Source organism: Burkholderia sp. RF2-non_BP3 (genome assembly GCF_001522185.1).
In the GTDB taxonomy this organism is placed as follows: domain Bacteria; phylum Pseudomonadota; class Gammaproteobacteria; order Burkholderiales; family Burkholderiaceae; genus Burkholderia; species Burkholderia diffusa.
The window spans coordinates 1-57,671 of record NZ_LOSU01000033.1; the positions used below are offsets into that span (position 1 = coordinate 1).

A 57,671-nucleotide genomic window follows, 5' to 3' on the forward strand; every position below is an offset into this window, starting at 1 on the left:
AACTGCGTGCACTGCAAGACCTGCGACATCAAGGACCCGACGCAGAACATCGTGTGGGTCACGCCGGAAGGCGGCGGGCCGAATTACCCGAACATGTAACGCAAACGCATCCCCGCGCCCGCGGGCGCGAACGAACCGGAGTGAAACGATGAGCAATGCAGCGAAGGAAGTCGTGGTGGTGAGCGGTGTCCGTACCGCGATCGGCGATTTCGGCGGGAGCCTGAAGGATTTCTCGCCGACCGATCTCGGTGCGAAGGTCGTGAGCGAAGTGCTGTCGCGTGCGAACGTTTCGGGCGACGCGGTCGGGCATGTCGTGTTCGGCCACGTCGTGAACACCGAGCCGAAGGACATGTATCTCGCGCGCGTCGCGGCGATCAACGGCGGTGTCGCGCAGCACACGCCGGCGCTGACCGTGAACCGTTTGTGCGGCTCGGGCCTGCAGGCGATCGTGTCGGCCGCGCAGACGATCATGCTCGGCGATGCCGACGTCGCGATCGGCGGCGGTTCGGAGAACATGAGCCGCGCGCCGTACACCGTGCCGTCCGCGCGCTTCGGCCAGCGCATGGGCGATGCAAAGCTCGTCGACATGATGCTCGGCGCGCTGCACGACCCGTTCCAGACGATCCACATGGGCGTGACGGCCGAGAACGTCGCACGCAAGTACGGCATTACGCGTGATGCGCAGGATGCGCTCGCGCTCGAATCGCATCGTCGCGCGGCGCGCGCGATCGCGGAAGGCCGCTTCAAGGACCAGATCCTGCCGATCTCGATCCGCACGAAGAAGGGCGAGGTCGCGTTCGACACCGACGAGCACGTGCGTCACGACGCCGGCCCGGACGATTTCACGAAGCTGAAGCCGGTGTTCGTGAAGGAGGACGGCACGGTGACGGCCGGCAACGCGTCGGGGATCAACGATGCGGCCGCCGCGGTGCTGATGATGAGCGCGGACGCCGCGCGCGCGCAGGGCGTGAAGCCGCTCGCGCGTTTGGTCGCATACGCGCATGCGGGCGTCGATCCGGCGTACATGGGCATCGGCCCGGTGCCGGCCACGCAGAAGGCGCTCGAGCGCGCAGGCCTGAAGATCACCGATCTCGACGTGATCGAAGCGAACGAAGCGTTCGCCGCGCAGGCATGCGCGGTCACGCAGGAGCTCGGCCTCGATCCGGCCAAGGTCAACCCGAACGGCTCGGGCATTTCGCTCGGTCACCCGATCGGCGCGACGGGCGCGTTGATCACGGTCAAGGCGCTGTACGAGCTGAAGCGCATCGGCGGGCGTTATGCGCTCGTGACGATGTGTATCGGCGGCGGCCAGGGGATTGCGGCGATCTTCGAGAACATCTGATAATCGAACGCTCAGCACCCGAACACACAGGAATCGTCATGGCCATCGAAACCGTCGGCGTCGTGGGCGCCGGAACCATGGGCAACGGCATTGCGCAGACCGCCGCCGTTGCAGGACTGAACGTCGTGATGATCGACGTCAGCGATGCGGCACTCGACAAGGGTGTCGCCGCACTGAAGGGCAGCCTCGAGCGGCTTGTGTCGAAGGAGAAGCTCGACGCCGCCGCACGCGATGCCGCGCTCGCACGCATCACGACATCGACCGATTACGCGAAGCTTGCCGCGGTCGACATCGTGATCGAAGCCGCGACCGAAAACGTCGAGCTGAAGAGCCGCATCCTGAAGCAGATCGAGTCGGTCGCGCGACCCGACGCGATCATCGCGACCAACACGTCGTCGATCTCGATTACCGCGCTCGCGGCGCTGCTCGCCGATCCGTCGCGCTTCGTCGGCATGCACTTCTTCAACCCGGTGCCGCTGATGCCGCTCGTCGAGATCATCCGCGGGCTGCAGACGAGCGACGCGACCGCGTCCGCCGTGCGCGCGCTGACCGAGCGTTTCGACAAGTCGCCGATCGGCGTGCGCAATGCGCCGGGCTTCGTCGTGAACCGGATCCTCGTGCCGATGATCAACGAAGCGTTCTTCGTGCTGGCCGAAGGCATCGCGTCGGCCGAGGAGATCGACGCGGGGATGAAGCTCGGTGCGAACCATCCGATCGGGCCGCTCGCGCTGGCGGACCTCGTCGGGCTCGACGTGTGTCTCGCGGTGATGGACGTGTTCCTGAAGGACTTCGGCGACACGAAGTACCGTGCGTGCCCGCTGCTGCGCGAAATGGTGTCGGCGGGGCGGCTGGGGCGCAAGACGGGGCGTGGGGTGTACGACTACAGTAAGTAAGCGGTGCCGCATGGTCGCGGCGAATCGGGTGCCCGATCGTCGCGGCCATGCATGTTTCCTGACCGACGGTCGTCGGTGCCGGGCAAGAAAATTCTAAATATCAATCCCGTTCCCGGATCCTTTCAGCAGCGTTTGTTTGAGTATCGAACCGTTGCTGTGCCGCTTCCTGCGGCATTTCGATCACATAGCGAACAGGTATGGCGATTAGCGTCGCCATCTTTACAAATAGACGTGAACGAACGCGCGGCGTGCGATTTCGTCTATCCGCACGATGTATCTGGAGCAGATCATGTCGCGCGGTTTGTGCTCGACCTATTGGTTCGTTGACATATTCGCTAACGTATCAAGCGAGCCACGCGAACAGGGTGTGTCGTGTTGGCACATGTCGAATGCTCTCGAGTCCGTGGCGGGCCCTTCGAAAAGATGGGTGCGTGGGCGAAACGTGCAGATCTAATCTCTCAACTCCATCGGGGATTTTTTGAGATGGCCTTTGCGGATAGTATCTGGCGATGGAGTGGGGCGTAACGCAGAGCCGGACAAATTTTCGCCACGATCCTCTTTCATCTCGTCTTTTGCGGGCGTTTACGTGTCTCGAAATATTCCACGTTGTAAGAAGAAACAGTTTGTTCCGTCAGATATCCCGGTCGTTGATTCCTCGCGCGTCATTCGATTGCCTAAGCATATGTTGGGAATTCCTGTTGTTGATGGAATTCCCGATCTCTTAAGCACTCGATGCATTAATTTTGCCATGGCGTTATTTTGTCTAATTGGATTTTTGGGTGTCGCTGCTGCACTTGTAATGGACAATCGAATCCAGTGGACGGTAGAGCTGGGAATTGTAGTGGGTATATTAATTTTATTAATGGCGGGTTCCGCTATTGCGCTGACGCGCGAGGGATTGAAGGCAGGAGCATGGTTCCGAATCGATGAAGTCGGATTATCGTATGGTACTGGAACGTTGTCTGAGGGTGACGTGTTGTCCACGGGAGAACGAATTAACTGGGATGAAATAGTCCACAAACCGAATGCTGGATGTGACGTGCGAACCGAATACCGGACATACAGATCATTCACAAAGAATTTCGTGTTATGGCGTCGCTTGGCGACAGGTGAAATCGTCGAGCATCGTATCCCGATGCGACTTACGTCCAATATTGAGCGATGCGTTCGGTTCAAGAATCACGATGCACTGACTGTCGCGATCCTACGTGGCCTTGCCAGTCAATCCAGTTTACGTTTTGACCTTGATGTGTTCGTTGATGCAGGTGTGAATCCGGAAACTTGGATGCCGATGAAGCGGCCGCGACGGATGGCGAAATGTTCGTACGCATTGAGTTCCTTATTGGGCGTTTTGTTTGTCATGCAATTCGTATTGACATTGTCAATTTGGATGACGATTGGTGGGATGATTGCAGTATCCGCCATCGCGTCTTTACTAGGAAATGCGCTGTGGAAAGGCTACTATCGTGACTTGACTGGTATTGTCCGATTTGATGGTCATGAGTGAACGATCATGTTATGCGATATTTATCGCATAATGAAGTTTGTTTGAAGCGGGTGCATTCGCAAATCGTGCTAACTCGCATGATCGCGGATAGACTGATTTCAAACGTCAAGTATTCTCAGATCCCGAGGCAACGTCCGCTTGAACATCGCGAGCAGCTGCATGCTGCCTTCGGCTGCAACGTGATCGCATGCCGCGCGGCCGGAGCGATCTGAATCATCATCAGCTCCGCGAACGCGTTGCGTGCGCGTGGCGCTGGGCGCCATATTGGCTAACGCGTCGGCGAGTAGACCGGCCAGAAGCTCCCCATCGGCTCGGTGAGCGCCTTCAGCGCACGGTCGGCCTTCGTCGCGCGCCAGCGGCTCGTCGACGAACAGCCGGTAATTGCTGTCAGCGTTGCGCGCGAGATTTCAGAACTGAAACTCCGATTCCATATCTGCGCCGCTACCGGCCCGCGCTTCGCATCCGATCCCCGCACATCAACGCCGTCCGTCCTGTAACGGATGTGGCCTGGTTTTTGCGTTAACCGGACGACATGCTCGATGTCCTCTCGTCTGACCACTCTTTCCTGACGTAACGACACGGACACATCGAGAGACGACTCGCTTTTCAATCGTAAGGTGAATGCAATGACTGGCAGCGGTAAACGAAACACGGTACCGGGCAACGACGCGCGCCGCGTAGCGCCGGAGCGCGAGGCGGACGCGGATCGATCCGCGACGACGCGCGAACCGTCCGGTGAACGACGACCCGATACGAACTGGGCATGGGCAAAGGGAACGGCGGGCTACGACTGGATGGATCACGCACCGCTGTTCGATCACCGCGATTGATCCTGTCGCGAGCGCAGGTTGTGCCACGGGTGCGCCGTGGTTCGACCGACGACGATCGATGACCGACCTGCGAGCCGGTCCCTTATTTCCCGCTGGTCGGCTGGATGCTATTCGTCGTCGCGATGTCGATAGCGGCCATCCGGCGATCTGGCGAACATGTCGACTGGCGAAAGCCAGGGACGATGCAACCTCGAATGACCGACGCGTGAATCCGCACGCCGCCCAGCGAAGCAGGCGGGTGGAGGACGGCGCGTCGGCGAGCTCAATTCAACCATTCACTTTCCATGGCCGCCGTGACGCCTAACCCCATCCAGTCCATCCTGATCGCGAACCGCTCGGAAATCTCGATTCGCGTGATGCGTGCCGCCGCCGAACTGAACATGCGTACGGTCGCGGTGTATTCGAAGGAAGACCGCCTTGCGCTGCACCGCTTCAAGGCGGACGAGAGCTACCTGATCGGCGAAGGCAAGAAGCCGCTCGCCGCGTATCTCGACATCGACGACATCCTGCGCGTCGCGCGGCAGGCGAAGGTCGACGCGATCCACCCCGGCTACGGCTTCCTGTCCGAGAACCCCGATTTCGCGCAGGCCGTGATCGACGCCGGCATCCGCTGGATCGGCCCGTCGCCCGACGTGATGCGCACGCTCGGCAACAAGGTGGCCGCGCGCAATGCGGCGATCGCGGCCGGCGTGCCCGTGATGCCCGCGACCGAGCCGCTGCCGCACGATCTCGACGCGTGCCGGGCGCTGGCGGCGGAAGTCGGCTATCCGCTGATGCTCAAGGCGAGCTGGGGCGGCGGCGGGCGCGGGATGCGCGTACTGGAAAACGCTCAGGACCTCGAAACCTTGCTGCCGGTCGCGCGCCGCGAGGCGCTGGCCGCATTCGGCAACGACGAGGTGTACGTCGAAAAACTCGTGCGCAACGCGCGGCACGTCGAGGTGCAGGTGCTCGGCGATCTGCACGGCACGGTCGTGCATTTGTACGAGCGCGACTGCACGGTGCAGCGACGCAACCAGAAGGTGGTCGAGCGCGCGCCGGCGCCGTATCTCGACGCCGCGGGCCGGCAGGCGCTGTGCGAATCGGCGCTGCGCCTGATGCGCGCGGTCAGGTACACGCATGCAGGCACCGTCGAATTCCTGATGGATGCCGACACCGGCCAGTTCTACTTCATCGAGGTGAACCCGCGCATCCAGGTCGAGCATACGGTGACCGAGATGATTACCGGCATCGACATCGTGAAGGCGCAGATTCGCATCACGGAAGGCGGCCGGGTCGGGCTGGCGGAGGACGTCGTGAACGGCGACGGCGCTATCGTCGAACGTGCGGCCGGCGTGCCCGCTCAGCAGGCGATTCCGCTGAACGGCAACGCATTGCAATGCCGGATCACGACCGAGGATCCGGAGAACGACTTCCTGCCCGACTACGGGCGGCTCACGGCCTATCGCAGCGCGTCGGGCTTCGGCGTGCGCCTCGACGCCGGCACCGCCTATGGCGGCGCGGTGATCACGCCGTATTACGACTCGCTGCTCGTCAAGGTGACGACCTGGGCGCCGACGGCCGCCGAATCGATCCACCGGATGGATCGCGCGCTGCGCGAGTTCCGGATTCGCGGCGTCACGTCGAACCTGCAGTTCCTCGAGAACGTGATCAATCACCCGGCCTTCATCGCGGGAGACGTGACGACGCGCTTCATCGACAGGACACCTGAATTGCTCGCATTCGCGAAGCGCGGCGATCGCGCGACGAAGCTGCTGCGTTATCTCGGCGAGCTGAACGTGAACGGCAATGCCGAGATGAACGGCCGCACGCTGCCGGCGCTGCCGTTGTCGAAACCCGTGCTGCCGAAGGTCGATACGGCGATGCCGATTCCGGCCGGTACACGCGATCGCCTGCGCGAGCTTGGCCCCGAGAAGTTCGCGCGCTGGATGCTCGACCAGAAGCAGGTGCTGCTGACCGACACGACGATGCGCGACGCGCACCAGTCGCTGTTCGCGACGCGCATGCGCACCGCCGACATGGTGCCGATCGCGCCGTTCTACGCGCGCGAGCTGTCGCAGCTGTTCTCGCTCGAATGCTGGGGCGGCGCGACCTTCGACGTTGCGCTGCGCTTCCTGAAGGAAGACCCGTGGGAACGCCTTGCGCTGCTGCGCGAACGCGTGCCGAACATCCTGTTCCAGATGCTGCTGCGCGGCTCGAACGCGGTCGGCTACACGAACTACGCGGACAACGTCGTGCGCTTCTTCGTGCAGCAGGCCGCGAGCGCGGGCGTCGACGTGTTCCGCGTGTTCGACTCGCTGAACTGGGTGCGCAACATGCGCGTGGCGATCGATGCGGTCGGCGAGAGCGGGATGCTGTGCGAAGGCGCGATCTGCTACACCGGCGACCTGTTCGACACGTCGCGCGCGAAGTACGACCTCAAGTATTACGTCGGCATCGCGCGCGAATTGCAGCAAGCCGGCGTGCACGTGCTCGGCATCAAGGACATGGCCGGCATCTGCCGTCCGCAGGCGATCGCCACACTTGTGAAGGCGCTCAAGGAAGAAACCGGGCTGCCCGTGCATTTCCATACGCACGACACGAGCGGCATCGCCGCGGCGTCGGTGCTCGCGGCGGTCGGTGCGGGCTGCGATGCGGTGGACGGTGCGCTCGACGCGATGAGCGGGCTCACGTCGCAACCGAACCTGTCGAGCATCGCGGCGGCGCTGGCCGGCGGCGAGCGCGATCCGGGGCTGGACCAGGACCGCCTGCACGAGGCGTCGATGTATTGGGAAGGCGTGCGCCGGTATTACGCGCCGTTCGAATCGGAGATTCGCGCGGGCACAGCCGACGTCTACCGTCACGAGATGCCCGGCGGCCAGTACACGAACCTGCGAGAGCAGGCGCGCTCGCTTGGCATCGATCATCGCTGGACCGAGGTGTCGCGCGCGTATGCGGACGTGAACCGCCTGTTCGGCGACATCGTCAAGGTCACGCCGACGTCGAAGGTGGTCGGCGACATGGCGCTGATGATGGTCGCGAACGACCTCGCCGTGGACGACGTGCGCAACCCGGACAAGGACATCGCGTTCCCCGAGTCGGTCGTGTCGCTATTCAAGGGCGAGCTGGGCTTCCCGCCCGACGGCTTCCCGGCGGACCTGTCGCGCAAGGTGCTCAAGAGCGAGCCGCCGGCGCCGTATCGTCCCGGCGACCAGATCCCGCCAGTCGACCTCGACGCGGTACGCAAGCAGGCCGAGGCCGCGTGCGAGCAGCCGCTCGACGACCGTCAACTCGCGTCGTACCTGATGTATCCGAAACAGACGGTCGACTATTACGCGCACGTGCGTGCATACAGCGACACGTCGGTCGTGCCGACGCCGGCATTCCTGTACGGACTGCAGCCGCAGGAGGAAGTGGCGATCGACATCGAGCCGGGCAAGACGCTGCTCGTGTCGCTGCAGGGCCAGCATGCCGATGCGCAGGACGGCATCGTGAAGGTGCTGTTCGAGCTGAACGGTCAGTCGCGTTCGGCGCTGGTCGAGCAGAAGAGCGTCGTGCAGGCGGGCAAGGAGCGTCATGGCCTGCAGCGTGCCGATCCGGCGAATCCGCTGCACGTGGCCGCGCCGATGCCGGGCTCGGTGGTGACGGTGGCCGTGCAACCGGGTCAGCGTGTGTCGGCCGGCACGACGCTGATCGCGCTCGAGGCGATGAAGATGGAAACGCACATCGCGGCCGAGCGCGACTGCGAGATCGCGGCCGTGCATGTGAAGCCAGGTGATCGGGTCGCGGCGAAGGATCTGCTGATCGAGTTGAAAGACCCGACGCAATGAGGGGTGCCGCGATCGGTCGTGCGTGGTGACCGAGCGGTGCATCGCAATCGGCACGCCGCCTGGTGGGGGCGGCGTGCCGAACGGTCCGGCGTCGGCTGCCTGCGCGTCGTTACGTGCCGCCGCGCAGGCAGCCGGCCCGCCACCGGTCAGTACGCCGCGTCGCTGCCGCTCTGGTCGGTGACGATCGCCACGCCCGAACTCGTGCCGAGCCGCGTCGCGCCGGCCTCGAGCATCGCAAGCGCGGTCGCGCGGTCGCGGACGCCGCCCGATGCCTTCACGCCGAGCACGGGGCCGACCGCGCGGCGCATCAGCGCGACGTCCGCGAGTGTCGCGCCGCCGTGACCGAAGCCGGTCGACGTCTTCACGAACGCGACGCCGAGGTCGCGGCACATCTCGCACACGCGCACCTTCTCGTCGTCGGTCAGCAACCCCGTTTCGAGGATCACCTTGAGCGGCACCGTGCCGCAGGCGCGGTGCACCGCCTCGATGTCGGCCTTCACGTCGTCGTCGCGGCCGCTCTTCAGCGCGCCGAGGTTGATCACCATGTCGATCTCGCGCGCGCCCGCCGCGATCGCGGCCGACGCTTCGAACGCCTTCGCGGCGGACAGGCCCGCGCCGAGCGGGAAGCCGACCACCGCACACACGAGCACGCCGGTGTCGGCCAGCTCGCGCGCGGCGAGCGGCACGTTCGCCGAATTCACGCAGACCGAATAGAAGCGATGCTCGGCCGCCTGGCGGCAGAGTTCGCGGATCTGCGCGTCGCTCGCGTCGGGCGCGAGCAGCGTGTGATCGATGGTTTGGGCGAGCTGGGCGTTGGAAAGCGGCATGTGTCGAAACTCCACGGATCGTGTGCCGGAAAGGTACACGGAAAGTTGATGTTTTCACATCGGTTTGTTACAAATACGACATTCCGGCCGGGCACGCGCGCCCGGCACGACGAGCGACGCGTGGGACGGGCAGGCAGGATACGGGCATGGAAACGAAGAAGGGCGAACGGATCAAGACGCTGATGAACGTGCTGCAAGGGCAGAACGCGATTCATCTGAGGGAAGTCGCCGATCTGTTCGGCGTGTCGGAAATGACGATCCGCCGCGACCTCGCGGACAATCCGCACGGCCTCAGCCTGATCGGCGGCTACGTGACGCGCCATTTCGCCGCGCAGCGCAGCGACATCGGCGAATACCTGATCAGCGCCGAGAACAATCGGCAGACCGAGGAGAAACGCCGCATCGGCAAGCTCGCCGCGCAGTTCGTGAAGACGGGCGACACGATCTTCGTCGACTGCGGCTCGACCACGCCGTTCATCGTCGACTTCATTCCCGACGACCTCGAATTCACCGCCGTCTGCAATTCGCTGAACGTGTTCGCGAAGCTGCAGCAGAAACCGCATTGCAGCGTGATCCTGTGCGGTGGCGTGTATCACCGCAAGAACATGGTGTTCGAGGCGGTGGCCGAGACGGGCATCCTCGACACGGTGCGCGTGTCGAAGGCGTTCATCTCGGCGGCCGGCGTCAGCGATCGCTGCGGCGTCACGTGCTTCAACTTCCACGAAGTCGATGCGAAGAAGAAGGTGATGGCGCGTGCGCAGAACCGTTTCCTGCTCGTCGATCACACGAAGTTCGACGAAGTGCGCGCCGCGTATTTCGCTGACCTGACCGATTTCAACTACGTGATCTCCGACGGGCAATTGAGCCGCCGGTACGAAACGACGATCCGCGATCACGGGATCGCGCTCGTGACCTGATGCAGCGCGGCGGCGCCGTTCGATCCCGTGTCGCATCGTCAGGCGCCTGACGTGTTGCGCGTTTCGGCGTAGCGCGCGGATGCGTCGCTGTCGGCCGCCGCGTCGGGCGTCGCCGCCGGCAGGTGGCGCAGGCAGTAGAACCCGTAATGGACGATCACGACGAAGCACGCGAGCGGCACGACGAACGCGAGCTGCATGTTGCCGCCCGTGCGATCGGAGATCAGCCCCTGGATCAGCGGCACGACCGCGCCGCCGACGATGCTCATCACGAGGATCGAGCCGCCGTATTCGGTGTCCTTGCCGAGGCCGTCGATCGTCAGGCCGTAGATCGTCGGCCAGCACGGGCCGAGGAACACGCTCACGCACACCGCCGCGTATACGGCCGTGATGTCGTGCACGCCGATCGTATAGGCGAGCAGCGCGATGCACAGCACGCCGTACGCGATCAGCACCTTGGCCGGGCCGACGCGCTTCATCACGAGCGTCGCGATCAGCTTGCCGACGAAAAACGCGAAGAACGTCGCGAGCAGGTAGTGCGATGCGCCGCGCTCGTTCAGGCCGCCGATCTGCATCGCGAGCCGGATCGTGAAGCTCCACACGCCGACCTGCGCGCCCACGTACAGGAACTGCGCGACGACGCCCGCGACGAAGCGCCGGTTGCCGAACAGGCGCGCGAGCGTGCCGCGCGCGTCGACCCGGTGCGTGGCCGCGCTCGACCCGATGCCCTTGCAGGCCGGATACGGCGTCAGCGCGAATACGACGAACACGGCCGCGAGCACGACGATCAGCCACTTGTACGGCTCGAGCGTCGCCTGGATCATCGCGAGCTGGTGCCGATGCGCGTCGACCGCGGACATCGCCGCGAGCTGCGCGTGCGACGCGTCGCCTTCCTTGAAGATCAGGAAGCTGCCCATGTAGACGCCAGCCATCGCGCCGAACGGATAGAACGTCTGCGAGATGTTCAGGCGCCGCGTGCTGGTGTCGCGCGGGCCCATCAGCGTCGAATACGAGTTCGACGCCGTCTCGAGGAACGACAGCCCCGCCGCGATCACGAACAACGCGAAGAGGAACATCCCGTACTTCGCCATCGACGCGGCCGGGAAGAACAGCAGGCAGCCGGTCGTATAGAGCAGCAGGCCAATGAGGATCGTCGTCTTGTAGCTGAACTTCTTCACGACGGTCGCGGCGGGAATCGCGAGGAAGAAGTAGCCGAGGTAGAACGCGGACTGCACGAACGCCGATTCGAAATCGGACAGGAAGAACGATTTCTTGAACTGCGCGATCAGCACGTCGTTCAGGTTCGCCGCGGTGCCCCACAGCGCGAACAGGCAGCAGAGCAGCGTGAACGCGAAGAGGGGCGTGCGGTTCAGGTAGTAGCCGTCGGGCGTGTGTTCGATTCTGGCTCGGCTCATGGGTGTCTCCTTCCCGGATTGTCTCGTCGATGGACGGCGCCGTTCAGCGGCCGGCGTCGCGGAGGAAGCGTTCGAAGGTCGCGGCGTCGGCGTACGACTTCTGCGTGCCGAGGCCCGTGACCGAATGCGCGGCGTAGGCCGACGCGTAGCGCATCGCGTCGATCGCATCGCGCGTCGCTGCGTAGCAGCGCGCGAAGCAGCCGATGTACGCGTCGCCGGCGCCCGTCGTGTCGCGGGCGTCGACCTGCACACCCGGCACGTGCCGCGCGCCGTCGCGCGACACGAGCAGCGAGCCGTCGCCGCCGAGCGTGACGAGCACGTGCTTCAGCCCGCGCGCGATCAGCGATTCGGCGGCGCGGGTCGCGCTGTCGCGCGAATCGACCGGCATGCCCGACACGATCGCGAGTTCGGTCTCGTTCGGCACGAAGAATTCGACGGTGCGGATCCGCTCGAAATCGAGGCCGGCGACCGCGGGCGCGGGGTTCAGCAGCACCGGAATGCCGTGCCGCGCGCCGAAGGCGATCGCGTGATAGACGGTGTCGAGCTCGATCTCGAGCTGCAGCACGATCAGCGCGCACTCGACGAGCTTCGGCGCGGCCGCGTCGATGTCGGCCGGCCGCAGGTGACGGTTCGCGCCCTTGACGATCAGGATGCTGTTGCTCGAATCGGGCTCGACGAAGATCGGCGCGACGCCGCTCGGCACGCCGGCGACCTTGTGCACGTGCGTGGTGTCGATGCCTTCGCGCTCGAAGTTGCGGATCGTGTTGTCGGCGAACACGTCGTCGCCGACCTTCGTCACCATCACGACACGCGCGCCGAGGCGCGCGGCCGCGACGGCCTGGTTCGCGCCCTTGCCGCCGCAGCCGAGCTCGAAGTTCGGCGCCTCGAGCGTTTCGCCCCGGGCGGGCATGCGCGTGACGTAGGTCACGAGGTCGACCATGTTGCTGCCGATGACGGCGATTGTCTCCATTGTTGTCTCTTCCTTGGAATGGGTGGGCCGCGTGCGCGATCGACGGCGGCCGCAACGAATGAGAATAAAATCACAATAAATGTGATAATGCAATCGTATGATGTTAAGTCAATCACTATGTGGGATTGGCGCGGGCAACGGGTTCGCGGCATGGGAAGTCGCCCCGGCCGAAGTGGAGGAGATTCTCGAGTTTCCGTTCTCGACGCTGCCGGCCCCCGGTACTGGGCGAACCAGACGCAGGACATCCGGGGCGTGACCGCGCTCTTCCTGAAGTCGCTGGCGGATCTGGCGCGCGACGCCGCCCGCGGCTCAGCCATTCAGTGCGACGACACGAACACCGCATCGTCGAACGCCGCCGGAATCGCGAACTGCGCGCGCATGCGCTTCGTTTCCTGCGCGGGCGTCTGGCCGAACAGCCGTTTGAATTCCCGGCTGAACTGCGACGCGCTCGCATAACCGACCGCATGGCCGGCCGCCTCCGCGGTCAGGTCCTGACGCACCATCAACAGGCGCGCCTGATGCAGCCGCGTCGACTTCAGGTACTGCATCGGCGACACCTGCGTGATCGCCTTGAAGTGGGCGTGGAAGCTCGGCACGCTCATGCCGGCTTCCGCAGCCAGTCGCGTCACGTCGAGCGACTGCGCGTAGTCGGCGTGGATCATGCGCAGCGAACGGCCGATCCGGCCGAACTGTCCACGCATCGCCAGCGCGTTCCTCATCGCACCGCCCTGCGCACCGGTGAGCACGCGGAAATACAGTTCGCGCAGCAACCCGGGGCCGAGCACCGCCGCTTCGAGCGGGCGGTGCATCGCCTCGACGAAACGCAGCACGGTCGCGTGCATCGCATCGTCCATCGGCGTCGACATCATGCTTTTCGGCGCCTGCACGGGTTCGGTGACTCCCTCGCGATCGATCCGCGCGGCCAGTTCGGCGGCCATCGGGAAATCGAGGTGCAGATACAGCGCGAGCAGCGGGCGCTCCGCCGTTGCGTCGGTTTCCATGCTGAACGGCACGGGCACCGATACGGCCAGGTAGTGATCCTCGTCGTACAGATAGCGTTCGCCGCCGAAATAGCCGCGCTTGCTGCCCTGGCACACGATCACGATGCCCGGGTCGTACAGCACCGGCGTGCGGGATAGCGCGCGGTTCGAACGCAGGATGCGCACGCTCGGCAGCGCGGTCAGGTTGTAGCCTTCGTCCGGCGCCAACGCATGCAGCAACGCGATCAGGCGTTTGCGGCCGCGCGCGGGCAGCGACGGCGAGCGGGGCGGGGAGGGTGCGGTGCTCATAGTTTCAGGCAAGAAATTCAGCGGAATCGGGCTTATTCGACGTGGTTCGTCAGACTAGCATGCATGCTTCGATCGACATTCGGGAGAAGCTCACATGGCATCCGGCAACATCATGCTCATCACCGGCGTCAGCAGCGGCTTCGGCCGTGCGCTCGCGCAAGCGGCCCTGGCCGAGGGTCATACGGTGGTCGGCACCGTGAGAAGCGAAGCGGCAAAACGGGCGTTCGAGGCGCTGTCCCCGCGTGCGGCCGTCGGGCGTGTGCTCGACGTGACCGACTTCGAGCGCATCGACGGCATCGTCGCGGAAATCGAGTCGAGCGTCGGCCCCGTCGACGTGCTGGTGAACAATGCCGGCTACGGGCACGAAGGCATCATGGAGGAGTCGCCGCTGTCGGAGATGCGTCGGCAGTTCGACGTGAACGTGTTCGGCGCCGTCGCGATGATGAAGGCCGTCGTGCCGTTCATGCGCGAACGCCGACGCGGCCGCATCCTGAACATCACGTCGATGGGCGGCCACATCACGATGCCCGGCATTGCCTATTACTGCGGCAGCAAGTTCGCGCTGGAAGGGATTTCCGAGACGCTCGGCAAGGAGCTCGAGCCGTTCGGCATCGCGGTGACGGCGGTGGCGCCGGGCTCGTTCCGTACCGACTGGGCCGGCCGTTCGATGACGCGAACGCTGCGTTCGATCGCCGATTACGACGCGCTCTTCGATCCGATCCGCCAGGCGCGCGAGGAGAAAAACGGCCGCCAATCGGGCGATCCGGCGAAGGCGGCACGCGCGATGCTGGCTGTCATCGCGGCGGATCGTCCGCCGGCGCATCTGCTGCTCGGCAGCGATGCGCTCCGGCTCGTGCGCGCCAAATGGTCGGCGCTGGAAGACGAAATTCGTACGTGGGAGGCGGTGACCGTGTCGACCGACGGTTGACGCGCGATCGGCGGTGCGTGACGCGTCACACGGCGGGTGGTGTTGAAAGTCACGCCTGCGGGCGCCGTTGCCCGCAGGAGGCCGATGCATGACGGTATGTAATTGGCTTCATGACACGGTCGCGGTTTTCCGCTACAACACTGGGGTGCTGCGTCGACCGACGCGGTGTGCCACCGCGCCGCAGTTCGTGACCGACACCCGCCCGGGTGGCCGGCCGGCACGTGATGTTCACCTACCTCAAAGGAGCCTGCAGCCATGCCGTACATCACCACGAAGGACAACGTCGACATCTTCTACAAGGATTGGGGCCCGAAGGATGCGCAGCCGATCATGTTCCACCATGGCTGGCCGCTGTCTTCCGACGACTGGGATGCCCAGCTGCTGTTCTTCGTTCAGAAGGGCTATCGCGTGGTCGCGCACGATCGTCGCGGCCACGGCCGGTCGGCGCAGGTTTCCGACGGCCACGACATGGATCACTACGCGGCGGATGCGTTCGCGGTGGCCGAAGCGCTCGACCTGCGCAACGCGGTGCATATCGGTCACTCGACCGGCGGCGGCGAAGTCGCGCGCTACGTGGCCCGCCACGGCGAGCCGGCCGGACGCGTCGCGAAGGCGGTGCTGGTCAGCGCGGTGCCGCCGCTGATGCTGAAGACGGACGCGAACCCGGAAGGCCTGCCGCTCGAGGTCTTCGACGGCTTCCGCAAGGCGCTCGCCGACAACCGCGCGCAGTTCTTCCTGGACGTGCCGTCGGGCCCGTTCTACGGCTTCAACCGGCCGGGCGCGGTGGTGCACCAGGGCGTGATCCAGAACTGGTGGCGCCAGGGCATGATCGGCGGCGCGAAGGCGCACTACGAAGGCATCAAGGCGTTCTCGGAAACGGACCAGACCGAAGACCTGCGCTCGATCTCGGTGCCGACGCTCGTGCTGCACGGCGAAGACGACCAGATCGTGCCGATCGCGGACTCGGCGCTGAAGTCGGTCAAGCTGCTGAAGAACGGCACGCTGAAGACGTATCCGGGCTATTCGCACGGGATGCTGACGGTCAACGCCGACGTGCTGAACGCCGATCTGCTGGCCTTCATCCAGTCGTAATGCTAACGGCGCATGCCCGCTTTCGCGGGCTGCGCCGTGCTGGCCAGTCACGCCGGCCGCTTCGACTCCGATTTGCTTCGGCATCCTGTGCGTTGTGCGGCGCGAGGACATCGCGTCGTCTTGCCACCGAGCCGACGCGTCGGCTGCGTCGCGCGTGCGGCCGGACCGCACCGCACGCGTCACACATCACGCATCGTTTGCGGCGCTGTCGCCGACATCGCCTTCGATCGCGGCCATCAGATCGTCGACGCTCACCATCAGCGCTCGAACCTGGCGCAGCGATTCGTACTGGTGCAGCACCGCGCGCCACGACGGCAGTTCCAGCAGCGCTTGCCACACGACGCCGAGGCCGTGCGGATCGGCATCCGCGTGCCGTGCCAGCGCGCTCGCGTATTCAAGACTCGCCGGCGCCGACAGCAGCTGCATCCGGCTCGCGGCACCCAGCAGGCGCGGCGCGGGATCTGCCGACGCATCGCAGCAATACAGCACCTCGCGCTGCAGTGCCGCGTCGTCGATCGTCAGCGCGTGCAGCGACGCGCCGTGCAGGCGTACCGCGCCTTCGCGCGTGTCGAACGCATAGACGGTGTCCGGATCGGCTTGCGCGAGCAGGCTCAGGCCGCGCAGCAGGCGCGGCAGGTCAGTGGTCGCGGCATCCGCGGATGCTTTCGCTTCGACGAGAAACAGGACGTGCCACGCGGCGGACGGATCGTCGCCCCGCGCGCGCGCCAGCAGCACCGCATCCCACTCGGTTTTCGCGCGGTCGTGCTTGCCGGGTATCGAGGCCGGCACGCGCATCGACGTGACCACGCGATACGTGCGGTGCGCGTCGCTCGCATCGAGCTGCGCGGCCAGGGCGTCGAGCGCCTGCGCGGCCAGCGCTTCGACGGCCGCGCCCCGCTGTTGCGACGAGACGCCTTGCGCGACGGCGAGCGCGCTGCCTTCGAGCGGCCCCTGGCGGCTCCACAGCGTGCGGTACCGCTGAACGTCCGGATCCGGCGACAGTGCATCGAGACGCTGCAGCCGGGCGAGCGCGGCGCTGTCCTTCAGTTTGGCGATGTCCTGTTCGAACGCGGTATCGGTCGCCATCTCCGGTTGCGCGAGCAGGTGACGCAGCGTGGCATCGAGGTCGTCCCACGACGCGGCGGCCGCGGCCGCATGCAGCCGTGCGAGCGGCTCGCGTTGCCATGCCTGTGCACGCCGTTCGAGCCGGGCCGGATGCGCGATCGTGTTGACGGCCGAGCGCAGCGTGCGCCGATCCTGCTCGGCATGCGCGGCGAGCGACGCGTATTCGCGCACGGCCGCGGCACCATGTCGAAGCACGGCGGCCTGGAATGCGGGGTCGCCGGATTGTGCGTCCATCGCGTCGCCGATCATCCGCGCGAGCGCGTCGATGAAGCGGCGTTGCAATGCCGGGGCGGGCGTGAGGCCGTCGGCCTGCATCCGGCGCGCTTCCTCGATCACGATGGCGATGATGGCGGCCGGGTTCGCGGCGTCGGTCAGCGACGCTGCGCGCACGAACGGCGGCAGCCGGTAGCGGCGATCGACGGTTCTCAGGACTTCGTCCAGCAGGGCAGGCAACGGTGTCGGCGGCATGGCGAATGACGGGAGAGGCACGCGGTCCGCGCGTGACGGGCGATGTGCAACGGTATCACGCAGTGCCCGCATGCTGCAGCGTGTGCTGCGGTTAAGCTGCCGTTCGCGTGGCGCACCACTGCGCGCGGACGACGAAACGCGCCGCGTTGCCCGTCGCCCGCCGCCGGACGTCAGGCCGTCAGCGTCACCGACAGGTTGCCGAGTTCGCCGAAGCGCACCGTCAGCGCATCGCCGAGCGGCACGTCGATCGCGCCCGCATACGAACCGGTCGTCACGATCTGGCCGGCACGCGCGCCGTCGCCGCGCGATGCGAGGAAATTGACCAGCCACACGAGCGGCTTGAGCGGATCGCCGTCCGGATGACGGCCGTCGATCGTGCGATTCAGCGCACCCTCGAACGACAGCGCGAGCGTCTCGAGCGGCGCGTTCAATCCGTCGGGCACGACGGGACCCACGCACAATCCCTGGTTGAACTGCCCGTCGGCGAGCAGTTCGAACTTCGACGCGCGCGCGGGCTCCGCATAACGGCAACCCAGCACCTCGAGCACGATGCGCACTTCGCGGATCGCGCCGCGCACGTCGTTCTCGTCGTATGGCTGCGCGCGGGCGGGCAGGTCGCGATCGAGCACGAACGCGATCTCCGGCTCGATCCGCACGATCGGGCCGCCGACGACGCGATACGGCGCATCGGCTTCGCGGATCGTCGACGCGAAGATCGGCGCGACGATCACGCGGTCGGGCGGCGGCAACGCACATTTCCATCCGCCGATGGCTTCGCCGAGCAGATCGGCGACGCGATGCTGGATCGCCAGCGCGGTATCGACGTTCTCGGGACGCAAGGCGTCGGGCAGCAGCGGGCCGGGCATGCCGGCATGGCGGGCGGCGACGAGATGCTGGGCGGCGCCGTCCACGCGTTCGGTAGTCGTTGTCATGTCGGTTGAGCGAGTTGAAAGTGGGCCGGCAAAAAAGGGCCGGACGAAGGTCGCAACGTCGATGATAGCGCCTTCGGCGCCAGGGCCGCCCGGTTGCGCGGCGCGGCCGCGCGGACGGCGCGCCGTTTTTGCGCGTGGCGCTTTGCCGCACGCCGCGTTTTTGGTGGATCTTGATCGCCGTCAAGCTTCGAACCGGCTGTCCGCCGATGATGGGGACATGGCCGCACGCGACCGCGCGCGGCAACTCACCCCAGCGAGGTTCGCATGTACAAGAAGATCATGGTGGCCGTCGACGGCAGCGCTTCGTCGAAACAGGCGCTTGCCGAGGCAGTGAAGGTGGCGGTGGCGGGCGATACGCACGTCAGCGTCGTGTACGTGGTCGACAAGTCGGTGCTGTTCACGTACGCGGGTCGTTTCGATCCGCACGCGCTCATCGAGGAAATCCGCGACGACGGGCGCAAGGTGCTGCGTGAAGCCGAACAGGTCCTCGCGCAGGCCGGCGCGAAGGGCGAGGCCGAACTCGTCGAAACCGAGAGCATCGGCGAGGACGTCGCGGAACGCCTGCAGCGTTATGTGAAGGAGCGCGGGATCGACCTCGCGGTGGTCGGCACGCACGGGCGGCGCGGCATCCGGCGTGTGCTGCTCGGGAGCGTCGCCGAGCGCTTCGTGCGTGGCTCGAAGTGCCCGGTGCTGCTGATTCGCGGCGACGATACCGGCGAGCCGGCTTCCGCCGCGGCAGCCTGACGCGGCGGCGCGCGATGATACGTCGTCAATACCGGATCGTCGTCGCGGCGATTGCCGTATTCGTGTCGCTCGCCGGGATGATGGCCGTGGTGACGGGGCTGCTGTTCGACGAAACGATCGCGCTGCGTGGCGGCGCGGTCGCGTTGATCGTCGGCGTGGCCGGCTTCGTCATCATGCTCAACCCGGGACCGAAGGGCGAGGGGTGACGCGCGGCACTTCCCCGGTTTCATGCAGGACCGGCACCGCAGCAGCACCGCCGGCCCGTCTTTCCGCGTCTCTCCGTCCGTCATGTCCGGCGCATTCGCGCCATCCTGCCCGGCCAGCATCTCCTCGCCGGCATCTCCCATCTCATCGATTCCGCATCAGGCAGCGCACGCTTCGATTGAATGACGCGTGCGTGCACGAGCACGCCGCTTCTCATCTCATCTCATCTCATCGCGGCGGTCGAGTCCTATCCTCGCCGCTTTCCTTCGGCGGCATGCCCGTATTTGATCCGGCCTGACACGGCAGCCGGTCGCGCGCATGCGGCCGCGACTCGTGCGTGATTGCATCGCGCCGCGAAAACGCGTGACGCCGCAACAATGCGGCTCGCATGCATAAACGCGTGATCGAGCGCCGGCCTGTAACCCGTCAAACCCTGACGCGAAAGTCCGGTGCCGAGCATGCCATTGGCACGCCTGTATCCATCCCCATTTCGCAACGATGCGTGCAGGTGCAACGACATCGTGATTTGTATCAAGTCGTGATATGTCGATCCGAAAGAGAATTCATTCGACCCGGACGCAAGGGATGGAAGCGAACGCAACGAGCCGAATGCCGACCGTCCCTCGCATCCGGGATATCACTTCCTTAAATATTCAGGGTCTGCCAAAAGACCGGAAAAAACGAGATCCCCATGAGCCATTTCCTGGATAGATTGCGTTATTTCTCCACCATGAGGCCAACCTTCTCCGACGGACACGGCGCCGTCACGGACGAGGACCGCAAATGGGAAGACGGCTATCGGCTGCGCTGGCAGCACGACAAGATCGTCCGTTCGACCCACGGGGTGAACTGCACGGGTTCGTGTTCGTGGAAGGTCTATGTGAAAGGCGGAATCGTCACCTGGGAAACCCAGCAGACCGATTACCCGCGCACGCGCCCCGACATGCCGAACCACGAACCGCGCGGCTGCTCGCGTGGCGCTTCGTACTCCTGGTATCTGTATAGCGCGAACCGCCTCAAGCATCCGATGGTGCGCAGCGCGCTGGTGAAGCTATGGCGCGAACGCCGCCGCACGCTCGCGCCGGTCGACGCATGGCGCTCGATCGTCGAGGACGACGACGCGCGGCGCTCGTACCAGCACCGGCGCGGGCTCGGCGGCTTCGTGCGCGCGAGCTGGGATGAGGTCAACGAGATCGTTGCGGCCGCAAACGTTTACACGGTCGAGCGGCACGGCCCCGATCGCGTCGTCGGCTTCTCCCCGATCCCGGCGATGTCGATGGTGTCGTATGCGGCAGGGTCGCGCTACCTGTCGCTGATCGGCGGCGTGTGCCTGAGCTTCTACGACTGGTATTGCGACCTGCCGCCCGCGTCGCCGCAGACCTGGGGCGAGCAGACCGACGTGCCGGAATCGGCCGACTGGTACAACTCGACGTTCATCATGATGTGGGGCTCCAACGTCCCGCAGACCCGCACGCCCGACGCGCACTTCCTCGTCGAGGCGCGCTATCGCGGCACGAAGGTCGTGTCGGTGTTCCCCGATTACTCGGAAGGCGCGAAGTTCGGCGATCTGTGGCTGCATCCGAAGCAGGGCACCGACGCGGCGCTCGCGCTCGCGATGGGTCACGTGATCCTGAAGGAGTTCCACCTCGCGGGTAAAAGCGACTATTTCATCGACTACTGCAAGCGCTATACCGACATGCCGGCGCTCGTGCGCCTCGTGCCGCACGGCGACGGCTACGTGCCCGAGCGTCTCGTGCGTGCGTCCGATTTCGACGACGCGCTCGACGAGGCCGCGCATCCGGAGTGGAAGACCGTGATGATCGACGACGCGACCGGGGAGTTCGTCGTGCCGGTCGGCTCGATCGGCTTCCGCTGGGGGCAGCAGGCCAAGGACGGAGCGAGCGACAAGGGCAAGTGGAACCTGCGCGGCGAGACGTCGAAGGGTGCGGCGCTGTCGCCGCGGTTGTCCTGCACGGCCGAGCACGACGACGTGGTCGACGTGCTGTTTCCGTACTTCGGCAACCAGCCGCACGCGCATTTCAACTCGACGCAGCACGGCTCCGAGCTGTCGCGCCGGATCGGCGTGCGGCGCGTCGCGACGCGCGACGGCGAGATGCTGGTCGCGACCGTCTACGACCTGTTCGTCGCGAACTACGGGCTCGACCAAGGGCTGGGCGGACGCGACGTGGCCGCGAGCTACGACGACGATCTTCCGTATACGCCGGCGTGGCAGGAAACGATCACGGGCGTGAAGCGCGCGGACGTGATCTCGGTCGCGCGGCAGTTCGCGGAGAATGCGCACAAGACGCAAGGCAAGTCGATGGTGATCATCGGCGCGGGGATCAACCACTGGTTCCACATGGACATGTCGTACCGCGCGATCATCAACATGCTGATCATGTGCGGATGCGTCGGCAAGCCGGGCGGCGGCTGGTCGCATTACGTGGGCCAGGAGAAGCTGCGTCCGCAGACGGGCTGGACCGCGCTCGCGTTCGCGCTCGACTGGAATCGGCCGCCACGCCACATGAACGCGACGTCGTTCTTCTACGCGCACACCGATCAGTGGCGCTACGACACGATGGACCCGGGCGCGCTGCTGTCGCCGCTCGCGGACAAGACGCAGTTCCACGGTTCGCCGATCGACTACAACGTGCGCGCCGAACGGATGGGCTGGCTGCCGTCCGCGCCGCAGCTCGCGGTGAATCCGCTGAAGGTCGGTGCAAGTCTCGGCGACCCCGCTCAGGCCGGCGCCGATGTCGCGCGGCAACTGAAGGCCGGCATGCTGCGGATGGCGTGCGAGGACCCGGATTCCCCCGACAACTTCCCGCGCAATCTGTTCGTGTGGCGTTCGAACCTGCTCGGTTCGTCGGGCAAGGGTCACGAGTATTTCCTGAAGCATCTGCTCGGCACGACCAACGGCGTGCAGGGCGACGACCTCGGCGCGACGGGCGGCGCGCGCCCCGAGGAAGTGAAGTGGCACGACGAAGCGCCGCGCGGCAAGCTCGACCTGCTCGTCACGCTCGATTTCCGGATGTCGACCACCTGCATGTATTCGGACGTCGTGCTGCCGACCGCGACGTGGTACGAGAAGGACGACATGAACACGTCCGACATGCACCCGTTCATCCATCCGCTGTCGGCGGCGGTCGATCCCGCGTGGGAATCAAAGAGCGACTGGGAGATCTTCAAGGGGATCGCGAAGCGCTTCTCCGAGCTGTGCGACGGGCATCTCGGCGTCGAACGCGACGTCGTGCTCGCGCCGATCGCGCACGATACGCCGGGCGAACTCGCGCAGCCGTTCGACGTGCAGGACTGGAATCGCGGCGAATGCGAGCCGGTGCCGGGCCGCACGATGCCGGCGGTGATCGCCGTCGAGCGCGATTATCCGAACACCTATGCGCGCTTCACGTCACTCGGCCCGCTGATGGACAAGCTCGGCAACGCGGGCAAGGGCATCGGCTGGGACACGAAGGACGAAGTGAAGCTGCTTGGCCAGCTCAACTACCAGGTTGCCGGCGGCGCCACGCAGGGGCGCCCGCGCATCGACACCGCGCTCGACGCAGCCGAGGTGATTCTCGCGCTCGCGCCGGAAACCAACGGCGAAGTCGCGGTGAAGGCATGGCGTGCGCTGTCGGGCATCACCGGCATCGACCACACGCACCTGGCCGCCGCGCGCGAGGACGAGAAGATCCGTTTCCGCGACATCCAGGCGCAACCGCGCAAGATCATCTCGTCGCCGACGTGGAGCGGGATCGAATCCGAACACGTGTCGTACAACGCCGGTTACGTGAACGTGCACGAGCTGGTGCCGTGGCGCACGCTGACGGGCCGTCAGCAGCTGTACCAGGATCACGCGTGGATGCGCGCGTTCGGCGAGTCGCTGTGCGTGTACAAGCCGCCGATCGACACGGGCAGCTACGCGCACATGGTCGGCAAGCGCTCGAACGGCAACCCCGAGCGTGTGCTGAACTTCCTGACGCCGCACCAGAAGTGGGGGATCCACAGCACATATACGGACAACCTGCTGATGCTGACGCTGTCGCGCGGCGGACCGATCGTGTGGATGTCGGAGGACGACGCGAAGGCGATCGGTGCCGTCGATAACGACTGGATCGAGTGCTACAACTCGAACGGCGCATTGTGCGCGCGGGCGGTCGTGAGCCAGCGGATTCCGTCCGGGATGGTGATGATGTACCACGCGCAGGAAAAGATCGTGAACACGCCGGGCTCCGAGATCACCGGCACGCGCGGCGGCATTCACAACTCGGTCACGCGCATCGCGCTGAAGCCGACCCACATGATCGGCGGCTACGCGCAGCTGTCGTACGGCTTCAACTATTACGGCACGGTCGGCTCGAATCGCGACGAGTTCCTGATCGTGCGGAAGATGAGCAAGATCGACTGGCTCGACGGCGAGGACATCGCGGTCGACCCGACAACACAGGCCGTACGGGATGGAGAAACGTCATGAAGGTACGCGCACAGATCGCGATGGTGCTGAACCTCGACAAGTGCATCGGGTGCCATACCTGCTCGGTGACCTGCAAGAACGTGTGGACCAGCCGCGAAGGGATGGAGTACGCGTGGTTCAACAACGTCGAGACGAAGCCGGGCATCGGCTATCCGAAGGACTGGGAGAATCAGGAGCGCTGGCGCGGCGGCTGGCAGCGTCGTGCCGACGGCAGGATCGAGCCGCGTCTGGGCGGCAAGTGGCGGCTGCTCGCACAGATTTTCGCGAACCCGCACCTGCCCGAGATCGACGATTACTACGAGCCGTTCACGTTCGACTACGGCCATCTTCAGGAAGCGGGCATCACGCGCGCGATGCCGGTCGCGCGACCGCGTTCGCTGATCAGCGGCCAGCGGCTCGAGAAGATCGAGTGGGGGCCGAACTGGGAGGAAATCCTCGGCGGCGAGTTCGAGAAGCGTGCGAAGGACACCAACTTCGAGTCGGTGCAGAAGGAGATCTACGGGCAGTTCGAAAACACTTTCATGATGTACCTGCCGCGCCTCTGCGAGCACTGCCTGAATCCGGCGTGCGTCGCGTCGTGCCCGTCGGGCTCGATCTACAAGCGCGAGGAAGACGGCATCGTGCTGATCGACCAGGACAAGTGCCGCGGCTGGCGCATGTGCGTGTCGGGTTGCCCGTACAAGAAGATCTACTACAACTGGCAGAGCGGCAAGGCCGAGAAGTGCATCTTCTGCTATCCGCGCATCGAGGCCGGCCAGCCGACCGTGTGTTCGGAAACCTGCGTGGGCCGCATCCGCTACCTCGGCGTGCTGCTGTACGACGCCGACAGGATCAGTGAAGCCGCGAGTGCGGAGAACGAGCAGGACCTGTACGAAGCGCAGCTATCGCTGTTCCTCGATCCGGAGGACCCGGCCGTGATCGCGCAGGCCGAGCGCGACGGCGTGCCGGCCGCGTGGCTCGACGCCGCGCGCCGCTCGCCGACCTACAAGATGGCGATCGACTGGAAGATCGCGTTCCCGCTGCATCCGGAATACCGGACGTTGCCGATGGTCTGGTACGTGCCGCCGCTGTCGCCGATCAACTCGGCCGCAAACAGCGGCGCGCTCGGGATGAACGGCTACCTGCCGGACGTCGAATCGCTGCGCATTCCGCTGCGTTATCTGGCGAACCTGCTGACGGCCGGCGACGAGGCGCCCGTGAAGCGCGCGCTCGAACGGCTGCTCGCGATGCGTGCGTTCATGCGCGCGCGTCACGTCGACGGCATCGATGCGCGCGGCGTGCTCGATCAGGTCGGTCTGTCGCTCGCACAGGTCGAGGAGATGTACCGCTATCTCGCGATCGCGAATTACGAGGATCGCTTCGTGATCCCGACGACGCACCGCGAGTATGCGGAGAACGCATACGACCTGCGCGCGTCGTGCGGCTTCTCGTTCGGCAACGGCTGTTCCGACGGCCGTTCGGAGGGCAGCCTGTTCAGTCCGAAGAAGGGCACGAAAACCATTCCGATCCACGAGGCGTCCCGATGAGCACCGCACCCGATCCGACCTATGCGGCGTTCGCGGCGCTGCTCGACTATCCCGACGAAGCGTTCGTCGACGTGCTCGATTCGATCGAAGCTCACCTGCGCGAAAACGTGCGCGTGCCGAAGGCGGTGCGCGCGGGCCTCGACCGCTTCTTCGCCTACGTGCGAGAGCGCGACCTGTTGACGCTGCAGGAGAACTATGTCGCGCTGTTCGATCGCGGTCGCGCGACGTCGCTGCATCTGTTCGAGCACGTGCACGGCGAATCGCGCGACCGCGGGCAGGCGATGGTCGACCTGCTGCAGATGTACGAGCGGCACGGGCTGACGTTGAACCCGGGCGAGCTGCCCGACTACCTGCCCGTGTTCCTCGAATACCTGTCGCGGCTGCCGGCGGCCGATGCGCGCAACCTGCTCGGCGAGACCGGCGAGATCCTGCGCGCGCTGGCCGGCCAGCTCGCGCAGCGCGGCAGCCATTACAGCGTCGTCGTCGGCGCGCTGCTGCCGATGGCCGGCCTCGCGCCGGTCGACGCACCCGCGGCCGCGGACGACGACGTCGCCGCCGAACGGCCGAGTGCCGACGACTATCGCGCGCTCGACGCGTCGTATGCGGACGAGGCGGTGCGCTTCGTCGGCGCGGCAACGCCGGCCGAGCAGACGGTGCGGTTCCACGACAAGCGGCCGGCCCGCGGCGCGTAAGCGCGGGCCCAACTGGGGAAAGACATGAACGCTTATTTGCATCAGTTCCTGTTCGGGATCTATCCGTACATCTGTCTCGCGGTGCTGCTGGTCGGCAGCCTGATCCGCTTCGACCGCGAGCAGTACACGTGGAAGAGCGATTCGTCGCAGCTTTTGCGCCACGGGATGCTGCGGCTCGGCAGCAACCTGTTCCACTGGGGCGTGCTGGTCGTCGTGCTCGGGCACTTCGGCGGCTTCCTCGCGCCGCACTGGCTCGTGTCGCCGTTCCTGTCGGCGTCCGGGCACCAGCTCGTCGCGATGGTGGCGGGCGGTGCGGCCGGCGTCGCGGCGATCATCGGGCTGACGATCCTGATCCGGCGACGCCTCGGCGACCCGCGCATCCGCAGGAACAGTCGCAAGTCCGACATCGTGATCGTGCTGATGCTGTGGGTGCAGCTCGCGCTCGGGCTCGGCACCGTCGTGTTGTCGACGCGCCACATGGACGGCGTGATGTTCGAGCAGCTCACCGACTACGTGAAGGGCGTCGTCACGTTCCGGCCGGACATCGCGAGTCTGCTGGCCGGCGTGCCGCTGACGTACCGGCTGCATATCCTGCTGGGCTTCACGATCTTCCTCGTGTCGCCGTTCACACGGATGGTGCACATCTGGAGCGGCATCGCGTCGGTCGCGTACCTGATCCGGCCGTACCAGCTCGTGCGCAAGCGCTGAGGAGGCCATATGAACGAGGTTATCTCCGAAATCGCGAGCGCGCCGCTGACGATCAACGGCATTGCGATCGACGATGCGGCCATCGCGGCCGAGGCCGCGCATCACGGCGACGCGCCCGATCCGCTCGACGCGGCACGGCATGCGCTCGCGGTGCGCGAATTGCTGCGGCAGCGCGCGGTGTCGCTCGCGCTGATCGACGCAGGCGCGTCGCTCGACGATGCGGCAGTCGACGCATTGCTCGAACGCGAGCTGACGCACGTGCCCGAACCGGATCGTGCCGATTGCGAGCGCTATTACGCGCAGCATCCGGCACGCTTTCGCCGCAACGACATCGTGTATGCAAGCCACGTGCTGTTCGCGGTGACCGACCGCGTGCCGCTCGCCCCGCTGCGGCAGCGCGCGGAACGCGCGCTCGCCGACGTGGTGGCCGCACCCGACACGTTCGAAGCGGTCGCGCGCGCGTCGTCGAACTGTCCGTCGGCGCAAGTCGGCGGCAGCCTCGGGCAGCTCCTGCGCGGCGACACCGTGCCGGAATTCGAGACCGCGCTGTTCGACACGGACGGGCTCGGCGTGTTACCGAAGCTCGTCAACACCCGCGTCGGCTTCCACATCGTGCGCATCGAGCGCCGCGTGCCGGGCGACGTGGTGCCGTTCGACGAGGCCGCCGGCCAGATCGCCGCGTACCTGTCGGAACGCGTGCGGCAGCGGGCGATGCGGCAGTACGTGGCGATACTCGCGGGCGGCGCGCGGGTCGAAGGCGTGACCTTCGACGGCGCGAGCGGGCCGCTCGTCCAATGAAACGAGGCTTTGTGTATGGCAACTCAACAAGGTAACGTCGGCCCGGCCGCGGACACGCAGGCCGTCCCGCTGCGTGCGTGGTCGGTGCTGGCTGCGAGCACGCTCGCGTTCATGGTGTGTTTCGTCGTGTGGATGATGTTCGGCGTGCTCGGCGTGCAGCTGCGCACCGATCTTGGCCTGAACAGCACGGAATTCGGGCTGCTCACGTCGACGCCCGTGCTGACCGGCGCGCTGATGCGCTTGCCGCTCGGCACGTGGACCGACCGCTTCGGCGGCCGCATCGTGATGACGGTGCTGCTCGTCGTGTGCGCGATTCCCGTCTACATCGTCAGCTATGCGACGCAGCTCTGGCAGTTCCTCGTGATCGGGCTGTTCCTCGGCTGCGTCGGCGCGTCGTTCGCGGTCGGCACGCCGTACGTCGCGCGCTTCTTCCCGCCGAAGCGGCGCGGGCTCGCGATGGGCGTGTTCGGTGCGGGCACGTGCGGCGCGGCGGTCAACCTGTTCGTCACGCCGCTGCTGCTGTCCGCGTATGGCTGGCGTTTCGTGCCGCGCGTCTACGCGGTTGCATTGCTCGTCACGGCCGCGATCTTCTGGGTCGCGTCGGCGCCCGATCCGGGGGCGGGCAAACGGGGCGGATCGATGCTCGACGCGTTCAAGGTGCTGCGCGATCCGCGCGTGTGGCGGCTCTGCCAGTATTACTCGATCACGTTCGGCGGTTTCACCGCACTGTCGCTGTGGATCCCGCAGTACCTGAAGAGCGAATACGGGATGTCGCTCGTGATGGCCTCCGCGTTCGCGGCCGGCTTCTCGTTGCCGGGCTCCGTGCTGCGCGCGCTCGGCGGCGCGCTGTCCGACCGCTTCGGCGCGCATGCGGTCACCTGGTGGGGGCTGTGGGTCGCGTGGATCTGCCTGTTCCTGCTGTCGTATCCGGCGACCGACTTCGTGATTCACACGATCGACGGCACCGCGTCGCTGAATCTGTCGATGCCGGTGGCAGGCTTCGTCGCGCTGACCTTCGTGCTCGGTGCGGTGTTCGCGTTCGGGATGGCGTCGACCTTCAAGTACGTCGCCGACGATTTCCCGGACAACATGGGCGTCGTCACGGGCATCGTCGGCCTCGCGGGCGGGCTCGGCGGCTTCCTGCTGCCGATCCTGTTCGGCTTGCTGCTCGACCTGCTGCGCGTGCGCACGACCTGCTTCATGTTCCTGTACGGGATCGTCTGGGTGTCGCTGATTCTGATCTATCTGTCCGAGGTGCGGCGTACGCCCGTGACGGGCTGAGCGTTCGTGCGCGATGCCGGTAGCCGCCGGCGTCGCGCACGCATCTTGCAGCGCGCCGGGCGTTTTCGAGCGTCCGCAGTTCTGTCAAACTGGCGCCCATGACACCGCGCCTCGCCTTACCGCCTTCCTCCGATTCCTCACCTGCACCCGCGGGCTATCCCGACGCCGACGAACTGGCCGCGCTGCGCGCGTGGTACGCGGGTATGACCGTGCGTCAGGCGGTCGAACGCTATCTGCCCGACCGGCTCGGCGAAGGGCGGTCGGCGCGCGGCGTGATCGGCGGGATTCGTCGCCGCCTCGTGCGTGTCGCGCGGCAGGTCGGGCGGCCCGATCTCGCGGAGCAGCTCGCGCATGCCGACAGCGCGCGCGTCCAGATGGCGAAGGCCGCGACCGATGCGATCGGCCTGCTGCGCCATGCGCGTGCGCCGGTGCCGCAAATCAGCGATGACATCGGCTTGTGGCTGCCCGCACGCGCGGTCGTCGCGCTGCGTGCGCACGGGATCGCGACGCTCGCCGACCTGACCGTGCGGATTCCGCGGCGGCGTCAGTGGTGGCGCGCAATAGCGGGGCTCGGCATGGCGAGCGCGCGGCATATCGAGGCGTTCTTTTCCGCGCACCCGGACCTGACCGAGCGGGCGCGCGCGCTGATCGCGGCGACCCCGCGCAGCGCCATCGTGCCGTGGGAGCAACTGAAGCTGCCGCACGAGGTCGACGGGTCGGCCGGCACGTTCCGCGCGCCGCGCGCGACCAGCACGCTCGACGCGGACAACGATTACGCAGCCGTGCACGCTTGGCTGTCGCTGCACGAATCGGCCGCGACGCGCCGCGCGTACCGGAAGGAGGCCGAGCGCTTGATCCTATGGGCGATCGTCGAGCGCGGGCGTGCGCTGTCGTCGCTGACCACCGAGGATGCGGTCGCGTATCGCGCGTTCCTGCGCAACCCGACGCCGCACGAACGCTGGATCGGCCCGGTGCGGCCGCGCGGCGCGCCGGACTGGCGGCCGTTTTCGGGCGGATTGTCCGCGCGTTCGGCCGCGTACACGCTGTCGGTCCTCGGCGCGCTGTTCCGCTGGCTGATCGAGCAGCGCTATCTGCTCGCGAATCCGTTCGCGGGCGTCAAGGTGCGCGATACGCGCGGCGCGAATGCGCTCGACACGTCGCATGCGTTCACCGAAGGCGAGTGGTTGCTCGTGCGCACGATCGCGGACGGGCTCGAGTTTCGCAAGGGCAAGCCGTCCGGCGCATCGCAGTCCGGCTGGACGCCGGTGGCCGCGCAACGGCTGCGCTTCATTCTCGATTTCGGCTATGCGACCGGGCTGCGTGCGAGCGAACTGGTCGGCGCGACGCTCGGCGACATCGAAACGGACGCGCACGGCGATGCGTGGCTGAAAGTGATCGGCAAGGGCAGCAAGGCCGCGCGCGTCGCGCTGCCGCCGCTCGCGCGCACGGCGCTCGATCGTCATCTGGTCGCTCGGCGGCTGCCGGTGACGCCGGTGCGCTGGCGTCCCGATACGCCGCTGATTCCGAGCCTTGCGGAAGACGGGGCGGCCGGAATCACGAGCGTGCGGCTGTGGAAGGTGATGCAGCGTTTCTTCACGCAGACGGCCGCGCTCGTCGACGACGACAACCCGGCGCTCGCGCAGAAGTTGCGCCAGGCGAGCCCGCACTGGATGCGTCATACCCATGCGACGCATGCGCTCGCGCGCGGCGCGGAGCTGACGACGGTGCGCGACAACCTGCGGCATGCGTCGATCTCGACGACGTCGATTTATCTGCACGGCGACGACGTGAAGCGGGCGCGGCAGATGTCGAGTGCGTTTTCGGCTGACAAATGAGCAGGACGCACGCGTGATCGCGTGGGATTCGAACGGAACGGCACCGCGTCGGTGACGGTCAGAAGGGTTATTCGGTAACGGAGCGGATGGATGGCATCGAGTCAGGGAACCGTCGATTTCGTCGTCGAGCAGATGGCTGCGGCGGGCACGGTATCGGCCCGCAAGATGTTCGGCGAATACGGCATCTACTGCGACGGCAAGATGGTCGCGCTGGTGTGCGACGACCGGTTGTTCGTCAAGCCGACGCCTGACGGGCGTGCGTTTCTCGGCACCTGCGACGAAGCGCCACCGTATCCGACGGCGAAACCGCATCTCGTCATCGGAGGCGAGCGCTGGGACGACCGCGAATGGCTGTCGACGTTGATCCGGATCACTGCTGCGCAACTGCCGGTGCCTGTGAAGCGTGGTCGATAGCGGCCGGCGTATTCTGTGAAACATGTGCGCGACCACCGCGTCACCTGCTGGAGCACAAGAATGGAGACATCCCCACATCCGCAAGCACCGCGCTACGCGCGCCGCGCATGGCACGCGCTCGTCGCGGCCCTGTGCCTCGGCTGGAGCGCGCTGTCGTTCGGCGCGGACGGCGCGGCGGCGCTGCTCGACCGCTATCACAGCCTCGGCGAGCAACTGAAGAACAACTCGTTCCATCGCCCGCTGTACCTCGAATCGTCCGAGGCGTCTTCGTCGCTGAAGGGCGACATCTACGCGGTCGTCGACTATCCGTTCTCCGTCGTGAACGGCAAGCTCAACGACCCCGCGCAAGGCCCCGCGAACTGGTGCGCGGTGCTGATCCTGCACCTGAACACGAAGTACTGTCGTGCGTCGACCGGCAGCGACGGCCCGGTGCTCGACGTGAACCTCGGTCGCAAGATCGAGCAGAAGCTGTCGGATACCTATCGCGTGCAGTTCCGCTACCGCGTGGCCGCCGCGACACCCGACTATTTCCAGGTCGACCTGGCTGCCGACAGCGGCCCGATGGGCACGAAGGACTACCGGATCGTGCTGGAAGCGGTGCCGGTCGGCGGATTGCGCACGTTCCTCCACCTCACGTATTCGTACGGCTTCGGCGCGGTCGGCCGCATGGCGATGAAGACCTACCTCTCGACGGTCGGCAGCGACAAGGTCGGGTTCACGGCAGCCAGTGGCGCATCGGCGGCGCAGCCGCAGTACATCGGCGGCGTGCGCGGATTGCTCGAGCGCAACACGATGCGCTACTACCTCGCGATCGACACGTATCTCGCGACGCTCGACAAGCCGCTCGACCAGCGCCTTGGACGCTGGTTCGACGCGACCGAGCAGTATCCGAAGCAACTGCACGAAGTCGAGCGCGGCGCGTATCTGCAGATGAAAGCGCAGGAGGTGCAGCGGCAACAGGCGGAGCGATGACGCCGCCCGTTGCCGGGCTGCCCGGCGTCGATCAGTTCGACGCGCCGCCGACCGTGCGAATGCTGTGCCACTGCCCCTGTTCGACGCGGAACAACGTGTAGGGCGGCTTGATCAGGTCGCCGCGCTCGTCGAACGAGATCTTCCCCGTCACACCCGCGACCGACACGCCCGGCAGGCTCGCGACGATCTTGCCGCGGTCGACCGAATCGGCCTTGCGGATCGCCGCGATCATCGCGAGCGCCGCGTCGTACGCGAACGGCGCATACAGCTCGATCTTGCCGGATGCCGCAGACGCGACCGCGAGCTGCGCGACCACACGGTACCGCCTTCGAATCCCCGGCCACCGCATCCATTTCCCAGCCCCGGCGTCAAATCGTAAGACGTACAGTTCGCCCGAAGTCGCGAATTCGCGCCGAACTGTACTCTTGTGTGCATATCCGATGTGTGTACTCCACATCAACTGTTCTGCTCTTACGATTCCATCATCAAGTGCACAGTGCCGCAGGCCCAGACATCACGGGCCTGACGGCGCATCTTCAAAAGCGAGCCACGACGATGGAAAAGGCAAAACCGGAGGGAGCAATCAGGCATCACGACAGCCCGGTCGGCGGGCGGCACATGCGCGGATCGGGCGTGCGCAGGCCGGCGGAGAGCACGCGATGAAGCTCTACGAAAAACTCGCGGACGACATCGAACGCCTGATCCGCCAGGGCGTGTACCGGCACGGCGACCGGATTCCGTCGGTGCGGCAGGCGAGCCAGCAGCACCGGATCAGCATCACGACCGTGCTGCACGCATATCTGCTGCTCGAAAGCCGCGGACTGCTGGAAAGCCGTCCGCAGTCGGGCTACTTCGTGAACCTGCGTCGCGACGACAACCACGCGCCGGTGCGCGAACTGCGGCCGTCGAAGCCGATCGCGATTTCGTCGTCGGTCGACATGAGCCGGCTCGTCCTGTCGACGCTGCGCTCGATCGGCACCGACGATGCGGTGCCGCTCGGTTCGCCGTATCCGGACCCGAGCCTCTTTCCGTTCGAGAAGCTGAACCGCTACGCGTATGCGGCCGGCCGGGACAAGTCGCTGTGGGGCGTGACCGACGGGCTGCCGCCCGGCCATCCGCGTCTGATCCGGCAGATCGCACGACGCTACCTGGAAAACGGGATGTCGGTCGATCCGAACGAGATCATCGTGACGGTCGGTGCGACCGAGGCGATCAACCTGTGCCTGCAGGCGGTCGCGAAACCGGGCGACACGATCGCGGTCGAGTCGCCGACGTTCTACGCGATGCTGCACGCGATCGAGCGGATGGGGATGAAGGCGATCGAGGTCGCGACGCATCCGGAATACGGGATCGATATCGCCGCGCTGGCGGCGATCGCAAAGTCGCAGCCGATCGCCGCGTGCATGGTGATGCCGAATTTCCAGAATCCGCTGGGCTTCCAGATGCCCGACGAGCGCAAGCGCGAACTGGTGGAATTCGCGACTCGCGTCGACATGCCGCTCATCGAGAACGGTGTGTATAACGAACTGTATTTCGGCGAGTCGCATCCGAGCACGCTGAAGTCCTGCGATCGCAACGGAATCGTGCTGCATTGCGCATCGTTCTCGAAGAGCCTGACGGCGGCTTACCGGGTTGGCTGGGCGTTGCCGGGCCGGTATCGCGATCAGGTCGAGAAGCTGAAGTTCCTGAACACGCTGGCCACGCCGTCGCTGCCGCAGCTCGCGATCGCCGAGTTTCTCGAACGCGACGGCTACGAGCATCACCTGCGACGCTTGCGCAAGGCATATGCGCAGCAGGCGAACCTGATGCGCGCGATGGTGTCGCGATTCTTCCCGGAAGGCACGCGCATCTCGAGCCCGGCCGGCGGCTACGTGCTGTGGGTCGAGTTGCCGGCGCAGGTCGACGCGATGCGGCTGTATCAGCTCGCGCTGGAGCAGGGAATCACGATCGGCCCCGGCTACATGTTTTCGATCACCGACAACTACCGGAACTTCATCCGGCTGAACTACAGCAGCGCGTGGTCGCCGGAGATCGAGCAGGCGGTGATCGCGGTCGGGAAGCTCGCGGCGTCGTGCATGCGCTAAGGCTGGCGGCGTCGGTGGCGTGGGTCGCATTGCGCTCGGCGCGTCCATGGCGCGCGGCGTTGAGCGTCGCCGCCGCCGCGAACGTGTTGCAGGCAGAAGTCGCGTGCGGCCGGCTTTGTGGGGAAGCGGTGAGCGCGCTGCTGACGGAGGGCGCATCCGCCGTCACGCGTGTCGCGAGTCGCGCGTCGGATGACAGCCCGCGCCTGTCCGCGCGGGAAATCGACGTGCTGCGCGCGATTTCGCGCCCTGCATCACGGCCGGTTGCGTTCGGTGCCGAACGTCGCTCGGGCGTGGGAACGGGTAGCGGGGCGCCCCGCGGGTGTCCGCCCGAGCGAGATGCCCAATCCCGCGCCGATGCTCAGGAAGAACGCGATACCGAGAATCGCGACGATGAACGCGTGCGCGATCGCAGCGGGATCCTGACGCGAGCCGAGGACCGTATAGAAAATTCCGCCGATGATCGCGACGCTGAGCGACGTGCTGACCTGCAGGGTCGAACTGGCGATGCCGGCGATCATGCCCGACAGCGCCGGTGCGACACGGCCTGTGACCATTCGCATCAGCGTCGGCAGCGCGAGCCCTTGCCCGAAACCGATGATGAACAGAACGGCGGCAAGCGGGATCGTGGCGAGCGGCATGCCGAGCGGCGTCGCGGCGATCAACCAGGCCAGGCCGACGAGGCCGACGACCTCGAGGCCCATGCCGAACGGATTGACGTACGCGCCGAGAACGCGTGAGCAGTGCGGCGTCGACAGCGGCCCCAGCAGAAAGCCCACGCCGAACGGCAGGAACACGAGGCCCGCGCTCAGCGCATCGACGTGCAACGCGCTTTGCAGATAGATCGAAAACAGCAGGAAGAACGCGCCGATCGAGTACAGCAACAGCGCGATCAGCAGCGCGCGGCCCAGCCCCGGCGCGCGCAGCGCGGCCGGATCGAGCAGCGGGGCGCCGCCGCTGCGGGCGAGCCGGCTCTCGTAGCGCCAGAACAACCATGCGAGCGCCGGTACCGCCATCAGCGACATCCAGGCCAATAGCGGCCAGCCTGCGGCACGCCCTTCGATCAACGGCACGACCAGCGCGCCGAGCGTTGCCATCGACAGCGCCGTGCCGCCGAGGTCGAGCTTGCGTGCATGCTGCGCGCGCGTTTCCTTCAGCAGCGGGATGCCGAACAGCACGACCAGGATCGCCAGCGGCAGGTTGACGAGGAAGATCGTCCGCCAGCCGAGATTGAATAGATTCAGCGAAATCAGGATGCCGCCCAGTGCCTGCCCGACGACCGCGGCGAGGCCGAAGACCGCGCCATAAAGGCTGAGCGCGAGCGGCTTTTCCGATTCGGGGAAGATCGCCTGGATCGACGCGAGCGCCTGCGGCGCCATGACGGCCGCCGTCAGCCCCTGCAACGCCCGGCCCGCGATCAGTGTCCACGGCGAACTCGCGAGGCCGCATAGCGCAGATGCCGTCGCGAATCCGATCAGTCCGAGAAAGAACATGCGCCCCCGCCCGAACAGGTCTCCCAGCCGGCCGCCGGTAATCAGCGTTACGGCGTACAGGCCGGCGTACGACGAGATGACGAATTGCTCGGACGAAGACGACGCGCCCAATTCCCCCCGGATCGACGGCAGCGCGACATTGACGATGAAGAAGTCCAGCGGAGGCAGGAATGCGCCGACGAGCAGGACCGAGAACATTGCCCAGCGGCGCGGGTCCGGCGAGACGGAATCGTTGCGGGTCATGGGTGAGCCTCCATATGGGACCAATCAGTTCCAAATTGGCCAAAAAAATTAATCGAGAACGCGCATCGTGTTGTCGACCAGCGCGAGCATGTCCGCTTCCGATACGCCGGTTTTGCCCAGCACGCGCATTCCCTCGACCTGACAGACCAGGAAACGCGCGAGCGCCTGTTCGTCGCGTTCGGCCATCTCGCCGCTAGCCTGCCCGCGCACGATCGCGCCGGCATAAAGCTGCTGCAAACGCCGGAACATGCGTGCCGTGCGTTCCGCGACATCCGGATCGCGGGCCGCCATTTCGGTAGTCATCGCGATCGCGAGGCATCCGCGTCGGCCCGCCTCGCCGACGGAAAGGCGCGCATAGCGCAGCAGCGAATCGCGAATGGCGTCCTTCACCGTGCCGGGCTGCGACAGGATGTCGGCGGTTGCCTTGAGCCCGTCGGCCATATACAGGTCCAGCGCCGCCAGCAGCAGCCCTTTCTTGTCGCCGAACGCCTTGTAGAGGCTGCCGCGCGACAAGCCGGTGCCGGCAATCAGATCCGGCAGCGACGCGCCTTCGTAGCCGCGGTCCCAGAAGACTTGCATCGCGTCGCGCGCGGCATCGTCCAGTTCGAATTCGCGCGGACGTCCAAGACCGGTCGGATGTGCCATGGGTGAGATCTCCTGCAATTTGGCGTCAGTATATGGACTGATCAGTTCCTATGTCAACGCGTGGATCCGGCCGGGGAGGGGGATCAACGCCTTGGGACGATCGTGCGGGCAACCCATCCTCGATCGAACCGGGACGGGCAAAAAAGGCTATTCGTGGATTTCCGTGGTCGTCGCTTGTCGACCCGAAGCGGCCCTTCAGATTCATCCAAAGCGGCCAATCGTTGTGACCTGCGGCGGGATTTTGTAGTCACGCTCGATGAGTATCTTGGCCTCGGCGCGACTGCGGAATCATTCCCGATTAAATCGCTTCTCGCGCAGCGTGCCGTTGGAACCTTCAACGGAGTCGTTCTGCCAAGGGCGGCAAGAACGGACACAGCGTGTACGATCTGGTCTTCAAGAAAACCATCCAAGGAGAGTGGAATGAATCCGGAACAGGCCCGAGCCGAAGAAACCCAGGCGATGGAGCGCATGGTGGCCGCCACGCTGCGCGTGCAGAGTACGTTCGCCTCGATGCAGAAGCAATTTCCGCCGCAAGGCAGCGGCGAGCCTTCGCCGTTCGCGCTGCAAACCTTTGATGCCGCCCTGCAGGAACTTGAAGACGCACAGGCCGCGTTCGATGCGCTGCTGAACGATCTGATCGACGGTAACCGCTAAAGGCTACGCCCTTATCTGCACCGATTGTCGACGATCTAAAAAGCTGTGTCGAACGGCCGTTTCTGGCCGGCAATTGCTCGAAGCTGCCTACCGTGACCGACTTGCAAGGAAGCTGGGCCGACGCCTATGCATTGATCACTTGCGGTCCAAATACGCGACCTGACGCTCATACCAAGCTTGCGGATATGGGAGAAGATCGCCGTCGGCTTGGGACGTGTACTTTCCATAGCCGACGAATTCGTAATAAACGCACATCGCCTCCGCATGTGACGATGCCCAAAACGTCCATATCCATTCGCTACCCGGCTCATTGAGAGCCCGGGCAGCATCTCCGTCCGGTCCATGGGCAATGCATGCGGGAAGAGCGTTGCCGAACTCGTCCGGGCAGAGCCAAACCTCGTGCAGGTAGCCCAGTGTCTTCCTCATCCAGTACGAGCTCCAAGGAAATTCCTATACCGCCCCGAATTGTCGACGATTTTCTTCGGAAGGTCGAATGGCTGAAACTGGCCGCCCGTCGCCTGCGGAGGAGGCGGTGATCGGCTCCACGAACGACTGCCTGGGCGTGCAATTCGCCCCCTCGCCCGAAAAACACTTGACCTTGTCATAGTGACAGGGTGTCCACTGTCGGGCGAGGAGGCGTTCATGACCCGTCACTATCCCCCGACTTCCCGTCACGCATTGACCACGGCACTCGAGCATCCGGACGCTTCGCTCCGTCTTGCGGCTGCGCTTGGTGCCGGCACGGCTCCCGATCCAGGCCAGATCACGCTACTGGTGAAGCGTTGCGGTGTCGAACCGGATTTCTTCGTTCGCGACATGCTCACCTGGGCGCTCACCCGGCACACGCAGGATCTGACCTTGCCATTGCTGCTTGACGAGCTGCGCTCGCCGCTGGCGCAAGCGCGTAGCCAGGCGCTACATACGCTCTCGAAGATCGGCGACCCCGCAACCTGGTCAGCGATCACAAGCGGGCATCTGCATGACCCCGATCCGGAGGTGGCACGAACTGCGTGGCGCACCGCAGCGGGGCTGGTGCCGACCTGGCAACGAGCCGCCTTGGCACGCGAACTGGTTCGCGAGCTAGGCCGCGGCGACAAGGACCTCAAGCGGAGTCTGAGCCGGGCATTACTCATGCTTGGAGACGACGCCATGGCCCCGCTCGTTGCGGCGGCGGCCCGACACACGGACCCGGCGGTTCGCGTTCATGCCTGCGCGAGCCTCAGGCTCATCGCCGACCCGGAGAGTGCGTTCGTGCTCGATCCAGCCGATGCGTGGCGCGCAGGTGCACCGTTGCCCGACGCCGATGAACAGGCGGGTTGACGGCGATCGATGTGATGAGCCACGTGTTGGCCGAGGTGATGGAAGCCGTTGGCGGTTTGTTAGAATTTTCGAGGCTCGATTGGAGCCAAGGCCGAGACACAGGGCGGCGTGAACCAGATGACACCGGAGACAAGTGATGCGCATCAGCGAGTTGGCCAATCGTTCCGGCGTCAGCGCGCGCATGCTGCGGCACTACGACGCGATCGGACTTGTCAGCCCATCGGGACGTACGGAAGCGGGATACCGCGAGTATTCGCAAGCCGATGCCTTGCGCCTGTTTCAAGTGGAGAGCCTGCGCTCGCTGGGCCTTGGGCTGGCCGAGGTGCGTCAGGCGCTCAGCCAACAAGCGCCTCACCCCGATGTGCTCATTGACGCGCTGATGGTTCGCAGCCGCGAGCGGCTGGCCGCAGAGCAAGCGTTGCTTTGCCGGCTGACTGCCGTGTCCGCCACCTCTCCCGATGATTGGTCAGCTGTGCTTGATGTCGTGCATCTGCTGAAAGGACTGGAGTCGACGCATGCACCTGAGAGACAGCGTGCTGCGTTTGACGCCGCGTCCAGCGATGCCCCGCTTGCAGCACTCATCGCCCACGCACTGCTCCAGGAACAAGAGCCGAATGTCGCAGGTGCGCTGCACTGGGCGCTGGGAAGAACCGTAGGCAGCGGCACCAGCGTACTTGGCGCGGCGCTTCAACAGCCCGATCCGGCAGTACGCGAACGGGCCGTGCTCGCGCTGGCGAAACTTGGCGGTTCCGATGCGGTGGAGAGCTTGCGCGGCTCGCTCCTCGACCCCGCGGAGCGCGTGCGGTATCGCGCTGCGCGGGTGCTTGGCGGATGGGGGATACGCGACGCCATTCCCCTGCTGATCGAGCAGGTTCTTGGCGGGATTCACGATGTCGAGGCGGCCGATGCGTTAGCCGATTTGGCGGAAGACCCTGCGATCGCAAAGCAAATTGTGGAGCGCTTTGAAGCAGCGATCTCAGACGGTCCAGCCGATGTCCAGACCCGTGTACGTATTTGTCAGGCGCTCGCCGAATTCAATGGCACGGCGTCGGCCCTGCTTGCCCGGCTGGCCGCCGATCCAGACCCGTCCGTGGCGCGCAATGCTCGTTACGTGATGTGCATTCGCCACGACGCGCTAACGTAGTCGAGTTTGCGTTTGATAGCCGGCCTTTTCCTTGGAGGCGAATGCCCTCGTTTCCTGTTTCTCCTGGATCCGTCGGTGGGGAAATAGACTGCTCGCTTGCTCGGCAGCAGACGTGCGCTTGTCCGGGAGGGTCTCACATCAGGAGCGACCGGAGATAGCCGAGAAGCCAGCATTTTCGACTTCAGACGCCAAATGTCAGCTAGTGGCCGAACGCCGACGTTCCTCGCCGGCGTCCTCCCCCCGGAAATCCACGAAGAACCAAAAAAAAGCGCCGCGGGCATTCAGCCCGCGGCGCCATCGCGTGTCGCCACGACGAGCATGGCCCGCCGCAGCTCGACCGCATGCTTAGATCTGCACGGTGTCGGCGACTTCCTTGAAATCTTCGATCTGGTCGAAGTTCATGTACTTGTAGATCTTGTCGCCATTGGCGTTGAGCACGCCCATGTCGGCCATGTACTCGTCCTTGGTCGGGATCTTGCCGAGACGCGAGCAGATTGCCGCCAGTTCCGCCGAGCCGAGGTACACGTTCGTGTTCTTGCCCAGACGGTTCGGGAAGTTGCGGGTCGACGTCGACATCACCGTCGCGCCTTCGCGCACCTGTGCCTGGTTGCCCATGCACAGCGAGCAGCCCGGCATTTCGGTGCGGGCGCCGGCCGTGCCGAACACGCCGTAGTGGCCTTCTTCCGTCAGTTGCTTCTGGTCCATCTTGGTCGGCGGCGCGACCCACAGCTTGACCGGGATGTCGCGCTTGCCTTCCAGCAGCTTCGACGCGGCACGGAAGTGACCGATGTTGGTCATGCACGAACCGATGAACACTTCGTCGATCTTCGCGCCGGCGACGTCGGACAGCGTCTTCACGTCGTCCGGATCGTTCGGACAGGCAACGATCGGTTCATGGATGTCGGCCAGGTCGATCTCGATGACGGCCGCGTATTCGGCGTCGGCATCCGGCGACAGCAGTTGCGGGTCGGCCAGCCACTGCTCCATCGCCGCGATACGGCGCTGCAGGCTGCGCGGATCCTGATAGCCCTGCGCGATCATCCACTTCAGCAGCGTGATGTTGCTGTTCAGGTACTCGATGATCGGTTCCTTGTTCAGGTGCACCGTGCAACCGGCTGCCGAACGCTCGGCCGACGCATCCGACAGTTCGAACGCTTGCTCGACCTTCAGGTCGGGCAGGCCTTCGATTTCGAGGATGCGGCCCGAGAAGATGTTCTTCTTGCCTTGCTTGGCGACGGTCAGCATGCCCTGCTTGATCGCATACAGCGGAATCGCGTTGACGAGGTCGCGCAGCGTGACGCCCGGCTGCATCTTGCCCTTGAAGCGGACCAGCACCGATTCCGGCATGTCCAGCGGCATCGTGCCGGTGGCGGCCGCGAACGCGACCAGGCCCGAGCCTGCCGGGAAGCTGATGCCGATCGGGAAGCGCGTGTGCGAGTCGCCGCCGGTGCCGACGGTGTCGGGCAGCAGCATGCGGTTCAGCCACGAGTGGATCACGCCGTCGCCCGGGCGCAGCGCGATGCCGCCGCGGGTGCTGATGAAGTTCGGCAGCGTCTGGTGCGTCTTGACGTCGACCGGCTTCGGATAAGCGGCGGTGTGGCAGAACGACTGCATCACGAGGTCGGCCGAGAAGCCGAGGCAGGCCAGATCCTTCAGTTCGTCGCGGGTCATCGGGCCGGTGGTGTCCTGCGAGCCGACCGAGGTCATCTTCGGTTCGCAGTACGTGCCCGGACGCACGCCCTGGCCTTCCGGCAGACCGCATGCGCGGCCGACCATCTTCTGCGCGAGCGAGAAGCCCTTGCCGCTGTCGGCCGGCTGGTGCGGCAGGCGGAACAGCGTCGACGGCGCGAGGCCGAGCGCTTCACGCGCCTTCGCGGTCAGGCCGCGGCCGATGATCAGCGGAATGCGGCCGCCGGCGCGCACTTCGTCGAACAGCACGTCGGACTTGACCTGGAATTCGGCGATCACGTTGCCGTCCTTCAGCGCCTTGCCTTCGTACGGGCGCAGTTCGACGACGTCGCCCATGTTCATCTGCGACACGTCGAGTTCGATCGGCAGCGCGCCGGCGTCTTCCATCGTGTTGTAGAAGATCGGGGCGATCTTGCCGCCGAGGCACACGCCGCCGAAACGCTTGTTCGGGACGAACGGGATGTCTTCGCCGGTGAACCACAGCACCGAGTTGGTGGCCGACTTGCGCGAGGAGCCGGTGCCGACCACGTCGCCGACGTAGGCGACCAGGTGACCCTTGTCCTTCAGCGATTCGATGAACTTGACCGGGCCGCGCTTGCCGTCTTCTTCCGGCGTGATGCCGGGGCGCGCGTTCTTCAGCATCGCCAGCGCGTGCATCGGGATGTCCGGGCGGGTGGTGGCGTCCGGGGCCGGCGACAGGTCGTCGGTGTTGGTTTCGCCCGTGACCTTGAACACGGTGATGGTCAGGCTTTCCGGCACTTGCGGACGGCTCGTGAACCATTCGGCGTCGGCCCAGCTCTGCAGCACGGCCTTCGCGTGCGCGTTGCCCTTGTCGGCGAGTTCCTTCACGTCATGGAACTGGTCGAACATCAGCAGGGTTTTCTTCAGTGCGTCGGCAGCGACGGCCGCGACTGCTTCGTCGGACAGCAGCTCGATCAGCGGCTGGATGTTGTAGCCGCCCAGCATCGTGCCGAGCAGTTCGGTCGCGCGCTCGCGCGAGATCAGCGGGCAGGCCGTCTCGCCCTTCGCGACGGCGGCCAGGAAGCCGGCCTTCACGCGCGCGGCTTCGTCGACGCCGGCGGGGACGCGATGGGTGATCAGGTCGAGCAGCGTCTGCTCTTCGCCAGCGGGCGGGTTCGCCAGCAGTTCCACCAGTTCGGCGGTTTGCTGAGCCGTCAGCGGCAGGGGAGGAATACCGAGCGCGGCGCGGGCGGCCACGTGAGCACGAAAGTTTTCAAGCATGGGGGGACCTGCTGAGATTGCGTTTCAGGGGAAGGGCTTTCCAGGCACGCCGAGGCTGCTGTTCCGGACACTGCTTCACTGCTTGGACGGGATTCTAGTCGCAATATGGTCAGGCGTCAAATGTCTTATGTCTTATATAAGAGTTGTGTGTGAGGCGTATGGCCGGTCGCAGATGCGGCGTTCGCCCGACGCGATTTCATCATGTGGAAAATCCGGGGCAAACCGTTCGAGGTCGGTCGCCCGAGGCTGCGCAATATCGGCGCCGCGCGCGCCGTCCGCATGGGCAGAAACGCCAATCGAAAAAGGCGCGGCGTTGCGAATTTGCGAAAAATAGGGCGAATGAAAGCAGAAATGCCGACATCTTGCGCAGTGAAGCTTCAAGATCCCAACGCAAGATAGGCAAGATGAAGACACCGATGCCGATCCAGGCGATCTCGGCGGGCAGTGTCTTCGAGGAATACGCCCATCACGACGGAGTGCGCGGTGAAGACGGTGAATGCGAGCAGTTTCGCTCCGATCAAGCCGCGAATGTTGGAGCGTCGTCGATCGCCGGCGGCGCGGGTGAATACAGCGCCTTCGTCGCTGCAACCTCGTCGGTCAATCGAACCACGAGTTCCCGCGGCCCGAGCACTTTCAACTCCGCACCATATCCAAGCAGCTTGCGCGCACCGTGCTCGATCGATTCGATCGGCATCAGGAATTCCTTCCATCCCGGCGGGACCGCGCTGCTGCCGGCGCTATCCGAGACGGGCGCGACCTTGACGCGTGCATTGATCAGCCAGCTCTCTGCGCGCGCCGACACCGCGACGTGCGCGCTCAACCGGTAAAGCTCCGCTTCATACCGGCTCATCGAATCACGCCAGTGCCGGGCCAGATCGAACCGCGCGGGCCGCTTGAATCGGCGGCGCGACGCCGCGAGTTCCCGAATGTTCGCGAGCCGAAAAGTCAGCGCATCGCGCTTGCCGGCGACCTTCGCCACGACGTACCACGCACCGCCCTTGAGCACCAGCCCGAGCGGATCGAGTGCGCGGCGCGACACACCGCGCCAGCTCTCGTACGTCACCTCGATCCGCTGCGACTGCCACACGGCATCGGCGACTTCACGCAGAAACGCCGGCGTTTCCTGCGCCCGATACCAATCCACGGTATCGACATGCAGCCGGCTCGCGACACGATCGGCATGTTCGCGCGAGTCCGGCGGCAGGCTGGCGATCATCTTCAGCCGCGCGGACGCAGCCATCCCGTCGAGCCCGAGTTCTCCCGCCGGCCCCGGCAGGCCGGCCAGAATCAACGCATGTGCCTCCTGCTCGGTCAGCCCCGTGAGATCGGTACGCCAGTCGTCCTGCAACTGAAAGCCGCCGTTGCGTCCGCGATCGCCCCAGATCGGCACGCCGGCCGTCGACAGTTGGTCGATATCGCGCAGGATCGTCCGCTCGGACACTTCCAGCGCGGCGGCCAGCGCCGGCGCGGTCATGCGGCCGCGCGCCTGCAGCATCATCATGATCGACAACAGCCGGCTGGCTTTCATGTGTGGCACCTCATCCGGAATACATGACACGGGATGTCATGTTATCGGATCTATGATCCGACACATCCGCGATCGGCTGGCGCGCAACGGAGTCGGGCGCGGGCTTGCCGACGCGCGGGCGGTGCTCATGTGAGGGCCACTGCGCGAAACCCGTCGAGGAGAGCGATACATGAAAATCATGACCGGTCCGCTGAGCATGTTCGGCGCGAAAGTCGAGATCGCGGCGCACGAGAAGGGCATCGCCTTCGAGCGCGTGCTGGTGCCGTTCAGCCAGCAGCGCGGCTACGACCCGAAGCATCCGGACGTCTTGCGCATCAATCCGAAGCGTCAGGTGCCGGTGCTGATCGACGGCGACCTGGAGATTTTCGATTCCACGCAGATCTTCGAGTACCTGGAAGACTTGAAGCCCGATCCCGCGCTCTGGCCCGCGCAGCCGAAAGCGCGCGCGGTGGCGCGTCAGCTCGAGCACTGCAGCGACGAGGTTTATTTTCCGCACGTGATCCGGCTGATGGGCCTCGAAGAGACGCCGGATCATCCCGCGGCACAGGCCGCACGCGACGAAGCGCGGCAATACTATCGACGCATGGAGCGCGTGCTGGCGGACCGGGAATTCCTTGCCGACACCTATTCGTACGCCGACATCGCGTTCTACATGGCGCAGTTGTTCGGCGCGCGCAAGGGCGCGCCGATGACGGCGGAGACGCCGAACCTGCTCGCCTGGCGCGAACGGATGACCGCGCGTCCGGCCGTGCGGAAAGTGGCTGGTGCGATGGCGGGTTATCTTGCTTCGATCGACCATCCGGTTCCGGATTTTCTTCGCGGGCTCCATTAGCCAACCCGTCGCGCGTCGAGCGGCTACGATCCGTCAGTCGCTGCCGGATGTGAACGCATCACCCGCCGGTCACCGGCGGAAAGAACGCCACCTCGCTGTCCTCCCGCACGACGAATGCGCCGGTCACCATCTCGAGGTTCACGGCCGCGCGCACGGGGCGGTTCAGCCGCAGCGCTTCGCCACTGCGCGCGTCGCGTGCGGCGAGCGCGGCGCGCAGCGCGTCGACGGTGAGCTCATGCGCATCGATCTCGACGACTTCCTCGTCGGTATGCAATTGTTCGCGAATGCTCGCAAAGTATCTGATCGTCAGTTTCATTACGATGTCCTGAGCGAAATCGGTGCAATCGGCGGAATCGGAAAGTCGTTGGCCGGCACGTTCATCCCCAGCGGCGCATCGCCTGATCGTCATGCGCCTTCGGCTCGACCCAGCCGGCCACGCCGTCGTGCCGGATCTCCTTCTTCCAGAACGGCGCATGCGTCTTCAGGAAGTCCATGATGAATTCGCACGCATCGAACGCCGACGCGCGATGCGCGGCGGCCACGACGACGATCACGACCGCATGGCCCAACGGAATGCGCCCGACGCGATGCACGACCTTGGCCGCCTCGAGCCGCCACCGCGCGCTCGCTTCCTCGACGATGCTCCAGAGCGCCTGCTCGGTCATCGTCGGATAGTGCTCGACTTCCAGCGCGATCACGTCGTCGACGTCACCTTCGTTGCGCACGACACCGAGGAAATTCACGACCGCACCGACATTCGGATTGCGAATGATCGGCGCGATCTCGGCGCCGGCGTCGATCGCCGTGTACTGCACACGCACCTCGAAACCGGCTGCGATCGCCGGCGGCGGCTCGTTTGATGACGTGACACGGGATTCGGTGAAACTGGTCATGACGATTCTCCAGTAGGCGGTTCGCTCCGCTTCGCGCGGCTGCCGCCCGTCAGCCGCCGACGAGCGACATGCGCACGGTCGGGTAGGTCTTGCCGGACGGCCTGGCCGCGTTCGTGGCCCGCCGTTCGGAATAGCGGTCGTCGCGTAGCGTCCATCGTGCGCGCACGATGTCGGCCAGGCCGTCGATCGATGCGGCGTCATCGAGCCACGGCCGCAGGTCGGTGCCCTGCATCGCGAACAGACACGTATAGAGCTGGCCATCGGCCGACACGCGGGCGCGCGAGCACGTGCCGCAGAACGGATGCGACACGCTCGCGATGAGACCCACCTCACCCGCGCCGTCGATGTGCCGGCAACGGATCGCGGTGGCATCGTGTCCCGGTTCGCCGACGAGCACGAGCGGATAGCTCGCTTCGATGAGCTCGCGCATCCGCGCGGCCGGCACGACCTTGTCGCCGGACCACGCGCTCGCGCCGCCGACGTCCATGTATTCGATGAAGCGAACGGCCACGCCGCTATGACGGAAGTGACGCACGAGCGGCAGGATCTGGTCGTCGTTCGCGCCGCGCTCGATCACCGCGTTGACCTTCACGGGCGCGAGCCCGGCCACCTGCGCGGCCTCGATGCCGGCCAGCACGCGCGCCACCGGCACGTCGGTGTCGGTCATCCGGCGGAATACGATGTCGTCGATCGCGTCGAGACTCACGGTCACGCGCGACAAGCCTGCATCGCGCAGCGTGCGTGCCTTGGCGGCGAGCAGCGAACCGTTGGTCGTCAGCGCGATTTCGACGGGCTTGCCGTTGACGGTCGTCAGCATCGCGAGCCGTTCGATCAGCGCTTCGAGGTTGCGGCGCAGCAGCGGCTCGCCGCCGGTGAGGCGGATCTTTTCGACGCCGAGCGAGACGAACGCGCGCGCGATCTTCTCGAGTTGCGCGAACGACAGCCGCTCGGACGACGGCATGAACGCATAGTCGGGGCCGAAGCTGTCGCGCGGCATGCAGTAGCCGCAGCGGAAGTTGCACTGGTCGATGACGGACAGCCGGAGGTCGCGCAGCGGCCGCGCAAGCGTGTCGAGCGGGCGGGAGAAGATGCGGGGCGATGCGCCGCCGGTTGCGGCGGCGACCGGCGCGGAAGCGATGGCATTCACGATGGGTTCGGCTGCCTGCATGAAGTGATCGGAACGGCGTCGCCGATCGACCGTGCATGCGCAGAGGTGTCGGCGCACGGGTCGTGACGAGCCTCGTCGTGAGGATAGGCCGCTGGATTCCATCGGCAGAGACACAATCCCGCCCGAAATGCAGGAATACAGTTCGTCGTCCTGGATGCGCGAAAGGCGGGCATGACGCGCCAATCCATGCTCATGTTCGTGCTCACGCGAGCCAGTGCGCGAAATCGTAATACGGGACGGCGCCGTCGCGATCGCACCAGGCGGCCGCATGGATGCCGCCGGTCGCTGGGCCGCATGCTGTTTTCTCCTGGGGCATCGCCCGGCGCGTGGGCCGAGCGATGGGCGCGAATTCTGCGCAGGGACGGTGCGCGGTGTCGCGCCGGCGCGCCACCGGCAGGCCGTGAGCCGATGGTACGGGCGTTCGGCCGTGCCGCGGATGCACAGCGTCGCAGTGCGGAAAGCAGTACAGCCGACAGCCTCGCGGCCCCGCAACGGGTTTTCCGTACACACATCTTCGGCCCCGGGGAAAGCACAGTTTCAGCGCACGTTCGCGCGATTGCGAGTATCGTCGCAAACGCGATATCGTCATTCACGCTTCGTTGCCGCGCCCCGCGATCCGTTCTTGTCCGCACGTGCCGTCGCGAAGCCGTCGCGCGATTTCCTGCTTCGAGCTGACGTCCTCACAATCACGAGCAAATTACGGTCATGGAAATCTTCGATGCGTTCCATCTCGCCCGATTGCAATTCGCGTTCACGGTGTCGTTTCACATCGTGTTTCCGGCGATCAGCATCGGCATGGCGAGCTTCCTGGCGGTGCTGGAATGGCGCTATCTCGTCACCGGCGACGCCGCCTATAAATCCATGTTCCAGTTCTGGTCGAAGATCTTCGCGATCGGCTTCGGGATGGGCGTCGTCTCCGGCGTCGTGATGGCGTACGAGTTCGGCACGAACTGGGCGGGCTTCTCGCGCGTCGCGGGCAACATCACCGGCCCGCTGCTTACTTACGAAGTCCTGACTGCCTTCTTCCTCGAGGCCGGCTTTCTCGGCGTGATGCTGTTCGGCTGGCAGCGCGTCAGCCCGCGTGCGCATTTCTTCGCGACGCTGATGGTCGCGGTCGGCACGCTGATCTCGACGTTCTGGATCCTCGCGTCGAACAGCTTCATGCAGACGCCGCAGGGCTACAGGATCGAGAACGGTCTCGTCGTGCCGGTCGACTGGTTCAAGGTCATCTTCAACCCGTCGTTCCCGTATCGCCTCGTGCACATGACGATCGCCGCGTTCATCGTCGCGGGCTTCATCGTCGCCGCGTGCGGGGCGTGGCACCTGCTGAAGGGGCGCCGCGACGAGCCGGTGAAGCGCAGCTTCTCGATGGCGCTGTGGATGTTGCTGCTGCTCGCGCCGATCCAGATCGTCGTCGGCGATGCGCACGGGTTGAACACGCGCGAATACCAGCCGGCGAAGATCGCGGCGATCGAGGGGCTGTGGGAAACCGAGAAGGGCGGCACCGCGCTGAACCTCGTCGGTCTGCCCGACATGCAGGCAGAGACGACGCGCTATGCGATCCAGGTGCCGCACCTCGGCAGCCTGATCCTCACGCACAGCTGGGACGGCGAGATTCGCGGGCTGAAGGAATTCCCGGCGCAGGACCGCCCGTATTCGCCGATCGTGTTCTGGACCTTCCGGATCATGGCCGGCCTCGGGATGCTGATGCTGCTCACCGCGCTGCTCGGCTTGCTGCTGAGAAAACGCGGACGCCTGTATGAAACGCGCTGGTTCCAGTGGTTCGTCGTGTGCATGGGGCCGTCGGGCATCGTCGCGCTGCTGGCCGGATGGATCACGACCGAGGTCGGGCGGCAGCCGTGGACCGTATACGGCGTGCTGCGCACCGTCGATTCGGTCGCGCCGCTCAGCGCGCAGCAGGTCGGCGTGTCGCTGCTGATCTTCGTGGTCGTGTATTTCCTGGTGTTCGGAACGGGGATCTACTACATGATGCAACTGATGAAGCGCGGGCCGGCCGCCCAGGCCGGATACATCGAGCTGCACCGGCATCCAGGGCTGCGCAAGAGCGCGCTGTCCACGCCGCTGAACGTCACCGAAGCGGAGTAAGCGATGCACATCGATCTTCCTGTCGTGTGGGCCGCGATCATCGGTCTCGGCGTGTTCATCTACGTGATGCTCGACGGCTTCGATCTCGGCATCGGCCTGCTGTTTCCGTTCTTCGACGCGAAGGCCGAACGCGAAGTCATGCTGAATACCGTCGCGCCGGTATGGGACGGCAACGAGACCTTTCTCGTGCTCGGCGGCGCGGGCCTGTACGGCGCGTTTCCGGTCGTCTACTCGACGCTGCTGCCGGCGAACTACCTGCCGCTGATCCTGATGGTGGTCGGGCTGATCTTCCGCGGCGCCGCGTTCGAATTGCGTGCGAAGGCGAACCGCACGCAGCACCTGTGGGATCTCGCGTTCATCGGCGGCTCCGCGCTGGCCGCGTTCTGCCAGGGGATCACGCTCGGTTCGCTGCTGCAGGGCATCCGGATCGTGAACAACCAGTTCGCGGGCGGGCCGTTCGACTGGCTGTCGCCGTTCAGCCTGTTCTGCGGGATCGGCGTGCTCGTCACCTATGCGACGCTCGGCTGCGGCTGGCTGATCTTGAAAGTCGACGGCGAGCTGCAGCGCAAGATGCGCCTGCTGATGAAGCCGCTCGCGGGCGTGCTGCTCGCGGTGATGGGCGTGGTCAGCCTGTGGACCGTGATCGGGCTGCCGGCCGTCGCGCATCGCTGGTTCGGCAGCGGCAACCTCGGCTGGTTCCTGCCGGTGCCGATCCTCGTCGTCGCGTGCGTATGGGGCATCTTCCGCACGGTGAAGCGCGAGCACGAGGCGACGCCGTTCCTGCTGACGCTCGCGCTCGTGTTCCTCGGCTACACCGGCCTCGTGATCAGCATCTGGCCGAACATCGTGCCGCCGTCGCTGACGATCTGGGACGCGTCGTCGAGCCATTCGAGCCAGTTGTTCGCACTCGTCGGCACCGTGATCGTGCTGCCGATCATCCTCGTGTACAACGCGATGCAGTACCGCGTGTTTCGCGGCAAGGTGCGCGAGGGCGACGCCGGCTATCACTGACCGGCGCGCCCCGGTGACGGGGCAGGGCGTGCGCGGGCGTATCATCATTCGCAAGCGCGGTGAAGCGCGTCACCCGGCTCGGCATCGACCGGGCAGCGGCCCGCCACGCGCGGGCCGTTGCACATCGGGCGGCGGCGATCCGCATGGCGTATTTCATCGGCAGTCGAGACAACACCATGATCGTCAGACCACGACAAAACTGGCTCAGGATGCTGTTCATATGGAACGGCTCCGTGCTGCAGTCGATCATTCCGCAACTCGTGTTCATGGCGATCGTCAGCACGCTGGCGGTCTTCACGAACGGGCGCATCTTCGGCGAGAAGATTCCGCTGAACACCGCGCCGTTCACGCTGTTCGGGCTGGCCCTCGCGATCTTTCTCGCGTTTCGCAACAACGCGAGCTTCGAGCGTTTCAAGGAGGCGCGGCTTCTGTGGGGCAACCTGCTGATCGCGGCGCGCACCGTCACGTCGCAGCTGCGGCGCTACTTGCCCGACAGCGTCGGCGATGCGGAGCGCGACCGGCTCGCCGATCTGCTGATCGCGTTCACGTATGCATTGAAGCATCAGCTGCGTCATACCGATCCGGCGCAGGACCTGCAGCGTATTCTCGGCGCCGAGCGCGCCGCCGCGTTCGCGCACAAGTGCTACCAGCCCGTCGCGATTCTCGATGAACTGCGCGGCGGAATCGTCCGCGCGCTGGGTCGCGCGCCCGGCAGCGAAGCAACGTGCTGGATGTTTGAAATGCAACTGGCCGAGTTGGGCAAGGCCGTGGGCGGCTGCGAGCGCATCCTGACGACGCCGATCCCGTTCTCGTACAGCGTGCTGCTGCATCGCACCGTCTATGCTTATTGCGTGCTGTTGCCGTTCGGCCTCGTCGATTCGACGGAATACTTCACGCCGCTGATTTGCGTGTTCATCTCGTACACGCTGATCGCGCTCGAAGCGATCGCGAACGAGGTGGCCGAGCCGTTCGGCCTCGCGCCGAACGCGCTGGCGCTCGATGCGATGGCGCGCACGGTCGAGCGGTCGGTGCTCGAGCTGGGCGAGCGCGCGATGCCGGAGGAGTTCGTGCCGGCATCGACGTATCAGATCACGTAAGCGGCACCGCGACGCGCGTCGCGGCGTGCACGATTGGGAGAACTTCGCATGCGCATCTACGTGACGAGTATTTTTGTCGACGATCAGGACAAGGCGCTCGCGTTCTATACCGACATCCTCGGCTTCCGGTTGAAGAACAACGTGCCGGTGGGCGCGTACCGCTGGCTGACGGTCGTGTCGAAGGATCAGCCCGACGGCACCGAGCTGATGCTCGAACCGAGTCATCATCGCGCGGTCGGCCCTTATCGTCAGGCGCTGTACGAGGACGGCATCCCGGCGGCGTCGTTTCAGGTCGACGATCTCGACGCCGAGTACGCGCGGCTCGACGCGCTCGGCGTGTACTTCACGCTGGCGCCGATGGACGCGGGGCCCGTGCGGATCGCGGTGCTCGACGATACGTGCGGCAACCTCGTGCAGCTCATGCAGATGAAGTGACGCGTTGTCCGCGAGGAGCCGCTCGGGTTCGTTTCAGTCGCGCCGGTCGATCATTTTGTGGGGCGTCATGATGGCGTGAAAGGGCGCAGGCGCGACATCGGCGGAGTCGACCAAGGAAGTTTGTGTAGACTCGTGCTCGTTCAATGGAGCCAACATCATGCAACTTCTTGACCACGTGTCCATCGGCGTTCCGGATATCGATCAGGCACGCCCCTTCTACGACGGTGTCATGGCCGCGCTGGGCGCGACCAAGGTTTATGACCGCGGCACCGCGCTCGGTTACGGTGAACGTTGCAGTGCCACCGACACCGCATCGACCTTCCTGGCGATTTATCTGGATCCCGCCGAAGTCGGGACGAGTAAGCGACACTGGTGCTTCAAGGCGGCTTCCCGCCAGCAGGTGCATGCATTTTTCGAGGCGGGGCTGTCCGCGGGCGGGCGGCCCGACGGCGACCCCGGCTTGAGGCCGCACTATCACGCCGACTACTACGCGGCCTTTGTCGTCGATCCGGCCGGCAACCGGATCGAGGCCGTGTGCCACGCTGCGCCAGCGGCGTACGAGCGGCCGTGACGGCACTCGCCGACGACTGATCGCCCGCGGCACGGTGTCGTGCCGTCGGGTCGCGGACAAGCACGGCGCCAGTCGCGTTTGCCGCGCGCGCGGCTCAATCGAAGTACGTCAGCCCCATCGCGCCCTTCACCTCGGCCAGCGTCGCCCCCGCCACCTCTCGCGCATGCATCGTGCCGCGCTTCAGGATCGCCATCACCTCCGCCTTGTCCGCTTCGAATTCGCGACGGCGCGCACGGATCGGCTCGATCAGCGCCTGCAGCCGCTCGTTCAGCACGCGCTTGACGACGCTGTCGCCGAGGCCGCCACGGCGATAGTGCGCCTTCAGTTCGTCGACCTTCTGCACGTCGGGCTCGAACGCGTCGAGGAACGTGAACACGACGTTGCCCTCGACCTGACCGGGATCGTTCACGCGCAGATGGTTCGGATCCGTGTACATGTCCTTCACCGCTTGCGCGATCTCGTCGGGCGTCGAGCCGAGCGTGATCGCGTTGCCGAGCGACTTGCTCATCTTCGCCTTGCCGTCGATGCCGGGCAGCCGCGTGACCGCCGACAGCACGGCCTCGCATTCCACCAGCACGGGCTTGTCGACCGTCGCGTTGAAGCGGCGCACGAGTTCGTTGGTCTGCTCGATCATCGGCAGCTGGTCGTCGCCGACCGGCACGTGCGTCGCCTTGAACGCGGTGATGTCGGCAGCCTGGCTGACGGGGTAGGTCAGGAAGCCGGCCGGGATGTCGCGCTCGAAGCCGCGCAGGCGGATCTCTTCCTTGATGGTCGGATTGCGCTCGAGGCGCGCGACCGTCACGAGGTTGAGCAGGTATTGCGACAGCTCGGCGAGCTCGGGCACCTGCGACTGGACGACGATCGTCGAGATCGCCGGATCGATGCCGACGGCCAGGTAGTCGAGCGCGACCTCGATCACGTTCTCGGTGACGCGCTGGCGGCGGCCCATGTTGTCGGTCAGCGCCTGCGTGTCGGCGAGCAGCAGGAACTGCGTCGCTTCGTGCTGCATCTGCACGCGAGCGCGCAGCGAGCCGATGTAATGGCCGAGATGCAGCGGGCCGGTCGTGCGGTCGCCGGTGAGAATGATCGGTCGGGTCGGGTGCGTCATGGTGTGGATTGGCTCCGGGTTATCGAAGCCACCAGCCATGACGTGAGCGCAGAAACGACAATGCCGCCATGGCTGGCGGCATCACGTTCGGGACATGCAAAAGGAAACGGGCCGCCTGGGTCAGGCGCGCCACCAGCAATGCACGTTCGGCGAGGCAGGTTTGGTTTCCATTGCGCGAGTATAGCGTAGCGGCGGCGAGCCGTGCGTCAGCGCACGACCGATTCCAGCGCGAGGCGCGCGACTTCGGCGGACGGCCATAGCAGGTATAGCAGGCCGACCATCAGCAGCAGCGCGCAGACGCGCACCGCCGGCGTACGGTCGATCTCGCTCAGGGTGCGGATGTGCTGCTTCAGTTTCTTCATGCTTGGAGGCGCGACGTGCGCCACTTCAACGGTTGCTGCAACGGGGCCGGGTGGAGCGGCGCCGGGGGCTACGGGTTCAACGAGGGGCCGGGCGGGCGCGGTACGGAGTTCGCGCGAAGCTCGCGTGCGGACAGATAAAGGGCTCGATCATGAGGCCGGTGGCGCATTGCATGAGGCGAGGCGACGCGCATCCTACCAGTTCGGGAGAGCGCACACCGTCAAGAATTGTCCGGCAGCGGGCTGGTGGAGGCGCAGTTGCACGTTGAGGTAAGGGGAATAGTCAATAAAATCAAAGGTCTAATTTATCTATTTTCGCCGTGATTTCGTGCCGCATGATGTCAGGCGTGAAATTTCTCGGGTGCAAGTGGAACGGCGTTCGGTTCGACGGCAACACGTGGCATTCGGTGCAAGTGCTGGACTGCACGGGAAGCACGGTCGAAGCGCATGGACTCAAGGGGCTGGACGTGGATTTCACAGGCACCCATTTCGAGCATCTGGCATTCGAGGACACGGAAATCAACGGCGGGCATTGACTCGAGCGCGTGACCTTACGGCCTCCCGCCGGAACGCGCGACGCGAACATCGGGCAGGCGTCGCACCCCCCAGCTTTTTTCTCGTCAACAACCACAAAAAACATCATTTCGCCCACGCGGGCCTGTCAGCAGAATGTCTCCATTCCCACTCGCGCAACGACACGAGCGTCGCAGCGAGCCGCACTTCAAGGAGACAGCCGTGGCAGTGGAAAAAACCTCAATCGATACGCTGGTCGTCGGAGCCGGCCAGGCCGGCGTGGCCATGAGCGAGCACCTGGGCAAGCTCGGCGTGCCGCATCTCGTGCTGGAGCGCGACCGCATCGCCGAGCGCTGGCGCACCGGGCGCTGGGATTCGCTGGTCGCGAACGGCCCCGCGTGGCACGACCGTTTTCCGGGGCTCGAATTCGACGGCCTCGATCCTGATGCGTTCGCATCGAAGGACCAGGTCGCCGATTACTTCGAAGCCTATGCGCGCAAGTTCAATGCGCCGATCCGCACCGGCGTCGAAGTGAAGAACGTCGTGCGCAACACGGGCAAGCCGGGTTTCATCGTCGACACCTCGGACGGCACGATCGAGGCGAACCGCGTGGTCGTCGCGACGGGCCCGTTCCAGCGCCCGGTCATCTCGCCGATCGCGCCGGACGATGCCGGCCTCATGCAAATCCACTCGGCCGATTATCGCAACCCGGCGCAATTGCCCGACGGCGCGGTGCTGGTGGTCGGCGCGGGTTCGTCGGGCGTGCAGATCGCCGACGAGCTGCAGCGCGCGGGCCGGCAGGTCTATCTGTCGGTCGGCCCGCACGACCGCCCGCCGCGCGCGTATCGCGGCCGTGACTTCTGCTGGTGGCTCGGCGTGCTCGGCGAATGGGACAAGGAAGTCGCGACGCCCGGACGCGAACACGTGACGATCGCGGTGAGCGGCGCGCGCGGAGGCCACACGGTCGATTTCCGCGCCCTCGCGCACCAGGGCGTGACGCTGGTGGGGCTGACGAAGGCGTTCGACGGCGGCGTTGCGATGTTCGAGCGCGATCTCGCGATCAATCTCGCCCGCGGCGACGAGAACTACCTGGCGCTGCTCGATGCGGCCGACGCGTACGCGGCGCGCAACGGCCTCGACCTGCCCGAAGAGCCTGAGGCCCGCCGCATTCTGCCGAATCCGGATTGCGTCACGCAGCCGATCCTCACGCTCGACCTGGCCGGCGCCGGCGTCACATCGATCGTCTGGGCGACGGGCTACGCGGTCGACTACGGCTGGCTGAACGTCGACGCGTTCGCCGCGAACGGCAAGCCGCAGCACCAGCGCGGCGTGTCGAAGGAGCCGGGCATCTATTTCCTCGGTCTGCCGTGGCTGTCGCGGCGCGGCTCCAGCTTCATCTGGGGCGTGTGGCACGACGCGAAACACATCGCCGACCACATCGTCACGCAGCGCAAGTACCTCGACTATCACGACGCGTCGCAACGCCGCGCGCAAACGCGCACCGGGCACGACGACTCGTCGCATGCGGGGCAGGCCGATGCGCGCCCGCTGGTCGACGCGATCGGCTGATACGCGCTCGCGGCACGTGCCGCGCCCGGCAAGGCGCCAGGACGCGGCGACCCCGCTACAACCGGAACCCGCCGCGACCGCTCCCGGCGCGGCGGGCGAACCCACCGTCATTCGAAGGACCTCGATGAGCCAGCCTACCCACACCCGTATCCGCATGTTCAATACGAAGGATACCTACCCGAACCAGACGCTCGACAACGACCTGTGCCAGGCCGTGCGCGCCGGCAACACCATCTACGTGCGCGGCCAGGTCGGCACCGATTTCGACGGCAACCTGATCGGCCTCGGCGATCCGCGCGCGCAGGCCGAGCAGGCAATGAAGAACGTGAAGCAGTTGCTGGAGGAAGCCGGCAGCGACATCACGCACATCGTGAAGACGACGACCTACCTGATCGACCCGCGCTATCGCGAGCCCGTGTACCAGGAAGTCGGCAAGTGGCTGAAAGGCGTCTACCCGATTTCGACGGGGCTCGTCGTCTCGGCGCTCGGCCAGCCGCAGTGGCTGATGGAGATCGACGTGATCGCGGTGATCCCGGACAACTGGCAACCGAACCGCGCATAGGAGGCGACATGACTTTCTCCATCGTCGGGCGCTGCCCGGAAACGGGGCAGCTCGGGATCGCGATCAGTTCGTCGAGCATCGCGGTGGGCGCGCGCTGCCCGTGGGTGCGCGCGGGCGTCGGCGCAGTCGCCACGCAGAACGTCACGCTGCCGGCGCTCGGCCCGCAGATCCTCGACCTGATCGAACACCGGCAGCTCGCACCGGCGGCCGCGCTCGACCGCGCGCTCAGCTCGAACGGCTGGAGCCAGTACCGGCAGGTCACGGTGATCGACGGGCAGGGGCAGACCGCGTGCTTCACCGGGAAGGAGGCGCTCGGCACGCACCATGCGGTTGAGGGCGAGCAATGCGTGGCGGCGGGCAACCTGCTGGCCGCGCCGGGCGTGATCGACGCGATGGCGCGTGCGTTCGAGCAGTCGCCCGGGCTGCTGGCCGACCGCCTGCTCGCCGCAATGCACGCGGCGATCGCGGCGGGCGGCGAGGCCGGACCGGTGCATTCGGCCGCGCTGAAGGTGGTCGGCGACGTGACCTGGCCGATCGTCGACCTGCGCGTCGACTGGGCCGATGCCGATCCGATCGGGCAACTGGATGCGCTGTGGCGCGCGTATCGCCCGCAGATGCAGGATTACCAGACACGCGCGCTGAACCCGACCGCCGCGCCGAGCTACGGAGTGCCGGGCGATGAGTGACACGTCGAGCCGCGCATTGCTCGAACGGTTGATCGGCTTCGCGACGGTCAGCCGCGATTCGAATCTCGCGATGGTCGAATTCATCCGCCATTACCTCGACGGCCTTGGCGTCCCGAGCGAGCTGTTCTACAACGCGGAACGCACGAAGGCGAGCCTGTACGCGACGATCGGGCCACGCGATCGCGGCGGCATCGCGCTGTCGGGCCATACCGACGTGGTGCCGGTCGACGGGCAGGCGTGGACGGTCGAGCCGTTCCGGCTGACCGAGCGCGACGGCCGGCTGTACGGGCGCGGCACGGCCGACATGAAGGGCTTCATCGCGTCGGTGCTCGCGGCCGTGCCGGCGTTCGTCGCGCGGCCGCTGCGTCTGCCGGTGCATCTCGCGTTTTCGTATGACGAGGAAGTCGGCTGTCTCGGTGTGCGGCCGATGCTCGATGCGCTGGCCGCGCGCGAGCACCGGCCGCGCCTGTGCCTGATCGGCGAGCCGACCGAACTGAAGCCGGTGCTCGGTCACAAGGGCAAGCTCGCGATGCGCTGCCACGTGAAGGGCGCCGCGTGTCACTCGGCATACGCGCCGCTCGGCGTCAACGCGATCGATTACGCGGCGAAGCTGATCGGCCGGCTCGGCGAGATCGGCGCGGCGCTCGCGCGGCCCGAGCATCACGACAGCCGCTTCGATCCGCCGTTCTCGACCGTGCAGGCCGGGTTGATCAAGGGCGGCCGCGCGCTGAACATCGTG

51 protein-coding genes and 1 pseudogene (1 of these 52 running past the window's edge) are annotated in these 57,671 nt (G+C 65.8%); 34 read left to right on the plus strand and 18 right to left on the minus strand.

Annotation, left to right across the window (positions count from 1 at the left end; all coding sequences use genetic code 11):
* From WS45_RS33630 to WS45_RS35050, 4 genes are all read left to right on the plus strand, one after another.
* Nucleotides 1-99, plus strand: a 99-nt coding sequence (locus WS45_RS33630; protein ID WP_156437193.1) for a 4Fe-4S dicluster domain-containing protein, incomplete at its 5' end; no start/stop codon positions are given.
* Between the two features lie 49 nt (nt 100-148).
* A complete protein-coding gene (gene bktB / locus WS45_RS16305; protein ID WP_059700748.1) occupies nt 149-1,342 on the plus strand; it encodes a beta-ketothiolase BktB in 1,194 nt (397 codons plus the stop codon).
* A 38-nt stretch (nt 1,343-1,380) separates the two neighbouring features.
* Nucleotides 1,381-2,235, plus strand: coding sequence for a 3-hydroxybutyryl-CoA dehydrogenase (locus WS45_RS16310; RefSeq protein WP_059537302.1), 855 nt, complete (start codon nt 1,381-1,383; stop codon nt 2,233-2,235).
* A gap of 586 nt (nt 2,236-2,821) precedes the next feature.
* Nucleotides 2,822-3,742, plus strand: a complete 921-nt coding sequence (locus tag WS45_RS35050) for a hypothetical protein (protein WP_156437195.1) — start codon at nt 2,822-2,824, stop codon at nt 3,740-3,742.
* Nucleotides 3,743-4,010: 268 nt separating this feature from the next.
* On the opposite strand, the gene WS45_RS35055 is transcribed toward WS45_RS35050, so the two are convergent.
* On the minus strand, nt 4,011-4,406 hold the full coding sequence (locus WS45_RS35055) for a hypothetical protein (protein ID WP_156437197.1): 396 nt from the start codon (nt 4,404-4,406) through the stop codon (nt 4,011-4,013).
* A gap of 450 nt (nt 4,407-4,856) precedes the next feature.
* Here WS45_RS35055 and WS45_RS16320 point away from each other — a divergent pair, with 450 nt between their 5' ends.
* On the plus strand, nt 4,857-8,378 hold the full coding sequence (locus WS45_RS16320) for a pyruvate carboxylase (protein WP_059700750.1): 3,522 nt from the start codon (nt 4,857-4,859) through the stop codon (nt 8,376-8,378).
* Nucleotides 8,379-8,524: 146 nt separating this feature from the next.
* Here WS45_RS16320 and deoC read toward each other — a convergent pair whose 3' ends face one another.
* Entirely contained in the window at nt 8,525-9,205 is a 681-nt protein-coding gene (deoC, locus tag WS45_RS16325) for a deoxyribose-phosphate aldolase (protein WP_059700751.1), read from the minus strand.
* A gap of 146 nt (nt 9,206-9,351) precedes the next feature.
* On the opposite strand from deoC, the gene deoR reads away from it, so the two are divergent.
* Nucleotides 9,352-10,122, plus strand: a complete 771-nt coding sequence (gene deoR, locus WS45_RS16330; protein ID WP_059700752.1) for a DNA-binding transcriptional repressor DeoR — start codon at nt 9,352-9,354, stop codon at nt 10,120-10,122.
* Between the two features lie 38 nt (nt 10,123-10,160).
* Here the strand turns inward: deoR and fucP are convergent, their stop codons facing one another.
* From fucP to WS45_RS16345, 3 genes are all read right to left on the minus strand, one after another.
* A complete protein-coding gene (gene fucP / locus WS45_RS16335) occupies nt 10,161-11,534 on the minus strand; it encodes an L-fucose:H+ symporter permease (RefSeq protein ID WP_059700753.1) in 1,374 nt (457 codons plus the stop codon).
* A 43-nt stretch (nt 11,535-11,577) separates the two neighbouring features.
* Nucleotides 11,578-12,504 (minus strand): ribokinase, encoded by a 927-nt coding sequence (rbsK, locus tag WS45_RS16340; RefSeq protein WP_059700754.1) that lies wholly within the window; start codon nt 12,502-12,504, stop codon nt 11,578-11,580.
* A 317-nt stretch (nt 12,505-12,821) separates the two neighbouring features.
* A complete protein-coding gene (locus tag WS45_RS16345) occupies nt 12,822-13,793 on the minus strand; it encodes an AraC family transcriptional regulator (RefSeq protein WP_059700755.1) in 972 nt (323 codons plus the stop codon).
* A 94-nt stretch (nt 13,794-13,887) separates the two neighbouring features.
* Between WS45_RS16345 and WS45_RS16350 the strand changes: the two genes are divergently transcribed.
* Entirely contained in the window at nt 13,888-14,721 is an 834-nt protein-coding gene (locus WS45_RS16350) for an oxidoreductase (RefSeq protein ID WP_059700756.1), read from the plus strand.
* Nucleotides 14,722-14,976: 255 nt separating this feature from the next.
* Nucleotides 14,977-15,813, plus strand: a complete 837-nt coding sequence (locus WS45_RS16355; RefSeq protein WP_059537282.1) for an alpha/beta fold hydrolase — start codon at nt 14,977-14,979, stop codon at nt 15,811-15,813.
* Between the two features lie 186 nt (nt 15,814-15,999).
* Here the strand turns inward: WS45_RS16355 and WS45_RS16360 are convergent, their stop codons facing one another.
* Nucleotides 16,000-17,406 carry a hypothetical protein gene (locus tag WS45_RS16360; RefSeq protein ID WP_059700757.1) on the minus strand — a complete coding sequence of 469 codons (1,407 nt, stop codon included), beginning with the start codon at nt 17,404-17,406 and terminating at the stop codon, nt 16,000-16,002.
* 170 nt (nt 17,407-17,576) lie between these two features.
* Nucleotides 17,577-18,338 (minus strand): 2-keto-4-pentenoate hydratase, encoded by a 762-nt coding sequence (locus WS45_RS16365; protein WP_059700758.1) that lies wholly within the window; start codon nt 18,336-18,338, stop codon nt 17,577-17,579.
* A gap of 264 nt (nt 18,339-18,602) precedes the next feature.
* Here WS45_RS16365 and WS45_RS16370 point away from each other — a divergent pair, with 264 nt between their 5' ends.
* From WS45_RS16370 to WS45_RS16420, 11 genes are all read left to right on the plus strand, one after another.
* Nucleotides 18,603-19,082, plus strand: coding sequence for a universal stress protein (locus WS45_RS16370; protein ID WP_059692769.1), 480 nt, complete (start codon nt 18,603-18,605; stop codon nt 19,080-19,082).
* A gap of 14 nt (nt 19,083-19,096) precedes the next feature.
* Entirely contained in the window at nt 19,097-19,288 is a 192-nt protein-coding gene (locus tag WS45_RS16375) for a DUF2964 family protein (RefSeq protein ID WP_059537270.1), read from the plus strand.
* A gap of 689 nt (nt 19,289-19,977) precedes the next feature.
* Nucleotides 19,978-23,757 (plus strand): nitrate reductase subunit alpha, encoded by a 3,780-nt coding sequence (locus WS45_RS16380; protein ID WP_059700759.1) that lies wholly within the window; start codon nt 19,978-19,980, stop codon nt 23,755-23,757.
* Nucleotides 23,754-25,283, plus strand: a complete 1,530-nt coding sequence (gene narH, locus WS45_RS16385; RefSeq protein ID WP_059700760.1) for a nitrate reductase subunit beta — start codon at nt 23,754-23,756, stop codon at nt 25,281-25,283. The genes WS45_RS16380 and narH overlap by 4 nt, the downstream gene beginning before the upstream one ends.
* Entirely contained in the window at nt 25,280-25,975 is a 696-nt protein-coding gene (gene narJ / locus WS45_RS16390; RefSeq protein ID WP_059700761.1) for a nitrate reductase molybdenum cofactor assembly chaperone, read from the plus strand. Before narH ends, narJ begins: the two co-directional genes overlap by 4 nt.
* Before the next feature lie 24 nt (nt 25,976-25,999).
* Entirely contained in the window at nt 26,000-26,683 is a 684-nt protein-coding gene (narI, locus tag WS45_RS16395; RefSeq protein WP_059700762.1) for a respiratory nitrate reductase subunit gamma, read from the plus strand.
* 9 nt (nt 26,684-26,692) lie between these two features.
* Nucleotides 26,693-27,481 (plus strand): peptidylprolyl isomerase, encoded by a 789-nt coding sequence (locus tag WS45_RS16400; protein WP_059700763.1) that lies wholly within the window; start codon nt 26,693-26,695, stop codon nt 27,479-27,481.
* Nucleotides 27,482-27,496: 15 nt separating this feature from the next.
* Nucleotides 27,497-28,762, plus strand: a complete 1,266-nt coding sequence (locus tag WS45_RS16405; protein ID WP_059700764.1) for an MFS transporter — start codon at nt 27,497-27,499, stop codon at nt 28,760-28,762.
* A gap of 98 nt (nt 28,763-28,860) precedes the next feature.
* Complete coding sequence (locus WS45_RS16410) at nt 28,861-30,597, plus strand: site-specific integrase (protein ID WP_059700765.1); 1,737 nt, start codon at nt 28,861-28,863, stop codon at nt 30,595-30,597.
* Nucleotides 30,598-30,687: 90 nt separating this feature from the next.
* Nucleotides 30,688-31,011: a TfoX/Sxy family protein gene (locus WS45_RS16415; RefSeq protein ID WP_059605872.1), complete on the plus strand. Its 324-nt coding sequence runs from the start codon at nt 30,688-30,690 to the stop codon at nt 31,009-31,011.
* A 60-nt stretch (nt 31,012-31,071) separates the two neighbouring features.
* Nucleotides 31,072-31,983, plus strand: coding sequence for a hypothetical protein (locus tag WS45_RS16420; RefSeq protein ID WP_059700766.1), 912 nt, complete (start codon nt 31,072-31,074; stop codon nt 31,981-31,983).
* A 31-nt stretch (nt 31,984-32,014) separates the two neighbouring features.
* Here the strand turns inward: WS45_RS16420 and WS45_RS16425 are convergent.
* Nucleotides 32,015-32,257, minus strand: a pseudogene (locus WS45_RS16425) (branched-chain amino acid ABC transporter substrate-binding protein); the annotation flags it as partial.
* Between the two features lie 385 nt (nt 32,258-32,642).
* Between WS45_RS16425 and WS45_RS16430 the strand changes: the two are divergent.
* On the plus strand, nt 32,643-34,067 hold the full coding sequence (locus WS45_RS16430) for an aminotransferase-like domain-containing protein (RefSeq protein ID WP_059700768.1): 1,425 nt from the start codon (nt 32,643-32,645) through the stop codon (nt 34,065-34,067).
* A gap of 251 nt (nt 34,068-34,318) precedes the next feature.
* Here WS45_RS16430 and WS45_RS16435 read toward each other — a convergent pair whose 3' ends face one another.
* Both WS45_RS16435 and WS45_RS16440 read right to left on the minus strand, forming a co-directional pair.
* Complete coding sequence (locus WS45_RS16435; protein ID WP_059700769.1) at nt 34,319-35,800, minus strand: MFS transporter; 1,482 nt, start codon at nt 35,798-35,800, stop codon at nt 34,319-34,321.
* Nucleotides 35,801-35,848: 48 nt separating this feature from the next.
* Complete coding sequence (locus tag WS45_RS16440) at nt 35,849-36,445, minus strand: TetR/AcrR family transcriptional regulator (protein WP_059692800.1); 597 nt, start codon at nt 36,443-36,445, stop codon at nt 35,849-35,851.
* Between the two features lie 420 nt (nt 36,446-36,865).
* Here WS45_RS16440 and WS45_RS16445 point away from each other — a divergent pair, with 420 nt between their 5' ends.
* Entirely contained in the window at nt 36,866-37,099 is a 234-nt protein-coding gene (locus WS45_RS16445) for a hypothetical protein (RefSeq protein ID WP_011549124.1), read from the plus strand.
* Between the two features lie 135 nt (nt 37,100-37,234).
* Here WS45_RS16445 and WS45_RS16450 read toward each other — a convergent pair whose 3' ends face one another.
* Nucleotides 37,235-37,525: a hypothetical protein gene (locus tag WS45_RS16450; protein WP_059692804.1), complete on the minus strand. Its 291-nt coding sequence runs from the start codon at nt 37,523-37,525 to the stop codon at nt 37,235-37,237.
* A gap of 216 nt (nt 37,526-37,741) precedes the next feature.
* Between WS45_RS16450 and WS45_RS16455 the strand changes: the two genes are divergently transcribed.
* Entirely contained in the window at nt 37,742-38,419 is a 678-nt protein-coding gene (locus WS45_RS16455; protein WP_059701015.1) for a HEAT repeat domain-containing protein, read from the plus strand.
* Between the two features lie 136 nt (nt 38,420-38,555).
* A complete protein-coding gene (locus WS45_RS16460) occupies nt 38,556-39,563 on the plus strand; it encodes a HEAT repeat domain-containing protein (protein WP_063892218.1) in 1,008 nt (335 codons plus the stop codon).
* 345 nt (nt 39,564-39,908) lie between these two features.
* Here the strand turns inward: WS45_RS16460 and acnB are convergent, their stop codons facing one another.
* Together acnB and WS45_RS16470 are read right to left on the minus strand one after the other, a co-directional pair.
* Complete coding sequence (gene acnB, locus WS45_RS16465; protein ID WP_059700770.1) at nt 39,909-42,494, minus strand: bifunctional aconitate hydratase 2/2-methylisocitrate dehydratase; 2,586 nt, start codon at nt 42,492-42,494, stop codon at nt 39,909-39,911.
* A gap of 517 nt (nt 42,495-43,011) precedes the next feature.
* Complete coding sequence (locus tag WS45_RS16470; protein WP_059692808.1) at nt 43,012-44,022, minus strand: helix-turn-helix transcriptional regulator; 1,011 nt, start codon at nt 44,020-44,022, stop codon at nt 43,012-43,014.
* 169 nt (nt 44,023-44,191) lie between these two features.
* Here WS45_RS16470 and WS45_RS16475 point away from each other — a divergent pair, with 169 nt between their 5' ends.
* Entirely contained in the window at nt 44,192-44,854 is a 663-nt protein-coding gene (locus WS45_RS16475; protein WP_059537206.1) for a glutathione S-transferase family protein, read from the plus strand.
* 58 nt (nt 44,855-44,912) lie between these two features.
* Here the strand turns inward: WS45_RS16475 and moaD are convergent, their stop codons facing one another.
* The 3 genes from moaD to moaA form a co-directional block, all read right to left on the minus strand.
* Nucleotides 44,913-45,170 (minus strand): molybdopterin converting factor subunit 1, encoded by a 258-nt coding sequence (gene moaD / locus WS45_RS16480; protein WP_059700771.1) that lies wholly within the window; start codon nt 45,168-45,170, stop codon nt 44,913-44,915.
* Between the two features lie 61 nt (nt 45,171-45,231).
* Nucleotides 45,232-45,747: a molybdenum cofactor biosynthesis protein MoaE gene (locus WS45_RS16485; RefSeq protein ID WP_059700772.1), complete on the minus strand. Its 516-nt coding sequence runs from the start codon at nt 45,745-45,747 to the stop codon at nt 45,232-45,234.
* Between the two features lie 49 nt (nt 45,748-45,796).
* Entirely contained in the window at nt 45,797-46,915 is a 1,119-nt protein-coding gene (gene moaA / locus WS45_RS16490; RefSeq protein WP_059700773.1) for a GTP 3',8-cyclase MoaA, read from the minus strand.
* 705 nt (nt 46,916-47,620) lie between these two features.
* Here moaA and WS45_RS16495 point away from each other — a divergent pair.
* The 5 genes from WS45_RS16495 (at nt 47,621) to WS45_RS16515 (ending at nt 52,135) form a co-directional block, all read left to right on the plus strand.
* The gene (locus WS45_RS16495) at nt 47,621-49,021 is read left to right on the plus strand and encodes a cytochrome ubiquinol oxidase subunit I (RefSeq protein ID WP_059700774.1); all 1,401 of its coding nucleotides are present in this window, start codon (nt 47,621-47,623) and stop codon (nt 49,019-49,021) included.
* A gap of 3 nt (nt 49,022-49,024) precedes the next feature.
* A complete protein-coding gene (cydB, locus tag WS45_RS16500; protein WP_059537186.1) occupies nt 49,025-50,032 on the plus strand; it encodes a cytochrome d ubiquinol oxidase subunit II in 1,008 nt (335 codons plus the stop codon).
* A 176-nt stretch (nt 50,033-50,208) separates the two neighbouring features.
* Nucleotides 50,209-51,129 (plus strand): bestrophin family protein, encoded by a 921-nt coding sequence (locus WS45_RS16505; protein WP_059701016.1) that lies wholly within the window; start codon nt 50,209-50,211, stop codon nt 51,127-51,129.
* 48 nt (nt 51,130-51,177) lie between these two features.
* Complete coding sequence (locus WS45_RS16510) at nt 51,178-51,564, plus strand: VOC family protein (protein ID WP_059700775.1); 387 nt, start codon at nt 51,178-51,180, stop codon at nt 51,562-51,564.
* A gap of 157 nt (nt 51,565-51,721) precedes the next feature.
* On the plus strand, nt 51,722-52,135 hold the full coding sequence (locus WS45_RS16515; protein ID WP_059700776.1) for a VOC family protein: 414 nt from the start codon (nt 51,722-51,724) through the stop codon (nt 52,133-52,135).
* A gap of 94 nt (nt 52,136-52,229) precedes the next feature.
* Here the strand turns inward: WS45_RS16515 and trpS are convergent, their stop codons facing one another.
* On the minus strand, nt 52,230-53,243 hold the full coding sequence (gene trpS, locus WS45_RS16520) for a tryptophan--tRNA ligase (protein WP_059700777.1): 1,014 nt from the start codon (nt 53,241-53,243) through the stop codon (nt 52,230-52,232).
* A gap of 206 nt (nt 53,244-53,449) precedes the next feature.
* On the minus strand, nt 53,450-53,605 hold the full coding sequence (locus WS45_RS35665; protein WP_175910122.1) for a hypothetical protein: 156 nt from the start codon (nt 53,603-53,605) through the stop codon (nt 53,450-53,452).
* 332 nt (nt 53,606-53,937) lie between these two features.
* Between WS45_RS35665 and WS45_RS16525 the strand changes: the two genes are divergently transcribed.
* The 5 genes from WS45_RS16525 to argE all read left to right on the plus strand — a co-directional run.
* Nucleotides 53,938-54,138, plus strand: coding sequence for a hypothetical protein (locus WS45_RS16525; RefSeq protein ID WP_257140466.1), 201 nt, complete (start codon nt 53,938-53,940; stop codon nt 54,136-54,138).
* A gap of 199 nt (nt 54,139-54,337) precedes the next feature.
* Nucleotides 54,338-55,684 (plus strand): flavin-containing monooxygenase, encoded by a 1,347-nt coding sequence (locus tag WS45_RS16530; RefSeq protein WP_059700778.1) that lies wholly within the window; start codon nt 54,338-54,340, stop codon nt 55,682-55,684.
* Nucleotides 55,685-55,808: 124 nt separating this feature from the next.
* Nucleotides 55,809-56,246 carry a RidA family protein gene (locus WS45_RS16535; protein WP_059700779.1) on the plus strand — a complete coding sequence of 146 codons (438 nt, stop codon included), beginning with the start codon at nt 55,809-55,811 and terminating at the stop codon, nt 56,244-56,246.
* Nucleotides 56,247-56,254: 8 nt separating this feature from the next.
* Nucleotides 56,255-56,932 carry a DUF1028 domain-containing protein gene (locus WS45_RS16540; protein ID WP_059700780.1) on the plus strand — a complete coding sequence of 226 codons (678 nt, stop codon included), beginning with the start codon at nt 56,255-56,257 and terminating at the stop codon, nt 56,930-56,932.
* On the plus strand, nt 56,925-57,671 hold the 5' portion of the coding sequence (argE, locus tag WS45_RS16545; protein WP_059700781.1) for an acetylornithine deacetylase. 417 nt of this gene lie beyond the right edge of the window; the window shows 747 of its 1,164 coding nt (coding positions 1-747); it begins with the start codon at nt 56,925-56,927; its stop codon lies off the right edge, out of view. The genes WS45_RS16540 and argE overlap by 8 nt, the downstream gene beginning before the upstream one ends.

Bases quoted from the DNA above. Each gene is read 5' to 3' on its own strand.
- bktB (WP_059700748.1), top strand. From the start codon at position 149: ATGAGCAATGCAGCGAAGGAAGTCGTGGTGGTGAGCGGTGTCCGTACC.
- WS45_RS16310 (WP_059537302.1), top strand. From the start codon at position 1,381: ATGGCCATCGAAACCGTCGGCGTCGTGGGCGCCGGAACCATGGGCAAC.
- WS45_RS16320 (WP_059700750.1), top strand. From the start codon at position 4,857: ATGGCCGCCGTGACGCCTAACCCCATCCAGTCCATCCTGATCGCGAAC.
- deoC (WP_059700751.1), bottom strand. From the start codon at position 9,205: ATGCCGCTTTCCAACGCCCAGCTCGCCCAAACCATCGATCACACGCTG.
- deoR (WP_059700752.1), top strand. From the start codon at position 9,352: ATGGAAACGAAGAAGGGCGAACGGATCAAGACGCTGATGAACGTGCTG.
- fucP (WP_059700753.1), bottom strand. From the start codon at position 11,534: ATGAGCCGAGCCAGAATCGAACACACGCCCGACGGCTACTACCTGAAC.
- rbsK (WP_059700754.1), bottom strand. From the start codon at position 12,504: ATGGAGACAATCGCCGTCATCGGCAGCAACATGGTCGACCTCGTGACC.
- WS45_RS16345 (WP_059700755.1), bottom strand. From the start codon at position 13,793: ATGAGCACCGCACCCTCCCCGCCCCGCTCGCCGTCGCTGCCCGCGCGC.
- WS45_RS16350 (WP_059700756.1), top strand. From the start codon at position 13,888: ATGGCATCCGGCAACATCATGCTCATCACCGGCGTCAGCAGCGGCTTC.
- WS45_RS16355 (WP_059537282.1), top strand. From the start codon at position 14,977: ATGCCGTACATCACCACGAAGGACAACGTCGACATCTTCTACAAGGAT.
- WS45_RS16360 (WP_059700757.1), bottom strand. From the start codon at position 17,406: ATGCCGCCGACACCGTTGCCTGCCCTGCTGGACGAAGTCCTGAGAACC.
- WS45_RS16365 (WP_059700758.1), bottom strand. From the start codon at position 18,338: ATGACAACGACTACCGAACGCGTGGACGGCGCCGCCCAGCATCTCGTC.
- WS45_RS16370 (WP_059692769.1), top strand. From the start codon at position 18,603: ATGTACAAGAAGATCATGGTGGCCGTCGACGGCAGCGCTTCGTCGAAA.
- WS45_RS16375 (WP_059537270.1), top strand. From the start codon at position 19,097: ATGATACGTCGTCAATACCGGATCGTCGTCGCGGCGATTGCCGTATTC.
- WS45_RS16380 (WP_059700759.1), top strand. From the start codon at position 19,978: ATGAGCCATTTCCTGGATAGATTGCGTTATTTCTCCACCATGAGGCCA.
- narH (WP_059700760.1), top strand. From the start codon at position 23,754: ATGAAGGTACGCGCACAGATCGCGATGGTGCTGAACCTCGACAAGTGC.
- narJ (WP_059700761.1), top strand. From the start codon at position 25,280: ATGAGCACCGCACCCGATCCGACCTATGCGGCGTTCGCGGCGCTGCTC.
- narI (WP_059700762.1), top strand. From the start codon at position 26,000: ATGAACGCTTATTTGCATCAGTTCCTGTTCGGGATCTATCCGTACATC.
- WS45_RS16400 (WP_059700763.1), top strand. From the start codon at position 26,693: ATGAACGAGGTTATCTCCGAAATCGCGAGCGCGCCGCTGACGATCAAC.
- WS45_RS16405 (WP_059700764.1), top strand. From the start codon at position 27,497: ATGGCAACTCAACAAGGTAACGTCGGCCCGGCCGCGGACACGCAGGCC.
- WS45_RS16410 (WP_059700765.1), top strand. From the start codon at position 28,861: ATGACACCGCGCCTCGCCTTACCGCCTTCCTCCGATTCCTCACCTGCA.
- WS45_RS16415 (WP_059605872.1), top strand. From the start codon at position 30,688: ATGGCATCGAGTCAGGGAACCGTCGATTTCGTCGTCGAGCAGATGGCT.
- WS45_RS16420 (WP_059700766.1), top strand. From the start codon at position 31,072: ATGGAGACATCCCCACATCCGCAAGCACCGCGCTACGCGCGCCGCGCA.
- WS45_RS16430 (WP_059700768.1), top strand. From the start codon at position 32,643: ATGAAGCTCTACGAAAAACTCGCGGACGACATCGAACGCCTGATCCGC.
- WS45_RS16435 (WP_059700769.1), bottom strand. From the start codon at position 35,800: ATGACCCGCAACGATTCCGTCTCGCCGGACCCGCGCCGCTGGGCAATG.
- WS45_RS16440 (WP_059692800.1), bottom strand. From the start codon at position 36,445: ATGGCACATCCGACCGGTCTTGGACGTCCGCGCGAATTCGAACTGGAC.
- WS45_RS16445 (WP_011549124.1), top strand. From the start codon at position 36,866: ATGAATCCGGAACAGGCCCGAGCCGAAGAAACCCAGGCGATGGAGCGC.
- WS45_RS16450 (WP_059692804.1), bottom strand. From the start codon at position 37,525: ATGAGGAAGACACTGGGCTACCTGCACGAGGTTTGGCTCTGCCCGGAC.
- WS45_RS16455 (WP_059701015.1), top strand. From the start codon at position 37,742: ATGACCCGTCACTATCCCCCGACTTCCCGTCACGCATTGACCACGGCA.
- WS45_RS16460 (WP_063892218.1), top strand. From the start codon at position 38,556: ATGCGCATCAGCGAGTTGGCCAATCGTTCCGGCGTCAGCGCGCGCATG.
- acnB (WP_059700770.1), bottom strand. From the start codon at position 42,494: ATGCTTGAAAACTTTCGTGCTCACGTGGCCGCCCGCGCCGCGCTCGGT.
- WS45_RS16470 (WP_059692808.1), bottom strand. From the start codon at position 44,022: ATGAAAGCCAGCCGGCTGTTGTCGATCATGATGATGCTGCAGGCGCGC.
- WS45_RS16475 (WP_059537206.1), top strand. From the start codon at position 44,192: ATGAAAATCATGACCGGTCCGCTGAGCATGTTCGGCGCGAAAGTCGAG.
- moaD (WP_059700771.1), bottom strand. From the start codon at position 45,170: ATGAAACTGACGATCAGATACTTTGCGAGCATTCGCGAACAATTGCAT.
- WS45_RS16485 (WP_059700772.1), bottom strand. From the start codon at position 45,747: ATGACCAGTTTCACCGAATCCCGTGTCACGTCATCAAACGAGCCGCCG.
- moaA (WP_059700773.1), bottom strand. From the start codon at position 46,915: ATGCAGGCAGCCGAACCCATCGTGAATGCCATCGCTTCCGCGCCGGTC.
- WS45_RS16495 (WP_059700774.1), top strand. From the start codon at position 47,621: ATGGAAATCTTCGATGCGTTCCATCTCGCCCGATTGCAATTCGCGTTC.
- cydB (WP_059537186.1), top strand. From the start codon at position 49,025: ATGCACATCGATCTTCCTGTCGTGTGGGCCGCGATCATCGGTCTCGGC.
- WS45_RS16505 (WP_059701016.1), top strand. From the start codon at position 50,209: ATGATCGTCAGACCACGACAAAACTGGCTCAGGATGCTGTTCATATGG.
- WS45_RS16510 (WP_059700775.1), top strand. From the start codon at position 51,178: ATGCGCATCTACGTGACGAGTATTTTTGTCGACGATCAGGACAAGGCG.
- WS45_RS16515 (WP_059700776.1), top strand. From the start codon at position 51,722: ATGCAACTTCTTGACCACGTGTCCATCGGCGTTCCGGATATCGATCAG.
- trpS (WP_059700777.1), bottom strand. From the start codon at position 53,243: ATGACGCACCCGACCCGACCGATCATTCTCACCGGCGACCGCACGACC.
- WS45_RS35665 (WP_175910122.1), bottom strand. From the start codon at position 53,605: ATGAAGAAACTGAAGCAGCACATCCGCACCCTGAGCGAGATCGACCGT.
- WS45_RS16525 (WP_257140466.1), top strand. From the start codon at position 53,938: ATGATGTCAGGCGTGAAATTTCTCGGGTGCAAGTGGAACGGCGTTCGG.
- WS45_RS16535 (WP_059700779.1), top strand. From the start codon at position 55,809: ATGAGCCAGCCTACCCACACCCGTATCCGCATGTTCAATACGAAGGAT.
- WS45_RS16540 (WP_059700780.1), top strand. From the start codon at position 56,255: ATGACTTTCTCCATCGTCGGGCGCTGCCCGGAAACGGGGCAGCTCGGG.